We start from the raw sequence: 54,337 nt of genomic DNA on the forward strand, positions 1-54,337 counted from the left end.
GTTCATCGCGAGGCATACCCCGACCCGACCGATGAGGCCGGACGCTTCGTGTGCGTGGACATGCAGGCCGTAAAGCCGATGCCGACCCCCGTCACCTTGTCCCAGATCAAGGCCACGCCCGAATTGGCCGAGGTCTCGCTGATCCGGCAGTCCCGCCTGTCGGTCATGCCCATCAGCGACGAGCACTGGAAGATCCTGTGCCGGATGGGCGGCTACAAGTGAGCGACCGCATCCTGGGCCCGCTGGAGGAGATCCCGGATGGCGGGGCGCGCGGCTATCCGCCCGCCCCCGGCGCCTTCATGGGGCTGTTCGCCGTCAGGCGCGGCGAACAGGTCTGGGTCTATGTCAATTCCTGCCCGCATGTGGGGCTGCCGCTGGAACTGCAGCCGCACCGCTTCCTGGACCATAAGGGGGAGCGCATCATCTGCGCCGCCCATGGCGCCAAGTTCCTGGTCGAGGACGGTCTGTGCGTCGGCGGCCCCTGCATGGGGGATTCGCTGGAGGCGGTGGCCGCGCGCGTCGAGGGCGGAAACATCGTGGTGGATGCCGAAGCCGGGGTGTGACGCGCAACCCTGCGGACCGCAGGACGTTGCCCCTGCATGGAAACGGACCCACACCACAACGCCGGCCCGGCGCCCCCGGGCACCCACCACGCCACCGCCACCGACGCCCGGCAGGGCGAACGAAAGGGCTGGGTCTGGCGGGTGCTGCTCGTCTCGACCGTGATGGCGGCGATCGCGCTGCTGCTCGTCTGGCAGCTCTCGCCGGAACCGTAGCGAAGCAGGCCGGGGCCCCCACTCGCCGGGCGGATCGGGATGTGGCAGCGTGCCGCCATGCTCTCCTTCCCCGCCAGCCGCCCCAACGCCTACACAGGCAGCCCGCTCGATCGCGCCGCAGAGAAGCGCGAGGATGCGGATTGGATCGCCCACGCGCTGCGTGACCCCGAAACGCTGTTCGCGCCCGTATGGCGCGCCCGGTCCCTGATGCGGGGCCTGGAGAACGGCGCGCCCGAGGCCGTGCTGCTGGCCGGCGCCGCCGCCCACCCCCTGCTGGAGGCCGGCGGAGAGGGCGCCACCCCCTGGGCCTTCCTGGGCCTGTGGGAGCAGAAGCCCGTCTTCGCCGTCGATGTCAGCCATGCCGACGAGCCCCCGATTCCCGAGGATGCCGGCAGCTTCAACGACCTGCGCCAGGTGGCCGGCCTGCTGCCCCCGGGCGAGGCCAGCGTGCTGGCCCATGCGCGCGGGCTGATGCACTGGCGGGTGAAGCACCGTTTCTGCGGCATCTGCGGCGCGGGCTGCGAGCCGCGCAGCGCGGGCCATGTCATGGTGTGCAGCAACTGCAACACCAGCCACTTCCCCCGGACCGACCCCGCCGTGATCATGCTGGTGGTGCGCGGCGACAACTGCCTGCTGGGCCACAACCTGCGCTTCCCCACGCCGATGTATTCCACCCTGGCCGGCTTCGTGGAGCCGGGCGAGAGCCTGGAGGAAGCCGTCCGGCGCGAGGTGATGGAGGAAGCGGGCATCGCGGTCGGCGCGGTCTCCTACCACTCCAGCCAGCCCTGGCCGTTCCCGTCCTCCATCATGCTGGGCTTCCATGCGGAGGGGCTGACAGAGACCATCCGGGTGGACGATACGGAGCTGAAGGACGCCCGGTGGTTTTCCCGAAGCGAGATCCTGCGGCACAAGGAGCTGGGCTTCGGCCTGCCGCGGGTGGACTCGATCGCCCGCCGGCTTATCGAGGATTGGCTGCACGCATGATGATCACCCGTTTCACGCCCCTGGCCCTGGTTCTGCTGGCAGCCTGCTCCAACCCATTCGCCGGCACCCGCGCCACGCCCGACCTGCCCGAGCAGGCCGAATGCCGCCAGGTCGCGCGCCGCAGCGAGGAAGTGCGCAGCGTCGAACAGCGCTGGGCGCCGGGCCAGAACGACCTGATGATCCAGAGCGAGCGCCGCGCCGCCGAGGACCGGGCCTTCCGCAACTGCCTGCGGGAGCGGCGGCTGCCGGGTGCGAACGGGGTGGAACTGCCCCGCCGCTGACCCCGGCCGGGTCCGGATCGGCCAGTTTTGCCCCTGCCGCGCGTTGACGCACGGCAGCGCGATCTTCATAAAGCGGGGGTCGAAGGGCGCCGGGCCACCCGGCGCCGTCCTACCCAGACGCAAGTCGAGGAACACACATGTCGGAAGCGCTTGACCCGCGGGAGGCCACCTATGTGGGCCGCCGGACGGATGGGACCATCATCAAGCGCCCCATGTCCCCCCACCTGCAAGCGTACGACATGCTGCAGATGTCCAGCGCCACCTCCATCACGCACCGCATCACCGGCGGCGCCTGGGCGGTCGGCACGCTGGTGTTCGTGTGGTGGCTGGCGGCGCTGGCGGCGGGGCCCGAATCCTTTGCCAACGTGCAGTGGTTCCTCTCCTCCTTCCTCGGCATCCTTTTCCTGTTCGGGCTGACGGCGGTGGCCTGGTACCACACGCTGAACGGCATCCGGCACCTGAACTGGGACGCCGGCCGCGGCTTCGACCTTCCGACCATGTACCGCAGCGGCCGTGCGGTGGTGATCGGCACCGGCGTGATGACGGTGCTGACCTGGTTCATCGGCATCATCGCGTGGTGAATGGCATGTCCAAGCCTGAAGTGAACTCCCTCCGCTCCCCTCTCGGCCGCGTCCGCGGCCTGGGTTCCGCCAAATCCGGCACGCACCACTGGTGGATGATGCGCGTGACCTCGGTCGCGCTGCTGCCGCTGTTCCTGTGGTTCGTCTATGCCTGCTTCGTGCTGGCCGGCGCCTCCTACGCCGAGACGAAGGCCTTCGTCGGCGCCCCGGTCAACGCGGTGCTGTTCCTGCTGCTGATCGGCTTCCTGTTCCATCACATCGCCAACGGCCTGCAGGAAGTCGTGGAGGACTATGTCCGCCCCGAGTTGAAGCGGATGCTGTGGCTGTTCGCCATCAAGGGCCTGTCGGGCCTGCTGGCGATGATCGCCGCGTTTTCCGTGCTGCGCGTGGCCTTCACCTGAAGCCCACCGCCCCTATGTCAGCCCAGGGGCCTGCCGGCCTCCGGATCGATTGAGAGCCTGAGAGCCATGAACGCCATCAGCATGCCTTCCCACTCCGCCTACCGCATCGTCGATCATACCTATGACGTCGTGGTGGTGGGCGCCGGCGGTGCCGGCCTTCGCGCCACCTTCGGCATGGGCGCGGCCGGGCTCAAGACCGCCTGCATCACCAAGGTCTTCCCCACCCGCAGCCACACCGTCGCCGCCCAGGGCGGCGTCGGCGCGTCGCTCGGCAACATGGGCGAGGACAACTGGCGCTGGCACATGTACGACACCGTGAAGGGGTCGGACTGGCTGGGTGACCAGGACGCCATCGAATACATGTGCCGCGAGGCGGTGCCGGCCATCATCGAGCTGGAGCACTTCGGCGTGCCCTTCAGCCGCACCGAGGACGGCCGCATCTACCAGCGCCCCTTCGGCGGCCACATGCAGGATTACGGCAAGACCCCCGCCCAGCGCGCCTGCGCCGCGGCCGACCGCACGGGCCATGCCATCCTGCACACGCTGTATCAGCAGTCGCTGAAGCATAACTGCGAGTTCTTCGTCGAATACATCGCCCTCGACCTGATCATGGACGATGAGGGCGTGTGCCGCGGCGTGATGGCCTGGTGCCTCGAAGACGGCTCCATGCACCGCTTCCGCGCCCAGTCCGTGGTGCTGGCCACCGGCGGCTACGGCCGTGCCTACTTCTCCTGCACCTCCGCCCATACCTGCACCGGCGACGGCGGCGGCATGGTGCTGCGCGCCGGCCTGCCCCTGCAGGACAACGAGTTCGTGCAGTTCCACCCGACCGGCATCTATGGCTCGGGCTGCCTCGTGACCGAGGGCGCGCGCGGTGAGGGCGGCTACCTCACCAACTCCGAGGGCGAGCGCTTCATGGAGCGCTACGCCCCCACCGCCAAGGACCTGGCCAGCCGCGACGTCGTGTCGCGCGCCATGTCCATGGAAATCCGCGAAGGCCGCGGCGTGGGTCCGATGAAGGACCACATCTACCTGCATCTGGAGCACCTGGGCGCCGACATCCTGCATGAGCGCCTGCCCGGCATTTCCGAGACGGCGAAGATCTTCGCCGGCGTGGACGTGACGAAGGAGCCCATCCCGATGCTGCCGACCGTGCACTACAACATGGGCGGCATCCCCACGAACCTGTTCACCGAGGTGCTGCGCCCCACCGCGCAGGACCAGGATGCCGTGGTCCCCGGCCTGATGGCCGTGGGCGAGGCCGCCTGCGTGTCCGTGCATGGCGCGAACCGCCTGGGCACGAACTCCCTGCTCGACCTGGTGGTGTTCGGCCGCGCGGCTGCGCTGCGCGCCAAGGACACCATCAAGCCCGGCGCGACCCAGCCGCCCCTGCCGCCCAAGGCCGGCGAGAACGCGCTGGACCGCCTGGACCGCGTGCGCAACGCCAAGGGCGGCACCTCCGTCGCGGAGCTGCGCCTGAACATGCAGCGCACCATGCAGACGCATGCCGCCGTGTTCCGCACCAGCGAGCTGCTGAAGGAAGGCTGCGAGAAGATGGAGAAGGTGGCCGCCGGCTACAGCGACATCCGCATCGCCGACCGCAGCCTGATCTGGAACAGCGACCTGGTCGAGGCGCTGGAGCTCGACAACCTGCTGGGCAACGCGCTGACGACCATCGTCGGCGGCGAGGCCCGCAAGGAATCGCGCGGCGCCCACGCTCAGGAAGACTACCCCGATCGTGACGACGTGAACTGGATGAAGCACACGCTGGCCAAGGTGGACGACAAGTATCGCGTCACGCTGGACTACCGCGACGTGAAGATGCGCACCCTGACCAACGAAGTGCAGGTGTTCCCTCCCAAGCCGCGGGTGTACTGAACGATGGCGACCTTTACGCTTCCGAAGAACTCCACGATCGGTGCCGGCAAGACCTTCAAGGCCGAGCCGGGCGCCAAGAACGTCAAGTCGTTCAAGATCTACCGCTGGGATCCGGACACGGGTGAGAACCCGCACACCGACACCTACGAGATCGACCTCGACAAGTGCGGCCCGATGGTCCTGGACGCGCTGATCAAGATCAAGAACGAGGTGGACACGACCCTGACCTTCCGGCGTTCCTGCCGCGAGGGCATCTGCGGGTCCTGCGCCATGAACATCGATGGCCTGAACACGCTCGCGTGCCTCAAGCCCATCGAGGACGTGAAGGGCGACGTGAAGATCAACCCGCTGCCGCATATGCCGGTGGTGAAGGATCTCGTGCCCGACCTGAACCAGGTCTACGCGCAGTACCGCTCGATCGAGCCCTGGCTGAAGGCCGACACCCCCGCGCCCCCGGATGAGGAGCGCCGCCAGTCCAAGGAGGAGCGCGCCAAGCTCGACGGCATGTGGGAGTGCATCCTGTGCTTCTGCTGCTCGACCAGCTGCCCGTCCTACTGGTGGAACGGCGACCGCTATCTGGGCCCGGCCGTGCTGCTGGCCGCCTATCGCTGGATCGCCGACAGCCGCGACGAATACACCGGTCAGCGCCTGGACGATCTGGAAGATCCGTTCCGCCTGTATCGCTGCCACACCATCATGAACTGCACCCGGACCTGCCCGAAGGGGCTGAACCCGGCTGAGGCGATCGGCAAGATCAAGCAGCTGATGGTGGAGCGCCAGGGCTGAGGTAAGGCCAGGGGCTCTGCCCCTGCACCCCGCCAGGAGGTAGTATCTCCTGGACCTGATATGAGTTTGGCGCCCACCTTCGCAGGTTGGGCGCCATTTTCATAAGGGAATGCAACCAAGTGCTCGGGGTCCAGGGCCGTTACGGCCCCAGCCTCATACCCTGGCCGACAGCGCCAGCGCCGGCGCCTGCTTCGGCGCCCTGAACTGCCCGCGCGCGCCATAGCCCGGCACATTGGCCTTCGGCAGGGCCGCGCCGGCGATCGTCTCGATCACGCGGGACTGCAGGGCGATGGCGCCTTCCAGCAGTTTCCGGTTTTCCGCGCCCAGGCTTTCCAGCCTGGTGTGCAACTCCATCGTCACCCCCCGCAGCGCGGGTTCCGCCCGGGCGCCGGCCCGGCTGGCGGCCGTGAAGGCCTGGGCGAAGGCGTCGCTCGCCTGGATCTTCACGCTGGCCAGCGTGGCGGCCCTGTTCAGGTCCAGTGAGGCCAGGGCCTGGTTCTCGGCTTCCAGTGCTTCGGCCAGCCGGGTACCGGCGGCGATCACGGCGTCCATCATGGACGGTTCTCCTCATTCGCGTTGGACTGAATCTGGATCATGTGCCGCAGCACCATGTCCCGGATGCCGATACCGCCGGACCGCGCCATGGAATTGGCGAAGGCCTCGGTCAGCATGGGTTGCCACTGTTCCTCGGCGGAACCGCCGCTGAAGGTGCCGCGCCGCACCGACTCGAACATCGGCTTGAACATCTGGGCCAGGAACTGGCCCTCCAGGCGCTGGGCTGCCTCACGCATGCGCGGGGTGGCCTGGGAGAGGTTGGCGATTGCGGTCATCAGCGGATCTCCAGCTCGGCCTGCAGCGCGCCGGCGGCCTTGATGGATTGCAGGATGGTGATGAGGTCGCGCGGCCCCACCCCCAGGCTGTTCAGCCCGCGCACCAGCTCCTGCAGGGAGATCCCGCCGCGCAGCACGCCCATGCGGCGCTCGGCCTGGTCGTCCACCTCGATCTGGGTGCGCGGCACGACGGTCGTCTCGCCGTTGGACAGCGGGTTGGGCTGGGAGACCTGGGGCGTCTCGGTGATGCGGATCGTCAGGTTGCCCTGGGCGATGGCGACGGTGGAGACCCGCACATTCGCCCCCATGACGATGGTGCCGGAGGCTTCCTCCACGATCACCCGCGCGGGCTGGTCCGGCTCCACGCGCAGCTGCTCGATGTCGGTCAGGAAGGCGATGGCGTCGCGGCCGCGCAGGGACAGCAGCACGGTGCGCGGGTCCGTGGCGCGGGCGGAACCGGCGCCCGCCGCACGCTCGATGGCGGAGGCGATACGGCGCGCGGTGGTCAGGTCCGGGTTGCGCAGGGAAATCCGCAGCTGGTCGCGCCCCGCCAGGGAGAACGGCACCCCGCGCTCCACGATGGCGCCGGAGGAGATGCGCGCCGAGGTCGGCACGCCGCGGTTCACGCTGGCCGCGGCACCGCGCGCGGCGATGGCACCCGTGGTGACGGCGCCCTGCGCCACGGCATAGACCTCGCCATCCGCGCCCAGCAGGGGGGTGACCAGCAGCGTGCCGCCGGTCAGGTTGGTGGCGTCGCCCAGGGCCGAGACCGAAATGTCGATCCGGCTGCCCGGCTGGGCAAAGGCCGGCAGGTTGGCCGTGACCATCACGGCGGCCACGTTGCGGGTATCGAGGCGCGTCTCGTTGTCGCGCGTGTTCACGCCCAGCCGCTCCAGCATGCCCACCAGGGATTGCCGGGTGAAGATGGCGGTGCGCAGCCGGTCACCGGTGCCGTTCAGCCCCACGACCAGCCCGTAGCCGACCAGCTGGTTGTCGCGCACGCCCTCGAAATCCGCGATGTCCTTGATGCGCACGGGCTGGGCGATGGCGGCCGCGCCCACCAGCAGCGACAGCGCCGCCAGCAGGACCATTTTCGCCATCCGGAAAGTATTTTCCCGCATCATCGCCCAGTTCCGTCCGTTCGGCGGCGCGAGGCCCCGGCGTTTTCGCCGGTTCGGGGATCTTCCCCTGGCCTCGCTCCATCCGGAATGACGGTGGCAAGCGCCGTGCCAGTGGTTTGGCCCGGTTTGGCCCGGCAGGCTTTGCCGGGGGGCGGCAGAGTCGGCGGTAAGGGGGTCAGGATGACCATGCGCGTGCAGAGAAGCCAGGGTGCCAAGGGCGCCGCTGCGGCCTATGGCGCGCAGGCCTCCCAGGCGGGGTTCCGCCTGCCCGGGGCAGCGCCGCAGCCGGTGCAGGTGGCCTCGCTCGGTTCCTCGCTGCCGCTGGCGGCGCTGGCGGGCGGGCATGCCCCCAGCCCGCGCGATGCGGTGGCCCAGCGCAGGGCGCGGGGGCTCCTCGGCGGGCTGTCGGCGCTGCAGCGGGAGCTGCTCGGCGGCCCGCGCGACGACGCGGCCCTGCAACGCCTGGTTGATCTGCTGGAAGGCGAGGACGGCGACGACCCCGCGCTGAGGGAGGCCGTGCAGGACCTGGCCCTGCGCGCCCGCATCGAATTGCTGCGCCGTGGACTCGACCGCGCGCGGGACCAGACGGCCTGAAGGCGGGCTTTCGGCGGGCGCCGACGCCGATCGACCGTTCGGAAGGTGGACGATGAGACGCTTCCGGGCCTTCGCAACTGCAGCGCGAACCCAAATGTCAGTCGATCCTGCACAAAAATTGCCCAGCCAAAGTGCATGATCGTATGAAAACTGCGTTTAGCGCCTTTGGTCAGCGGTTCACCCCCTTTCCTTGCGAATGGCTCGCGCATATGTTCCGGCCCGCTGCCACGAGCCAAACGTCGTGTTTGGCGTGGCGTAGTGGGGACGTTCGCATGTTGGCCGCTACTCTACCGCCTGACTATCGTCCCTCGGACGACGAAGAGTTCATGAATCCCCTTCAGCTCGAGTACTTCCGGCAGAAGCTGCTGCGCTGGCGGCTGGATCTGCTGCGCGAAGCCGGGGAGACGCTGAACAGCCTGTCCGAAGGCGGCATCGCCGAGGCCGACCTGACCGACCGCGCGAGCGTCGAGACCGATCGGGCCCTGGAACTGCGCACCCGTGACCGCGCCCGCAAGCTGATCGGCAAGATCGACCAGGCGCTGGAGCGGATCGAGAACGGCACCTACGGCTATTGCGAGGAGACGGGCGAGCCCATCGGCCTGCGCCGGCTGGAAGCCCGCCCCATCGCCACCATGTCGATCGAGGCGCAGGAGCGCCACGAGCGCATGGAGCGCATCCACCGCGACGACTGAGGGCAACCCCCCCGGTCCCCGATCAGGCGCCCCGGCCCTTGGCCCGGGCGCCTTTTTCATGAAAAAACCGGCCCCCCTGACGAGGGGCCGGTTCCGTTGGGGGCGAACCCCACCGGGTCCATGGCACCTGGCGGGGGCTGGCCCCCCGCTAGTTACCCGCGGAGACCAGCGGCGGGCACCCAGATGGTCCGGTCACGGCCGCCCTGGTTCTGCACCACGGGCACCTGGCCCGCGATGCCCTGCTGGGCTTCAGTCGCACCGATATAGCTGATCACCGGCCGGCCCTCGTCCACGCCGGAGATGACGGCCACGCCGCCACCCACGATGTTGCCGCGCTGCGCATCGCTGTAGGCGACATGCTGGCTGGCGAAGTCACCGGTCAGGCGGGGGGCTTCCTCCGCGAAGGCAGCGGCGCTGGTCAGAAGGGCCGCGACGGCGGCGATGGCGATCTTGTTCATGGCTCTGGTCTCTCTTGTCTCTGTCTGGAAGGCGGCGCCTTGCCGCCCTCTCGGTGACGCAGAGATGCGCCGTTCCACGCCGCTTTCCCAATCAAGCCTCGGCATCGGCATCATACGCGGGGATTATGGAACCCGCCCTCCCTTTCCCTGTCGGGGCAAAGGGGCCAAGCTTCGTTCCGGAACAGCGCCGAGGCCTCCCGTGACCGCACTTTACGCCCTTCCCGCCACCGAGATCGCCGCCAAGGTGCGGTCCCGGCAACTCTCGGCGATGGAGGTGACGGAGGCGGCGCTGGCGCGGATGGATGCGGTGAACCCCGCCATCAATGCCGTGATCAAGCCCCTGCATGAGGAAGCCCGCGCCGCCGCGCGCGAGGTGGACGCCAAGATCGCGCGTGGCGAGGACCCGGGGATGCTCGCGGGCGTCACCGTCACCATCAAGGCGAATGTCGACCAGAAGGGCCACGCGACCACCAACGGCCTGGTGCTGCAGAAGGACCTGATCGCCGAGGTCGACAACCCGATGGTGGCCAATTTCCGCAAGGCGGGGGCCGTGATCATCGGGCGCACCAACACGCCTGCCTTCAGCCTGCGCTGGTTCACCAGCAACAACGTGCATGGGCACACCAAGAACCCCTGGAACCCTGCCATCACGCCTGGCGGCTCCTCCGGTGGCGCGGGCTCGGCCACGGCGGCGGGCATCGGCGCCATCGGCCAGGGCAGCGACATCGGCGGCTCCATCCGCTACCCGGCCTATGCCTGCGGCATCCATGGGCTGCGGCCCACGCTGGGGCGGATCCCGGCCTTCAATGCCTCGGGCGCCGAGCGCGACATCGGCGGGCAGGTCATGGCGGTGCAGGGGCCGCTGTGCCGCACCATCGGCGATATCGAGCTGGCCTTCGAGGCGATGACCCGCCCCGACCCGCGCGACCCCTGGTATGTGCCCGCCCCCCTGAAGGGCCCCGAGGCCCCCAAGCGCGCGGCCCTGTGCGTCCGCCCGGAAGGGCTGGCCACCGTGCCGGAGGTGGAGGCCGCCCTGCGCGATGCCGCCCGCCGCCTGCAGGATGCGGGCTGGACCATCGTGGAGCTCGACAGCCTGCCGCCGTTGCGGGAGCCCGCGCGCTATCAGTCCCAGATGTGGCTGGCCGGGCTGCAGCGCGGCGGCATGGCGATGGCCGAGAAGGAAGGCGAGCAGGCCTCGCTGGGCGTCTATCGCCACATGCTGGCCATCACCCCGCCCGCCGACCTGAACACCTACCAGGATGCGCTGACCAAGCGCGCGGGCTTCCTGCGCCAGTGGATGCTGTTCTTCGAGAAGTATCCGGTGGTGATCTGCCCCGTCTCGGCGGAGCTGCCCTTCCCGGACCAGCAGGACACCAAGGGCTTCGAGGCGTTCCAGCGCGTGCTGGAATCACAGCTGACCCAGGTGGGCCTGCCCTTCATGGGGCTGCCGGGCCTGACCGTGACCACCGGCGTGGTGGGCGGCAACATCCCCGTCGGCGCGCAGCTTCTCGCCGGCCGCTATCGCGAGGACCTGCTGATCGAGGCCGGCCGCGTCATCGAGGCCGCCGGCGTGCCCGCCACCCCGGTAGACCCCGCCTGATGACCGCGCTGTTCGCGCTGCCCGCGCATGAGATCGCCCGCCGGGTGAAGGCGCGGGAGATCTCGGCGGCCGAGGCGACGGAGGCGGCGCTCGCGCGGCTGGATGCGGTGAACCCCCGGCTGAACGCCGTGACGGTGCCGCTGCATGAGGAAGCGCGCGCCGCCGCCCGCGCCGTGGATGCCGCCATCGCGCGCGGCGAGGACCCCGGCATGCTGGCCGGCGTGCCCGTCACCACCAAGGAAACCACGGACCAGAAGGGCCAGGCCACCACCATGGGCCTGGTCTCGCTGAAGGATAACGTCGCGGCGCAGGACGCGCCGGTGATCCAGAACCTGCGCAAGGCGGGTGCCGTGATCATCGGGCGCACCAACACGCCCGCCTTCGCCACGCGCTGGTTCACCAGCAACGACCTGTTCGGCGCGACGAAGAACCCCTGGGACCCGGCGCTGACGCCGGGCGGTTCCTCGGGCGGGGCCAGTTCGGCCGTCGCGGCGGGCATCGGCGCCATCGCTCATGGCACGGATGCGGGTGGTTCCATCCGTTACCCGGCCTATGCCTGCGGCGTGCATGGGCTGCGCCCCACGCTGGGCCGCGTGCCGGCCTGGAACGCCGCCATGCCCGAGCGCGACATCGGCGGCCAGCTGATGGCCGTTCAGGGGCCGCTGGCCCGCTGCATCGAGGATGTGAAGCTCGGCCTGCTGGCGATGATGGCGCGCGACATCCGCGACCCCTGGTACGCGCCCGTGCCCTTCGCCGGGCCGGATGCCCCGAAGCGCGTCGCGCTGTGCGTGGCGCCGGAGGGCATGCAGCCCCAGGCGCCCGTCACCTCCGCCCTGCTTGATGCCGCCGCCCGGCTGACGGATGCCGGGTACGAGGTGGTGGAGGTCGATGCCCTGCCGCCGCTGCGTGAGGCGCTGCGGATCAACCTCTCGCTCTGGACCGCCTTCCTGCCGCGCGGCGGCATGGCGGCGGTGGAGAAGGAGGGCGAGCAGGCCTCGCTGGCCGGCTATCGCCACATGCTGAAGATCGCGCCGCCCGTGGGGCTCGATGCCTATCAGGACCTGCTGACGCGGCGTGCGACCCTGCTGCGGCAATGGCTGGTGTTCTTCGACGAATACCCGCTGGTGCTGTGCCCCGTCTCGGGCGAGGTGCCCTTTCCGGATCAGCTGGACACCCAGGGCTGGGACGCCTTCGCGCGCATCGCGGAGGCGCAGACCATCATGCTGGGCACGCCGGCGCTCGGCCTGCCGGGGCTGGCGGTCGCGACCGGCGCGCAGGGCCGCCTGCCGCTGGGCGTGCAGCTGCTGGCGGGACGCTTCCGTGAGGATCTGCTATTGGCGGCAGGCGCCGAGATCGAACGGCGCGGCCTGCCCGAATTGCCTGTGGAGCCTGAATGATGCGCCTTCTGCCTTTTGCCCTGCTGCCCCTGCTGGCGGCCTGCGCCACCCAGCCGCGCCAGGATGCCTGCACCGGCGAATTCACCGTGACCAACCAGATGCCGCGGCCGATCGAGCAGCTTTATGCCGGCGGCGACCGTGACCTGCTGGACCCGAACGTGCTGGCACCCGGCCAGACGGTGCGGCTGGTGGCGCCCACCCCGCGCATGGCCAGCCTGCGCTTCGTGTTCGATGACGGCCAGGCGGCGGCGCTGAACAGCGTGGATCTGTGCGTGCGGCCGCGCGTGGTGGTGGCGCAGAGCGGGATCGTGGCGAGCCCAGCGGGAAGGTGAGTCGGAAGAGCGTTCTTTTTTGGAAAAAAGAACCAAAAAACTTTTGATGGTTTTGGCGGAAATATTCGCCACGGATGATAAATAAATCCGATCATATCGTTGGATATGATCGGATATTGCTATAACTCACAAAAGCCTTTTTGCTTCTTTTTCTACAGAAAAAGAAGATCCTTCCTCACGCCTTGGCCATGATCTCCTGGCTCGTCATCAGGTCAGCGTATTTCTGCCCCATGTCGAACAGGTTGGCCTCATGCGGGGCCAGGGCGCGGTCGCCCACGCAATCCACCGCCACGATGGTGCGGAAGTCGTTCTGCATCGAATCCAGCACCGTCGCGCGCACGCAGCCCGAGGTGGTGCACCCCGTGATCACCAGCGTGTCCGCGCCGTGGAAGCGCAGGAAGCCCTGCAGCGGCGTGTCGAAGAAGGCGCTGGCGCCGCGCTTGCGCACCACCAGCTCACCGGGCGCGGGCGTCAGCTCGGGCACGATCTGCGAGAGTTCGGAGGTCTCGGTCAGTTTCAGCAGGCCGGGGGATTTCAGGGTGAAGACGCCGGCATCGGACCCGTCATCGGCGTAGACCACGCGGGTATGGGCGATGGGCCAGCCCTTGGCGCGGGCATGGGCCAGCAGGGGCACGGTGGCCTCGATGGCGTCGCCGATATTGCCGCCGCCGAAATGCGCGGGGTCGGTGAAGCCCACGACGAAATCCACGATCACCAGCGCCACCTTCGCGCCGAAGCCCGAGGAAGCGCCCATGCCCTGGGCCTTGTAGATGGCGACTTCGGGGTGCTCGCTCATGCCACTTCCTCCAGGTCGCGCAGGGATTGGATCAGGCTGCCGCGCAGCAGGAAGGCGCGGTGCTTCTCGGTGCTCGCCACCGTGTCGCGCAGGGTGTCGAAATGCGCCTCGCGGGCCGCGGGGTCGCGCATGTTCATGGTCTGGCGGTTGCGCAGCGCCTGCTGCTGCACGACCTCCAGCGCCACCTTGCGGCGCTGGCGCTCATAGCGGTCGAGCAGCGCGGGGTCGGCGCCCTTCAGGATGGCCACCAGCTTGTCGCCCAGGTTGAAGGCGTCATGCGCGCCGCCGTTCATGCCCATCCCGCCCAGCGGGTTGTTCACATGGGCGGCGTCGCCCACCAGCGCCACGCGGCCCTTGATGTAGTTGTCGGCCACGCGCTCATGCACGCGGTAGGCGGTGCGGTGCTTGATCTCATAGGGAACGCCCGTGGGCAGCACGCCCTGCATGCGCTCCTGGATGCGCTTCTCGGACATCATGACGTCCTCGGGCTCACCGGCATCGGTCGGCAGCAGCAGGCGCCACAGGGTCAGGTTGCGCAGCAGCACGAACCATTCCTGCGGGTCGCTGATGTAGGAGATGTTGGCGAGGTCCGGGATCGCCTCATGGAACTTGTAGGTGGTGGAGAGCGTCAGGAACACTTCGGGGATGGTGATGCCGTCGAAGGCGATGCCCATGGCGCGGCGCACCGCGCTGCGCGCGCCGTCGCTGCCCACCAGATAGTCGCCCGTGAAGGTCTCCCCGGTGGAGATGGTGGCGGTCACGCTGTCCGCGTCCTGGGTCACGCCCTCCACCTTCGCGTCATAGCGGAAGGCGACGTCGGGGTTGGTGGCCAGGCGGTCGCGCAGCAGGCGGGTCAGGCGCCACTGCTCGCATTGCAGGCGGTAGGGGTGGTTGGTGTCGTTCTTCAGCACGCCCAGGTCGAAGGTGGCGATCACGCCCTTCTCACGGTCGCGCACCTGCCATTGCGGGCAGACGAGGCCCATGCCGATCAGCTTGTCCGTCACGCCGAAGCGTTCGAGCATGTCCAGCGTGGGCGGATGAAACGTGCTGGCGCGCAGGTCGTCCGGCAGGTCCGGCGACTGCTCCAGGATCGTGACCTTGATGCCGGCATCGGCCAGGCAGCAGGCGGTGATCATTCCGGCGGGTCCCGCACCCACCACCAGCACATGAGCCATCTCGTACTCCCAACTTCCGGCGACGGTGTATGGCACCCGGCATGGCATGAATAAGCCCCCCGGCCTGCCCGATTCGGTCAAACGCTTGCGCGCCCTGGCGCGAAACCTTGCATCCGTGCCGTCACCTTGGGCAAGCTAGGTTCAGGGAGGAATACGCATGACGATCACGCGCCGCGTGGCCTTGGCCGCGCCTGCCGTGTTTTGCACGGCATTTGCTGCAACTGCGCAAAGCAACTGGCCGGACAAACCCTGGCGCGTGCTCGTGGGCGGCGCCCCGGGCGGGGCCAGCGACATCCTGATGCGCTGCATGGAGCCTAACCTGAAGGAAGGGCTGGCCCACAGCTTCTGGCTGGACAACCGGCCGGGTGCCGGCGGCATGCTGGCCGCCGAAATCTGCGCCGCCGCCCCCGCCGACGGCTACAACTTCCTGGTCAATCACATCGCCAGCAACGGCATCGGCCCGCATCTGCACCGGCGGGCGGGGTTCGAGCCGAACCGGGACCTGCAGGGGGTGGCGCGCATCGCCACCATGGCGAACTGGCTGATCGTGCAGCCGCAACGCGGTTTCAACACCGTGCAGGACCTGGTGGCCTACATCCGTGCCCACCCGCGTGAGGCGACCTTCAGCTCGGCGGGCGTGGGCACCTCCTCGCATCTGGGCGGGGTGCTGTTCGGGCAGCGCATGCGCATGGAGGTGACGCATGTGCCCTATCGCGGCACCGCGCCCAGCATGCAGGCGGTGCTGACCGGAGAGGTGCTGTTCAGCATCGACAACGCGCCTGCCAGCGCCCAGCAGGTGCGCGCCGGCATGCTGAAGGCGCTGGCCGTCAGCCCCGCCCGCCGCTGGAGCCAGATGCCCGATGTACCCACCATGCAGGAAGCGGGCGTGCCGGATTTCGACGTGTCCTCCTGGTACGGGCTGGCCGCGCCCGCCGCCACGCCGCGCCCCGTGATCGACCGGTTGAGCGAGGCGGTGGGCCGGGCGCTGAATGACCCGGCGGTGGCGCAGCGCATCCGCGAATTCGGCGCCGACCCCTGGCCCGCCGGGCCCGACGCCTACCAGGCCTTCATGCGGACCGAGGAAGCGAAGTGGGGGCCGATCGTGCGGGCGGCGGGTGTGGAACGCAGCTAGCCCGGCTTGCCGCGCCACGCGCAATCGCGCTTGATGCGTCCCGCAGCGGGAGCAGCGACATGCGCGTCAGCGTGATCCAGATGAACCAGGGCAGCGAGAAGCAGGCCAACCTCGACCAGGCGCGCCGCCTGATCGAGGCAGCGGTGGCCTCCGACCGCCCTGACATCGTCTCCCTGCCCGAGACCTGGACCAACCTCGGCGGCGGGCGCGAATCGCGTGAGGCCGCGGCGGAGGTGCTGCCCGAGCCCGGCGGCACCGGCGGCGCGGCCTATGAGATGATGCGCGAGATCGCGATCGGCGCCGGCATCGCGGTGCATGGCGGCAGCATCATCGAGAAGGGGCCGGAGAAGCTGTTCAACACCACGGTGGTGTTCGACGCGACCGGCACCGAGATCGCGCGCTATCGCAAGATCCACCTGTTCGACATCACGGGCCCCGACGGCACCGGATACCGCGAGAGCGCGCTGTATGGCGCGGGCGACCAGATCGTGACCTGCCAGGTCGGCGGCGTCACGCTGGGGCTGACCATCTGCTACGACATGCGCTTCGGTGAGCTGTACGCCACGCTGCGCGAGCGCGGCGCCGAGGTGATCTTCGTGCCCAGCAACTTCACTTTGCAGACCGGCAAGGACCACTGGGAGGCCCTGCTGCGCGCCCGCGCGATCGAGACCCAGTGCTGGATCGCGGCCGCTGCCTCCTGGGGCAGCTACGAGGAGCGCGGGGCCACGCGCTCGGTCTATGGCCATTCCCTGGTGGCGGACCCCTGGGGCCATGTCGTGGCCAAGGCCAGCGACGGAAAGGGCTGGGCCACGGCGCGGATGGACCGCGCCATCACCACCCGCGTCCGGCGTGACATGCCCATTCTGGAGCACCGCGCGGCGAGGCGCGTCACCCTGTGACCGAACCGCGCATCGCCATCCTGGCCGCCGGCACGGATGTGGCGCAGGCCGCCCGCGCGCGGCTGGTGCAGCTGTATGGCGACACCCCGCCCGAGCAGGCCACCCATCTGGTGGCCCTGGGCGGTGACGGCTTCATGCTGGAAACCCAGCACCGCTTCCTCAGCCGCAATCTGCCGGTGTTCGGCATGAACCTGGGCAGCGTGGGCTTCCTGATGAACTCCTACCGCGAGGAGGATCTGGTGGACCGGCTGCGGGTGGCGCAGGCGGTCAACCTGTTCCCCCTGCGCATGCGCGCCCACACCTCCACCGCCACCCATGCGGCGCTCGCGATCAACGAGGTGTCGCTGCTGCGCGAAACCCGCCAGACCGCCAAGCTGCGCATCCTGGTGGACGGCAAGGAACGCCTGGCGGAGTTGGCCTGCGACGGCGTGCTGGTGGCCACGCCGGCCGGCAGCACGGCCTATAACCTCTCGGCCCATGGGCCCATCGTGCCGCTTTCGGCCAACCTGCTGCCGCTGACGCCGATCTCGGCGTTTCGCCCCCGGCGCTGGCGCGGCGCCCTGCTGCCGGCCGAGGCGCGGGTGGTGATCGAGGTGCTGGACCCCATCAAGCGCCCCGTTTCCGCCACCGCCGACTATACCGAGGTGCGCGACGTGCGCCGGGTGGAGGTGCGCCAGGACACGGGCGTGAACATCACCCTGCTGTTCGACCCCGACACCAACCTGTCGGAACGCATCATCGCGGAGCAGTTTGTTGGGTGACCTGCGGCTGATCCTGGTCATCGCCGCCACCCAGTTCACCGGCTGGGGCACCATGTTCATCCCCTTCCAGCTGATGGTGGCGCCGATGGAGGCCGATCTCGGCTGGTCGCGTGCCTCGATGAACATGGCCTTCACGCTGGGGTTGCTGGTCTCGGGGCTGGCGGCGGTGCCGGTGGGGCGGCTGATCGACCGCGCGGGCGGGCGGCTCTCGCTCGCCTGGGGCGGGCTGGCGGGCGCCGTGCTGCTGGCGGTCTGGAGCCAGATTACCTGGCTGCCCGCCTTCTTCGCCCTGTGGCTGGTGATGGGCCTGGCCCATGCCTTCGCCCTGTGGGGGGCGGCCATGGCCGTGATGGTGACCCAGGCGAGGGAACCGGTGCGTGCCATCACCACCCTGACCTTCATCACCGGCTTCACCGGCACCGTGTTCCTGCCGATGATCGCGGGTCTGGAGGCATGGCTCGGCTGGCGCGGCACGCTGCTGGCGCTGGCGGCGCTGCAGGCCATGCCGGTGCCGCTGGCGCTGCTGGCCCTGCGCGACACGCGCCCGGCCACCAAGGAGCGCCCCGCACCGATCCCCCTCGGCCCCGTCATCCGCAGGCCCGCCTTCATCGGGCTTGCGCTGTGCCTCTGCGCGCATGCCTTCATCGGCACCGGGCTCGGTTCCCACCTGGTGCTGATGCTGCGGGAGAAGGGGTTGGACAATGCCTCCGCCGTCACGCTGGTGGCGCTGCAGGGGCCCTTTCAGGTGGCGGCGCGCGCGGTGCTGTTCGTGCTGGGCACCCGCGTGCAGGTGTTGCGGGTGGGCATCTTCGCCTGCGCCTGCCTGCCGGTGGCGCTGGGCTGGCTGTGGCTGTCGCCGGCCGAGATGCTGCTGATGATGGGCTTCGTGCTGTTCTGGGCCATGGCGGACGGTCTGCTGACCATCGTGCGCGCCGCGGCCCCGGCCGAGCTGCTGGGGCGTGAGGGCTATGGCGCCATATCCGGCGCGCTGACGGCCAGCACCGTGCTGCCGCGCGCCCTGGCCCCCGCCGTGATCGCGGCCATCTGGCAGGCCTCGGGCGGGTATGAGCCGGTCATGCCCCTGTTGCTGGGCCTGGCGGTGGCGGCGCTGGCGGCATTCCTGTTCGCGCAGCGGGATCGTCGCGCCCCCTGAAACGCGCGATCAGCCAGCGCGCGGCGGGCCCGGGCGGCGTGTCGGTGCGGTGGATGATCTGGAAGCCATAGGGAATGGCCTGCCAGTCCGGCAGGTCCAGCCGCACGAGGCGGCCGGCCGCGATGTCCTCCCGCACCGCCGGTTCCGGCATGCCGCCCCAGCCCAGCCCCGCCTTCAGCAGCGCGTGCTTGGCGCCGAGATCGGCCAGGCGCCAGCTGCGCGGGGCCAGCACCGCGAAGTCATGGCCCTCGGTCAGCGGGGAGCGGTCGGTCAGTACCAGCTGGGTGTGGCTGGCGGCGGCGCCAGGTGCATTCGGACCCAGGGCCAGCGGGTGGCAGGGGGCCGCCACCGGGATCATCTGCACCGTGCCCGCCGCGATGCTGGTCAGCCCTGGCGGCTGCATGTGGATGGGCCCGGCCAGGCCCAGCGTGGCGGTGCGGTTCAGCACCAGCTGCGGCACGGCGCCCAGCGCCTCCATGTGCAGGCGCAGCGGCACGGTGGGGAACGCCGCCTGGAAGCCCTGCAGCACGCCCACCAGCTGCTCCATGGGCAGCACCACGGTCACGACCAATGAGACCTCGGCCTCCAGCCCCTCCGTCAGGCCTTTCACCCGGGCGCGCAGCATGTCCACGTCGCGGGCGATGGCGCGCGCCTCGGCCAGCACGGCCTGGCCTGGCTGGGTCAGGGCAGGGCGGCGGGTCGTCACGCGGTCGAACAGCGGCAGGCCCAGCTGGGCTTCCAGATTGTCGATGGCATAGGTGATGGCCGATGTGGCGCGCCCGAGCCGGCGGGCGGCGGCCGCGAAGCCGCCTTCCTCCACCACCGCGAGGAAGATGCTCAACTGGTCGAGCGTCGGGGTGCCCGGTTCCGACATTTCAGAAATCCTGAACTTGGGTTTCTATATTATCCTGATTTTCGGAAAAGGCACCCAGGCATAGGGTCCGTCCCAACAGCCCGACCCGGGCATAGAGAGACCAAGGACCAGACCCATGAACCTGCTGCACCTCGACTCCAGCATCCTCGCCGGTGGCTCCGTCAGCCGCGAGCTGACCGCCGCCATCGTGGCCGCCGAAAAGGCCCGCCACCCCAACCTGAACGTCACCTACCGCGACCTGGCCGCCGCCCCGGCGGGCCATCTGTCCGGCGCGCATCTGGCCGTGTTCCAGGGCAACCCGTCCGAAGACGCGGCGCTGCTGGCCGATGTGGGCCTGGGCGGCGCGATGCTGGAGGAGTTCCTGGCCGCAGACATCGTGGTGGTGGGCGCGCCCATGTATAACTTCTCGGTGCCGAGCCAGCTGAAGACCTGGATCGACCGCGTTGCGGTGGCCGGCAAGACCTTCCGCTACACCGCCAACGGTCCCGAGGGCCTGGCCGGCGGCAAGAAGGTGATCGTGGCTTCCTCGCGCGGCGGCTTCTACGGCGCGGATACCCCTGCGGCCTCGATGGAGCACGCCGAGAGCTATCTGAAGGCCGTGTTCGCCTTCTTCGGCATCACGGATGTGCAGTTCGTCCGCGCCGAGGGCGTGGCGGTGGGCCCCGAGCAGCGCGCCCGCGCGCTGGAAGCCGCCCATGCCGAGGCGCTGAAGCTGGCCGCCTGAAGGGCCACCTGGGCCTGCTTGCCGCACGGGCAAAACCGGCCTACCCCTGGTGCCGGTTTTGCAGGTGAGGCAACAGGATGGACCAGGCCCGGCTGGTGGCACGGCAGATCGGCGCGCGGCTTCGTGCCGCGCGGGCTGCCGCGGGCCTGACCCTGCAACAGCTCGGCGATCAGGCCGGGCTGTCCGCCGCCTTCCTCTCCCGCGTCGAGCGCGGGGAGGCGACGCCCTCCATAGCCAACCTGATCGCGGTGGCGCAGCGGCTGGCGATGCCCCTGCGCGACCTGTTCGAGGATGAGGTTCCCCAGGCACCCCAGGGCTATGCCGTATCGCGGCTGAACGCGCGCGCGGCGGCCGAGCAGATCCAGGCCGCGGGCTACCGTTTCCATTGGCTTTCCGGCGATCTGCCGCAGCCCAGGCTCTCTGCCTTCCTGCTGGAATTTCCCGTCACCACCGACCCCTCCGCCACGCTGCTGGAGCATGAGGGGGAGGAGATCCTGTACCTGCTGGAAGGCAGCCTGGAATTCCGCATCGGTGAGGATGTGCTGGTGCTGGCCCCCGGCGACTGCGTGCATCTGCTGGGCGACCGGCCGCATATGGGCCGCAACATCGGCACGGTGCCGGCGCGGCTTCTGATGGTCGTGACCCCCCCGGGCGCTGTGCACCAGCCGTAAATCGATATTGCATGTGATGCAAATCTGATTAACCTTCGGTGCAACCACACCGGGGGCATTGCCGCATGAGCGAGACCGTCACCCTTTCCGTCGATGAGGTGCATGCGCTCGCCAAGGCCGCGCTGCTGCAGCAGGGCTTCGCCGACAACCACGCGACCGCCATCGCCAACACCGTGACCATGGCCGAGCGCGACGAGTGCCGCCATCACGGCCTGTTCCGCATGCCCTTCTACATGAACGGCCTGTGGTCCGGTCAGGCGAGCCCCAGCATCGAGCCGGTGCTGACGCGGCTGGCGCCCTCCGTCATCCGGGTGGATGCGGGCTATTCCTTCTCCCCCCTCGCGCTGGAGGCGGGCGATGCGCCCCTGGCCGAGCTGGCACAGGAACACGGCATCGCGGCGCTGTCGGTGGTCAACGCGCTGAATGTCGCGGCGCTGTGGCCGGAGGTGGAGCGCCTGGCCCAGCGCGGGCTGGTGGGCTTCGCCTTCGTCGCCGCCGCGCCTTATGTGGCGCCGGCCGGCGGCACCAGGCCGCTCTACGGCACCAACCCGATGGCGTTTTCCTGGCCGCGAGACGGGTTGCCGCCGGTGGTGTTCGACCAGGCTTCCTCGGCATCGGCACGGGGCGAGATCCAGATCCGCCTGCGCGACGGCAAGACGCTGCCGGATGGCTGGGCCATCGGCCCCGACGGCCAGCCGACCAACGACCCGAAGGAAGCCCTGGCCGGCGCGCAGCTGCCCTTCGGCGGCTTCAAGGGCAGCAACATCGCCATGATGGTGGAGCTGCTGGCCGGCCCGCTGCTGGGCGACGTGCTGAGCTTCGAGGCCGGCGCGCGCGACACCGCCAATACCGGCGCGCCCTGCGGCGGTGAGCTGGTGATCGCCATGGACCCGGCGAAATTCCTGCCCGGCGGCGACCGGAAAGCGCAGCTGGCCCATGCGGAAATGCTGTTCGAACGCATCACCGGCCAGACCGGCGCCCGCCTGCCGGCCGACCGCCGCTACGAGGCGCGCGCCCGCAGCGCCGAGTTCGGCGTGAAGGTGCCCAAGGTGCTGCATGAGACCATCCTGTCCTACGCCGCCGGCCAGGCGATCAAGGAACGCCAGGCCTATGAGGGCGACCACCTGACGCACCAGAACCAGGCGCGCTGATGCCCACGGAACGCACCAGGGTCCGCCGCCGCCCCGAGCGCGGCCACTACGACCGCGCCACCATCGACGCCATCCTGGACGAGGCGCTGCTGTGCCATGTGGGCGTGGTGGTGGATGGCGAGCCCTTCGTCATCCCGACCACGATCGTGCGGGAGGGCGACTGGGTCTATCTGCACGGCAGCCCGAAGAACCGGCTGCTGACCACCATCGCCGCAGGTGCTGCCGCCTGCATCACGGTCACGCTGGTGGACAGCATCGTGGCCGGCCGCTCCGGCTTCGGGATGAGCATGGATTACCGCAGCGTGGTGATCTTCGCCCATGGCGAGGTGATCGACGACCCGGCCGAGAAGAACCGCCTGGTCTACCGCTTCGTGGAGGCCATCATCCCCGGCCACCAGGTGCGCCCGGCCAAGCCGCAGGAGCTGAACGCGACGCTGTTCCTTCGTTTCCCGATCGAGGAGGCCTCGGCCAAGATCCGCGACGTGGGGGTGGTGGACCCGGAGGAGGACCAGGCGCTGGACCTCTGGGCCGGGGTGGTGCCGCTGAAGCTGGTGGCGGGCGAGCCACGGCCGTGCCCCGCGCTGAAACCGGGAACCGCGACGCCCGATTATGCGAAGGGCTGGAAACGCCCTTAGCGGTTCAGCTCCGGCAGCACGTATTTGGCCACCGCATCGGCGCCCGCGGCCTCGATCCGCTCGGCGCCGATCAGGGCCGCGGGGTCGGCCGCGTTGCGCCAGTCCTTGTATTCGTCGCCATGCGGCAGGCCGGCGCTTTCGCCCAGGATATGGGCCCAGTTGCGCACCTTGAAGCCATGGGTCTTTTCCAGCGCCACCAGCTCCCGGTGGCAGGAGTGGAAGATGCTGACGATGGTGTCGGCCTCGACCTCTCGCGCGGCGGCGACCAGCCGTTCCAGATGGGCGGGCAGGGCTCCCGGCACGCCGGCCAGGCCGAAGCACATGTAGCTGGCGCCGCGATAGGGATGCTCCAGCACCTCAAGCCCCGGCACCAGGCGCAGCAGGCCGTGCACGGCCTCATTCACCGGGGCGCGGTCGTTGAAGCCGACATGGGTATCGACCAGAACCCGGCCTGTGACGGGGCGCGTCAGCACCGGGGCCAGGGCGGCGCGGCGGTCCCACAGGGCCTCCGTTACATGGGCGTGGCCGAAGCGGGGTTCCTGGGTGGCGCCCATGAAATCGTCGAGGTTCATGTGGCAGGTCGGGCACCAGGTGATGACCTGCTTGGCCCCGCTGTCGTTGAAGCTCGACATGGTGCGGCGGGCCATGCCCTCTGCCACGCGGGGCTGGCTTTCCTTGGGGCTGCCGCAGCAGGCGCCGGGGCCGCCGACAGGGGCTGCCGGCACGCCCGCGCATTCCAGCAGATGCGCCGAGATGCGGATGATCTCCGCATGGCGCGTCATGTTGCAGCCGTACCAGAAGAGCGCGTCGGTCACAGCCATTTCTCCTGTTCCTCAGCGGTGAAGCCCAGCCGCGCGAAGGCCTTCACGGTGGGCATGGCACGGCTGGCGTCGCGCGGCGGCATGGTGCCGTTTTCCTGCGCGCGGAACTTCGCCAGGCGCAGCATCAGGGTGGGGTTCACCCCCTCCGGGCAGGCCGGGATGCAGCTGCCGGTGCGGGTGCAGGCGGAGACCCAGCCCTGGGACGCCGCATCGCCCGCCCCGCCCTGCAACAGGTCCAGCACGCCGGCCACAATGGCGGATGGCGCCACGCCCTGGGCGGCGGGGATATGCGGGGTCATCGGGCAGGCGTCGTAGCAGGCGCCGCAGCGGGTGCAGGCGGCGAGCATGCCCGCCGTCTCCTTCTCCCGCAGTTCTGACCAGTTGGCGTACATCCCTTGCTGCCTTTCGGTGGCTGGGGGCGGGGGGCTGGGGGCTGGCGTTGCCGGGCGGGTGCTTCACCGCTTCGGCGTGAACGCCTTCGCGGATCAGGCGCCAATCACCAGTGGTTGACCCGGTCCCAGACTGCAATCACTTCCTGGCTGCCGTCCACCACATGATAATGCGTGTGGGCGGCGACCGTCATGCAGGTGTGGTTCGGCGCGACGCGCACCTTGTCACCGATATGGAAGACCGGGTTGCCGGGAACCGCCACCTCGCCATGTTCCTGATAGGCACGGCGCATGATGGCATCGCCGAAGCTCGGCTTGCCATCGATATCGAGCAGCCGGCCGAAGCCGAAATCCTTCGGCGCGGCTTCGGTGCTGCGGTCCTTGCTCATGGCCATCGCGCCCGCATCCAGCAGCACGGTGCCGCGATCGGGGCGCTTGCCCACCACGCTCGCCAGCACCGTCACGGCGATATCGTCCAGCGGGTGGGTGCCGATCTGGCCCTGGAACAGGTCGCCGAACATATAGACGCCGGCGCGGACCTCGGTGATGCCCTCCAGGCTTTTCGCGTAGAGCGCGGTGGGCGAGGAGCCCATGGACACGATCTTGGCCTTCAGCCCGGCATCGCGCATGGCCTGGGCGGTGTCGGCGACCGACTTGCGTTCCGCCTCGGCCACTTCCTCCATCTGCGCCTGGCTGCGGCCGAGGTAGGAATGCCCGCCATGGGTGAAGGTGCCGAGCATCTTCTTGCCCAGCGCGCGGGCCACGGTCATCGCGCCCTCGGGCACGGTGCCGCCGCGATGCTCACCGCTGTCCACCTCGACCAGCGCGGCGAGCTGGCCGGGGTGGGCCGCGATCTTCTCGGCCATTTCCACGTCGTCGGTGATGACCTTGATGCGCGCGCCGGCCTCGTTCATCGCGGCCACGCGTTCCAGCTTCTGCGGGGTGATGCCCACGGCGTAGATCTGGTCGATCCAGCCGGCATCGGCGAAGTACTTGGCCTCCGCCAGGGTCGAGACGGTGATGGGGCCGAAATTCGGGGCCGCCAGCATCGCCACGTCCCGGCTTTTGGCCGTCTTCATGTGGGGGCGCAGCACCACGCCGGGGTGGCGCGCCAGGGCGTCCGTCATCAGCTTCAGGTTGCGCTTCAGGACGGACAGATCCAGCACCAAGCAGGGGGTCTCAAGGTCATTCAGGGTGGTCACGGCCAGGAGGCCTCCGTATCGATGGGCAGGGACGGGCGGGGCACGTGCTTCCAATTGAAGCGCGTCAGGATGGGCGAGGTCAGGCCCGGTCCATCCACCTCCACGATCTGCTCGTGCTGGAAGAATTCGTCGAAGCCGCCGCGGAAATGGCCACGGCTTTTCACCACGACGGCGCGCAGCGTGCTGATATCAATGCCCAGGTGTTCCAGGAAGGCCGGGTCCGCGCATTGCGTGCGCTCGGAGATCACCACGACCTCGATCCCGCGAACATCGTGTGGCCGATTCACCGCCTGCGGCGGATCGGACACAAGCCGCAGCCGCGCGGTCTTGCCCAGCTGCATCACCGTGCCGCCATAGATGCCGCGCCGGCCGGTCACCTGGCCGTCCGACAGCGCCACCACCTCGGCATCGGCGGCGAATTCATGGCTGAATTCGTCCAGGCCGCCCTGGTTGAACACGGCGCGGAAGCGGGCGCCCTTGCCCAGCGCATGCGCCTCGGCAGCCAGGCGCGCGTCGTTGATCACGCCGAACACCGCACCCTGCACGCCCGCCGCGTGGAAGGCGCGCAGGATTTCCATGGTGTTGCCGCGCCCGCCGCCGCCGGGGTTGTCCGCCACATCGGCGAAGGCGAGCGGGACGGGGCTGGTCAGCGCGCGCTGGGTGGCTTCCTCGATCGAGGTCAGGCGGGCCACGAAACGGTCGCGCCGCGCCCAGGCGGCCTCGGCCAGTTCCTGCGCCAGGGCCTCGGCCGCGCCCTGGTCGGTCGCCGTCACCACCGCCGTCATGCCGTTGAACGGCGTGTCGCCATAGGCGAAGCCGCCCATGACCGAGACGTTCACGATGCGGCTGTCCGCCGCCGCGCGCTCCTGGCCCAGGTTGATCACCTCCGCATACGGCCCCTGGGCCGTCAGCATCGACACGGTGGGCGCGATGATGGGCAGGCGGCGATGCGCGCGCACGAATTTCTCGCCCGCCAGCAGGCGGCGCATCAGCTGGGCTGATTCAGCGCCACGTTCCCGCATGTCCAGATGCGGGTTGGTGCGGTAGCCGACGAAGGCGTCGTTCAGCGCGACATTCTCCGCGCTGATGTTGCCGTGCAGGTCATAGCTGCAGATGAAGGGCACATCGCCCAAAATCTCCCGCACCAGGGCCTGCAGCGCGCCTTCGGGGTCGTGCAGGTGCTCGGCCAGGCCCGCGCCGTGGAGAACGGCATAGACGCCCTCCACCTGGCCCCGCAGGGGTTCGAGCCCCGCGCGCCATTCGGCCATGAAGCCCTCGAACACGTCGCGCGCCACCGGGCCCCAGGGCTCGGACATCGCCAGCATGATCGGGCGGGGTTCCCAGGGGCCGGTCGCGTCCATGGTGGTGACGAAGCCCGGCATTTCCCCCAGCGCGCGGGAGGAGGCGGCGCGGCCGTCCGTCACGATCTCCTCGCCGCGCAGCAGGCAGCGGTTGGTGAAATCGTGCATCCGGGCGACGGGCGCCCAGCGGTTGCACTCGATGGAGAAGCCTAGCAGGGCGATGCGCGGCGTGGTCATGCGATGTCGAGCCCCACGAATTCGGCGTAGCGCTGGGTGGCCTTCAGGCCGGTGCCGGTCAGCACCACCACGGTCTTCTCGTTGCCCGCGATCTTGCCGGCGGCCAGCAGGCGGCCGAAGGCGGAGGCCGCCTGGGCGCAGGTGGGTTCCACATAGACGCCGCGGCTTGCCAGCATCAGGGCGGCGTCCTTGATCTCATCCTCGGTCAGCAGCACCGCGCCGCCGCCGGATTCACGCATCGCCTGGATGCACTCGCGCTGGCGCAGGGGCTTGGCGATGGCCGTGCCCTCCGCGATGGTCGGCACCGCCTCGGCCTCCGGCAGGCCGAGTTCCGCGCGCCCGATCGGGCCGCAGTTTTCCGGCTGGGCGGCAAAGATGCGCGGCAGCTTGCTGATCTGGCCGGCCCGCAGCAGCTCCGAAAAGCCGATGTAGCAGCCCAGCACGTTGGAGCCCGCGCCGCAGGGCACGATGACGTTGTCGGGCGCGACGAAACCCAGATCCTCCCACAGCTCATAGGCCAGCGTCTTGGTGCCGTGCAGGAAGAAGGGCTGCCAGTTGTGGCTGGCGTAGAAGATGTTCGCGGCCTCGGCCTCCGCGGCCTCCGCACAGTCCTGGCGGGTGCCGGGGACCAGCTCGATCTCCGCCCCCACCGCGCGGGCCTGCACCGTCTTGGCGGGGGAAGTATAGGCCGGGACCATGATCTTGGAGCGCATGCCGCCGGCGGCGGCATAGGCGCTGACGGCGGCGCCGCCATTGCCCGAACTGTCCTCCAGCACATGGTCGATGCCCTGGGCGCGCAGCAGGGACAGCATGATGGAGGCACCACGGTCCTTGAAGGAACCGGTGGGCATGAACCATTCGCACTTCAGCAGCGCGGTGCCGCCGGCCAGCGGCATTTCCAGCAGCGGCGTGCAGCCCTCACCCAACGAGATCGGCGCGTCGGGGATGAAGGGCAGGGCGGCGGCATAGCGCCAGATGCTGCGCTTGGAACGGTCGATGTCGTCGCGGGACATGCCGGGCAGGTCCGTCAGCAGCAAAGGCTGGCGGTCGTCACCACACCAGCGCGGGGTGGCGAGCGGCCAGGTCTGGCCGGTGAAGGGGTCGAGATAGGCGGTCTGGCTCATGGGGGGAGACAGTCGCTTGGGGGCGGGGGGGAGGCAAGCCCTCGACGGGGAATGTACGGCGGCGCGAAGGCAGGGGCGTTGCCCCCGTGCCCCTACCAAGGGCGCTGCCCTTGGAACCCGCCAAAGGCCGGGAGGCCTTTGGAAACCGTGCTCTAGCGGTGGTCGATAGGGAAAGCCGCGCTATGATCTCCGCAAGCGATCCAGCTAGAGCGGAATTTCGAGGAGGCTTTGCTTGCCTACAGCTGCGATGATGACCGGTATGCAGGGCGTTTTTCTGGTTGCAGCCGAGCTTTCTAGGCGCGGGTTCATTGTGTCCCCAACATCGCGGAGCGCTGCAGGCGCCGACCTGTTGGTCACGGATCAAATGTGTAAAAAAGCTTGGTCGGTCCAGGTCAAAACGAATTCAAAAATCGCGAAATATTGGTTGGTTGGTAAACACGCCATTTCAGTAAAATCGACCTCACATGTCTATGTTCTTGTTAATTTGAAGGGAATGGAAAGACCTGAATTCGTCGTGGCTGACAGCATCCATGTCGCCTCGAAGACAAGGACGAAGAACCGAAAAACCGGTTCTACCTTCTGGTCGTTCTACCGCGAGGACAGGCAGTATGATGAAGATCAGGACTGGGGCGCGGTTTTCGGCAACCCCCATGCAGTCGAAGCTGCCGAGCTCCCGCCCGAGCCGCCGGAATCCTAAGCAACGTTAGGCAAAGAATGAGGTCCAGGACCGCTACGGTCCTGGCGGGGTCGTCAGGGGCGGCGCCCCTGACTGGGGTCCAGGGGCAAGGCCCCTGGGGAAATCCGCCCATACCCCATTCCCAAACCCCCACATCCGCCCCAGCCTACCGCCCATGCCGGTAACCACCCTCCCCGACCTCGCCCAGGCCCTCGTCCGCATCGACAGCCGCAGCCGCCTCTCCAACCTCCCCGTCGCGGACCGGCTGGAGGCCGAGCTCCCCGGCTTCCACATCGAGCGCCTGGACTACACAGACCCTGCCGGCATCCAGAAGCGTTGCCTCATCGCCCATCGCGGGCCGCCCGGTGGCCTGGCGCTGTCCGGCCACATGGACACGGTGCCCGAGACCGGCTGGACCGCCGACCCCTGGTCTGGCGCCATCGACGCCAACGGCATCCTGCATGGCCTGGGCAGCGTGGACATGAAGGGCCCGATCGCCGCCTGCGTCATCGCAGCCCGCGAATGCCCGCCCGAGACCCCCGTCACCCTGCTGATCACCACCGACGAGGAATCCACCAAGGCTGGTGCCCGCGCCGTCGCGGCCAATGCCTATGCCCGCTCGCTCGGCCTCAAGGGCATCATCGTCGCGGAGCCGACGGAGCTTGTTCCCGTGCGCGGCCATCGCGCCCATGTCGCCTTCACCGCGGTGGCCGAGGGCGTGCAGGCCCATTCCTCCACCGGCAAGGGCACCAACGCCAACTGGGCGATGATCCCCTTCCTGGCCGAGATGAAGGACATCTTCACCCGCCTGCGCACGGACACCTCCTTGCAGGACACCGCCTATGACCCGCCCTTCAGCGACTTCAACCTGGTGCTGGACAATCACGGCACGGCGGTGAACGTCACGGTCGCGAAGGCGACCGCGCTGATCAAGTTCCGCTACTCCCACCGCATCGACCCGCAGCCGATCATCGACCTGGTGCAGGCCGCCGCCGACCGTGCCGGCATGGCGCTGTCCTGGGCGCTGGAGGGCAAGCCGCCCGAGCTGCCGGCCGACCATCCGCTGATCCGCCAATGCGTGGAGGCCACCGGCCAGCAGGCCATCACCGTGCCCTTCGGCACCGATGCGAGTGAGCTTCAGGCGTTGGCCCCGTGTGTGATCCTGGGCCCCGGCTCCATCGCCACCGCCCACACCCCGCACGAGCATGTTTCGCTGAGTGATCTTGCGCGCGCGGTGGATTTATACAAACGTTTGCTCACCGCTGCCTGAAACCCCGAACGGGGCGGGGGCGGTGAAGATGGGAAACGTCATGAACACCAATGCCTTCGCCTCGCTGGATCCCCTGGTCCGTCCGCGCTCCATCGCCATCGTCGGCGCCTCGGACGACGCGACGCGTATCGGTGGGCGGCCCATCGCCTACATGAAGTCGCAGAATTTCCAGGGCACCATCCTGCCGGTGAACCCCAAGCGCGACACCATCCAGGGCCTGAAGGCCTACACGGATGTGGACGCCCTGCCGGAAACCCCGGATGTGGGCCTGATCGCGGTGGCGGGCGATGCGGTGCTGTCCTCGGTCGAGGCGCTGGGCCGCAAGGGCACCAAGGGCGTCATCATGTTCACCGCCGGTTACGCCGAGATGGACGAGGACGGTGCCCGCCGGCAGGAGGAGCTGGTCGCCGTCACCCGCAAATACGGCATGCGCCTGCTGGGGCCGAACTGCCTGGGCCTGTTCAACGCGGATATCGGCTTCTACCCCATCTTCTCCTCGGCCTTCGACGGCGGCTGGCCGCTGAAGGGCCGCATCGGCATCGCCAGCCAGTCGGGCGCCTATGGCACCCATGTGTTCTCGGTCGCGCGCAACCGCGGCCTCGGCACGCCGGTCTGTGTCACCACCGGCAATGAGGCCGATGTGGCGCTCGGCGACGTGCTGGGCTGGATGGCCCAGGCGCCCGAGGTGGACGTGATCCTGGCCTACGCGGAAGGGATCCGGGAGCGCGAGAAGTTCCTGGCCGCGCTGGAGCTGGCGCGCGCCAACCGCAAGCCGATCGTGATGATGAAGGTCGGCCGCAGCGAATTGGGTGGCGAGGCCGCGAAATCCCACACCGCCTCCATCGCCGGCGACGATGCCGTGACGGACGCGGTGCTGCGCGAATTCGGCGTGCTGCGCGCCACCAGCACCGAACACGCGCTCGATGTCGCCTATGCCGCCACGCGGCGGGTCTATCCGGTGCAGAACACGCTGGGCGTGCTGACCGTCTCGGGCGGGGCGGGCGTTCTGATCTCGGATGCCGCCGAGGCGCTGGGCTTCGCCATGCCGCCGATGCCTGAGGAAGCGCAGAAGGTGCTGAAGGGCCACATTTCCTTCTGCGCGCCGCGCAACCCGGTGGACTGCACGGCCCAGGTGGTGAACCAGCCCGCGCTGATCGGCACCTTTGCCGAAAGCCTGGTGGTGAATGGCGGCTACAGCTCCATCCTGGGCTTCTTCACCCAGACCGGCGGCAGCAGGATGATGGCGCCGCACATCCGCGCCGAGATGAACAAGGTGAAGGCCCAGCACCCTGACCGGCTGTGGTGCCTGTCGGTCATCGCCCCGCCCGAGATGGTGCGCGAATACCAGGATGACGGCTTCCTGGTGTTCGAGGACCCGACGCGCGCGGTGGTGGCGCTGCACGCCATGGAATATTTCGGCAAGGCCTTCGCCGCCAGGCCCTGCTCGGCGGTTGCGCTGCCCAAGGTCGAACTGCCCGACAGCACCCCCAGCGAGGCCGAGGCCAAGCGGATCCTGGCCCAGGCCGGCGTGCCGGCCGTGCCCGAATACGCCTGCGCCGAGGTGCATGTCGCCGTCGATGCGGCGGAGGCCATGGGCTATCCGGTGGTGCTGAAGATCCTCTCGCCCGATATCCTGCATAAGTCCGAGATCGGCGGCGTGCTGCTGAATGTGGAGGACGCGCATGGCGTGCGCGAGGGCTTCGAGCTGCTGCTGAAGCGCGCCAAGGAACATGCGCCGAACGCCCGCATCGAGGGCGTGCTGGTCGCCAAGCAGATCAAGGGCGGCACCGAGATGGCCTTCGGCATCGTCAACGACCCGGTCTTCGGGCCGGTGGCGATGGTGGGCCTCGGCGGCATCTTCATCGAGGTGCTGAAGGACGTGGCCTTCCGCCGCTGCCCCTTCAGCCCGGCCGAGGCGGAGGAGATGATCCGCTCCCTGAAAGGCTTCGCGCTGCTCGACGGCGCGCGCGGCCGGCCCAAGGCGGACCTCAAGGCACTCAGCACGGCGTTGTCCAACCTCTCGGCCTTCGCGGCGGCCGCCGGGCCGAAGCTGGCCAGCGTGGACATCAACCCGGTGTTCGCCCTGCCTGACGCCGCCTATGCCGCCGACGCCGTGCTGGAGATCACGCCGTGATCGACCCGCAGAGCCTGCTGGCCTACCCCATCCCGGAAATCCGCCAGACGCTGCGCTGGCAGGATATCGCGCTGTACAACTTCTCCATCGGGCTGGGCCAGGACCCGATGGACAAGGCCCAGCTGCCCTTCCTGGACGAACGCAACCTGGTGGCCATGCCCAGCATGGCGGTGGTGCTGGGCTATCCCGGCTTCTGGGTGCAGAACCCCGCCACGGGCGTCGATTGGGTGAAGGTGGTGCATGGCGAACAGTCGCTGACCCTGCACAAGCCGCTGCCCACCAATGGCGAGGTGATCGGCACCAGCCGCGTCACCCGCATCATCGACCGCGGCGCCGGCAAGGGCGCCATCATCTATTCCGAGCGCGTGGTGAAGGATGCCGCGACCGGCGAGAAGCTGGCCACGCTCTCCATGTCCACCTTCGCGCGCGGTGACGGCGGCTTCAACGGCGACCCGGGCCCGGCCCCCAAGCCGCACCCGGAGCCCGACCGCGCGCCCGACCTCTCGGTGGAACTGCCCACCCGCCCGGAACAGGCGCTGGTCTATCGCCTGAACGGAGATTTCAACCCGCTGCACATGGACCCCGACGTGGCCGCCAAGGCGGGCTTCAAGCAGCCCATCCTGCACGGGCTCGCCAGCTTCGGCGTGGTCTGCCACGCGCTGATGCGCGGCCTGTGCGACTATGACGTCACGCGCTTCGGCAGCATGGATTGCCGCTTCTCCTCCCCGGTCTATCCGGGTGAGACGCTGCGGACGGAAATCTGGAACGAGGAGGGCGGGGCCGCCTTCCGCACGCGGGTGGTGGAGCGCGACATCGTCGTCGTCTCCAACGGGAAGTTCCGCTTTGCCTGAAGCGGGTTATGCTGGGCGGGAAATGAAGGGAATAGCGTCTTAATGATCAATAAGATCGTGCAGAGCATGGCCGAGGCGATGGAGGGCATCAAGGATGGCTCCACCGTGCTGATCGGCGGTTTCGGCTCAGTCGGCCAGCCCGATGCGCTGATCGAGGGGCTGATCGAGCAGGGCGCCAAGGACCTGACCTGCGTGGCCAACAATGCAGGCACCGGCCATGTGGGCCTGGCGCGGCTGATGGAACTCGGCCGGGTGCGGAAGATCATCTGCTCCTTCCCGCGCAGCGCCGGGTCCGTCGTGTTCGAGGAGCTGTACAAGGCCGGCAAGATCGAGCTGGAGATCGTGCCCCAGGGCACGATGGCCGAGCGCATGCGCGCCGCCGGCGCCGGCATCCCCGCCTTCTTCACCGCGACGGGCGCCGGCACGCTGCTGGCCCGCGGCAAGGAAGCGCGTGAGTTCGACGGCCGCGAATACATCATGGAACGCTCCCTGCCGGCCGATGTGGCGCTGATCGAGGCCTGGGAGGCCGATCGCTGGGGCAACCTGATCTACAAGGACAGCGGCCGGAACTTCAATCCGGTGATGGCCATGGCCGCGACGCTGACCATCGCGCAGGTGCAGCACATCGGTGAACTGGGCACGCTGGACCCCGAGAAGATCGTGACGCCGGGCGTCTATGTGAACCGCGTGCTGCAGGTGGACCGCGGCGCGCCCTGGGTTTGATGATGTGGACCGGGGCGCCCCGCGCCCCTAACCTCTATCGACGGAGGAAATAACCAATGCAGCCTTTTTCCCGCCCCCAGATGGCGGCCCGCGCCGCCCAGGACATTCCGGAAGGCTGGGTCGTGAACCTCGGCATCGGTATGCCGACCGCGATCGCCGACCACGTCCCCCTCGACCGCGAGGTGATCTTCCAGTCCGAGAACGGCGTGATCGGTATGGGCCCCGCCCCCAATGCCAATGAGGCCAACCCCTGGCTGATCAACGCCGGCAAGGCGATGGTCACGCTGCGGCCCGGTGGCTCCTACGTGCATCACTCCGACAGCTTCGCGATGATCCGCGGCGGGCACATCGACCTGTGCGTGCTGGGCGGCTTCGAGGTCGCGGCGAATGGCGACCTGGCGAACTGGGCCACCAGCGAGAACGACACGGCCCCGGCCGTGGGCGGCGCCATGGACCTGGGCGCGGGCGCCAAGCGCCTGTGGGTCATCATGGACCACACCACCAAGGACGGTCGCCCCAAGCTGGTCGACCAGTGCGGCTATCCGCTGACCGCGCTCGGCACCGTCAACCGCGTCTACACCAACCTCGGTGTGTTCGACGTGGTGAAGGGCACGGGCTTCATCGTGGTCGACCTGGCCCCCGGCGTCACGCTGGAATACGCCCAGTCCCAGTCCGCGTCGAAGCTGCACACCCTATGAGCAGCGCGGCGGGGATCGCCCCCTACAACGAAGACCAGGCCGAATCCGCGCGGATGATCCGCGAGAGCGCGGCCGGGCATGCCTCCGACATCGCGCGCATCCGCGCGCTGCGCTTCACCACCCACGGCTTCGCCGCCGATGCGTACCGAGAGATGGCGGAGCTGGGCTGGATCGGCCTGGCCGTGCCCGAAGCCGCCGGCGGCTCGGGCCTGGGCATGATCGAGCTGGTGACGCTGGCCGAGGAGCTGGGCCGTGGCCTGGTGCCCGAACCCATCATCCCCGCCACCCTGTCTGCCCTGCTGCTGGCCGAGGCCGGCGAGACGGAGCTGCTGGGCCAGCTGCTGGCCGGTGAGGCCGTGGTGCTGACCGCCTGGCAGGACCGTGCCGGCACGCTGACCCCCAGCCTGGATGCCGGCGCCACGCGGCGCTTCATCCCGATGGCGGCGGGCGCGACCCACTTCCTGGTGCCGACCACGGCGGGTCTGGGCGTGCTGCCGGCGGCCGAGGCCGATCTGGTGACTGAGCCCACCAATGACGGCGGCAACCTGGGTACGCTTCGCCCGGGCGCCTACCGTTCGGTCGGTCAGGCAAACCCCGGCCCCGCGCTGGACAAGGCGGCGCTGGCGACGGCGGCCTATCTGCTGGGCGGCATGGAGGCAGCCTTCGCCATGACGCTGGCCTACCTCAACACCCGCCAGCAGTTCGGCAAGATCATCGGCACCTTCCAGGCGCTGCAGCACAAGGCGGTGGATGTGAAGGTGCAGATCGCCCTCACCCGCGCCTCGGTCGAGGCTGCGGCGGCGGGCATCGACAATGGCGCGACCGGCGATGCGGCCTCGGCCCTCGTCTCCCGCGCCAAGGCCCGCGCCAGCGAGGCCTCGATGACGGTCGGCCAGATGTGCGTCCAGCTCTCGGGCGGCATCGGCTACACCGACGACTACGATGTGGGTCTCTATCTGCGGAAGGCGATGACCCTCGCCCCGCTGTTCGGCGGTGCCGCGCTGCATCGCGCCCGCTTCATGAAACTCAGCCCCGAGACGGAGGACGCGTGATGGATGCTCCCGTGATGCGCGTGGTCGCCGAGAAGAACGGCGCTGTGCTGACCCTGACCCTGGATTACCCCGCGCGCCGCAACGCGCTGGCCATGCCGCTGCGCAAGGAGATCGAGGAGGCGCTGGAAGCCGCCAGCGTGGACGGCACCCGCGCCGTGGTCATCACCGGCGCCGGCGGGCATTTCTGCTCGGGCGGCGATATCTCCGGCATGGATGCGCGCGGCATGATGGCCGGGCGCGACCGCATGCGCCGCACCCACCGCTTCATCCAGACGCTCGCCTTCGGGAACTTCCCGGTGGTGGCGGCGGTCGAGGGCTATTGCGTGGGCGCCGGTCTGTCGCTGGCCTGCATCAGCGACACCGTGATCGCCAGCGAGACCGCGAAGCTGGGTGCCGGCTTCGGCAAGATCGGTCTGATGGCGGATCTCGGCCTGCCCTTCACCCTGCCGCAGCGCATCGGCGTGGCGAAGGCCCGCCAGGTGCTGCTGTACCACAAGCAGTTCACCGCGGCCGAAGCACTGGCCATCGACCTGGTGGATGAGGTGGTGCCGGCCGGCCAGGCCCTGGCCGTGGCGCAGGAACGCGCGGCCTTCCTGGCTGAGCAGGCGCCCACGCCCATGGCGCTGACCCGCCAGATGCTGGCCCAGGGCCTGCATGATGCGCTGGAGACCGAGCGCCACTTCCAGGCCGCGTTGTTCGCCACCGAGGATTTCAACGAGGGCCGCGAGGCCTTCCTCGGCAAGCGCGCACCCGCGTTCAAGGGGGTTTGAGCATGAGCGTGATCGCCGGCGTCGAGCCCGAGGACCTGAACGCGCTGGATGATGAGAGCTTCCGCCTCGTCGTCCGCCGCTGGATCGAGGCGAACTACCCGCCCGAGCTGCGCAACCCGCCCAAGCGCCTGCATTGGGAGGAAAACAACCCCTGGTACTTCAAGCTGGCCGAGAAGGGCTGGCTGTGCCCGGGCTGGCCGCGCGAGTATGGCGGCCTCGGCCTCGGCCCCATCAAGCAGATCATCTTCACCGAGGAGCTGGAGCGTTGGGGCTGCGCCCGCAGCAACGACCACGGCATCATCATGCTGGGGCCCTTGCTGATCCGCTATGGCTCCGAGGAGCAGAAGAAGCACTACCTGCCCAAGATCCTGTCCGGTGAGCATGTGTGGTGCCAGGGCTATTCGGAACCCAACTCCGGTTCCGACCTGGCGTCCCTGCGCACCTCCGCCGTGCTGGACGGCGACGAGTATGTGGTGAACGGCCAGAAGATCTGGACCACGCTGGCGTCGGACGCCAACTGGATCTTCCTGCTGGTCCGCACCGACCCGACGGCCAAGAAGCAGGAAGGCATCTCCTTCCTGCTGGTGGACATGAACACGCCGGGCATCACGGTGCGGCCCATCATCAACCTCGAGATGCATGACGAGTTCTGCGAGGTGTTCTTCGACAATGTTCGGGTGCCCAAGGCCAACCTTGTCGGCCAGCTCAATAAGGGCTGGGACATGGCGAAGGCCCTGCTCAGCTTCGAGCGCATCTACCTCGGCAGCCCCCGCCAGTCGGCCTATGCGCTGACGCGGCTGAAGCAGCTGGCGGAAAAGATGGGCGTGTTCGACGACCCGTCCTTCGCCGGCACCTACGCCAAGCTGCGCACCGATTTCGAGGACCTGAAGTCGTTGTACGGCCGCTATGTGGAGGTGCTGAAGCGCGGGCAGTCGCTCGGCGCCGACGTGTCGCAGCTGAAGATCGTGCAGTCCGAGCTGTTCCAGCGCATCACCGAGACGATGATGGCGATCTCCGCCGAAAACGCCGGGCTGATGGAGCCGATGGAAGGCAACCGGAACCTGAACCCGGCCGGCCTGTACATCCAGGCGCGGCCGACCACGATTTACGGCGGCACCAGCGAGATCCAGCGCAACATCATCGCCAAGAATGTGCTGGGCCTGCCTGGATAATCACACACCCCTGATTGCATGACTTTCGAAGAACCCATTAGCCTCTCCTGTAATTCCTGGAGCAGGCTGATGGGTTTTTCTGTGAAGCGTGGCGCGATGCTGGCGGTTGTGTTGGCAACAGCGGGCTGCGGCGGGCAACAGGCGACGCCGACCACTACCTTCGTAAGTCAGCCGCAGACAGACCCGCTGGCGGGCATGCAGCGGACCAGCACGCCCATTCCGGGCACAGCCTGGGTCGTGGCCTGCGTGTCCTTTCCCAACATGCCGCCCGAGCGGCGCCAGAGCTGCCGCGCGGACCTGAACCTGTCCCAGCCGGGGCAACAGGTTCAGGCGAACCTGTATACGCTGCATGGCGGCCGGCACTGGATGCTGCGGACCAACCTGCCCGCCACGGGGCTCAGCATCCAGGTTGAAGGCCGCCCGAGCAGCCATGTAGGCCGCTGCTCCGGCGCGGGCCTGTGCGTGCTGGAGGACGCCATGGCGCTGACCCAGGAGATGCAGGCCGGCAGCCGCGTCGCCGTCACGCTGATGACGGCCCGAGGCGGCATGCGCAGCCAGGTGGCGACGGCAGGCATCAATGAGGCGCTGCGGCTGGCGGCTGCGGGCACCTCGCCTGCCGCGCTGGGTGACCGTCCCACCTTGAGTGTGCGGTGATGAGGGCACCCCGCCGCATCCTCCTGGCCTTCGCGGCACTTGCGCTGGCGGCCTGCGGCGGCAAGCCGCCCATCACGGGCGCGATGCCGGAGGCAGGCGGCAACACGATCTCCGGCGGGCCGGTGGCCCTGCTCAACAACAACTGGATGACGGTGTGCTTCCCCCTGCCGCAGGGGCCCCATGCCGGCCAGCGCCTCTGCGCGGCGGCCCTGCGCTTCGGCGGGGCGGCCCTGCCGTATAACGGCGTGATCTACACGCTGACCGGCCGCAGCTGGACCATCGGCATGAACGTGCCCATGACGGCGGCCAGCGTGCAGGTGGAAGGCAGCCCCAACACCCATGTCGCCCGCTGCGACCCGCGCCTGCCCCTGTGCAGCTTCGACGCCCAGGCCAGTGCCCAATTGACGCAGGAGCTGCAGTCCGGGCGCACCTTCACCCTGACGGTGCAGGGTGCCCGCGGGCAGGCGGGCCAGCGGGCCGCCACCAGCGGCTTCGCCGATGCCCTGCGGGCGGCCGCGGCCGGCACAGCGCCAGGCGTGCCGGTGGATGTCCTGCCGCCACCTTCCTCGGTCGGCGTGCCGGTCGGGCGGCCGCTGACCTTCTGACAACAAAAAACCCCGGCAGGCAGCGCCCGCCGGGGTTCTTCATGTGGAGGGGGCCCGAAGGCCCCCGCCGGATCACTCGCCCTTGGAGGCCATCTCGCGCTGGCGACGGATCGCAGCACCCAGGATGTCGCCCAGGGAGGCGCCGCTGTCGGAGGTGCCGTAGTCGCGCATCGCTTCGCGCTCCTCCTGCACTTCCTTGTCCTTGACGGAGAGCGACAGGCGGCGGGCCGCACGGTCGATCTGCATCACGCGCGCATCGATCTTCTCGCCGACGGCGAACTTCTCGGGGCGCTGGTCCTGACGGTCGCGGGCCAGCTCGGCGCGGCGGATGAAGCCGGTGAGGATTTCCTCGACGCGGACCTCGACGCCATTGGCCTCGATCTTGGACACGATACCGGTGACGATGTCGCCCTTGCGCACGCGGTCCAGCACCTCGGCGGCCGGGTCGGCCTCAAGCTGCTTGATGCCGAGGGAGATGCGCTCCTTCTCGACGTCCACGTCCAGCACCTTGGCCTTGACCGTCTCGCCCTTCTGGTAGGCAGCCAGCGCCACTTCGGCAGGCTGATCCCAGGACAGGTCGGACAGGTGAACCATGCCGTCGATGTCCGGGCCAACCGCCACGAACAGGCCGAACTCGGTGATGTTGCGGATCTCGCCCTCGATGACGGAGCCCGGCGGGTTCTTCTCGTAGAAGACATCCCACGGGTTGCCCTGGGCCTGCTTCAGGCCCAGCGAGATGCGGCGCTTCGGCTCGTCCACGTCCAGGATGAGGACTTCGACTTCCTGGCTGGTGGCCACGATCTTGCCCGGGTGGACGTTCTTCTTCGTCCAGGACATCTCGCTGACATGCACCAGGCCTTCGACGCCCGGCTCCAGCTCCACGAAGGCGCCGTAGTCGGTGATGTTCGTCACGCGGCCGGAGAACTTGCCCTGCACCGGGTACTTCACCGCCACGCCGTCCCACGGATCGGACATCAGCTGCTTCATGCCCAGGGAGATGCGCTGCGTCTCCTGGTTGAAGCGGATGACCTGCACCTTCACCTTCTGGCCGATTTCCAGGGCCTCGGAAGGATGGTTGATGCGGCGCCACGCGATGTCGGTCACGTGCAGCAGGCCGTCCACGCCGCCGAGGTCCACGAACGCACCGTAATCGGTGATGTTCTTGACCACGCCGTCCAGGATCATGCCTTCCTTCAGGCCCTGCACCAGCTCGGCGCGCTGCTCGGCGCGGGTCTCTTCGAGGACCGCACGGCGCGACACCACGATGTTACCGCGGGCGCGGTCCATCTTGAGGATCTGGAAGGGCTGGGACTGACCCATGAGGGGGCCGACGTCGCGCACCGGGCGGATGTCCACCTGCGAGCCGGGCAGGAACGCCACGGCGCCGCCCAGGTCGACGGTGAAGCCACCCTTGACGCGGCCGAAGATGATGCCGTTCACGCGCTGGCCGGCGTTGGCAGCCTTCTCGAGGTTCGTCCAGGCTTCCTCGCGGCGGGCCTTCTCGCGCGACAGGACGATCGCGCCGTCCTTGTCCTCATAGCGCTCAACGAACAGCTCGATGGTGTCGCCGGGCTTCAGCTCGGCCTTCTGACCCGGGGGAGCGAACTCCTTCAGGGGCACGCGGCCTTCGCTCTTGAGGCCGACATCGACAACGGCGTAGTCGTCGTCGATCCGCACGATGCGGCCGGTGACGACGGAGCCGGCAAAACCGGTATCCGGGCCCAGCGTCTCATCGAGCAGGGCGGCAAAATCTTCCATGGTATCAGCCAAGTGGCTTTGTCCTATGGCCGGGCCGCGAATGGCGCGGGTCGGCCGGGCTTGCGCACCTTTCAGGGCACGGCTTGCGGGTAAACCCCCGCCAGAGCTCCGGGCGCGTGACGGTCCGCCCGGTTTCCGAGGGCGCGAACGCCCGAAAGGGCCCGAAAAGGCCCTTTGAGGGGGCATATCTGCCTCTGGCGGCCCTGGGTCAAGTATTGAATCGCGAATACGGCGCTATTTGCGGCGCAAAATCCTTGGATTTCCGCCGAAAATCGAGCGGGAACCGGCTATTGGCCCGATTCCCTCAGAAACTACAGCAGCGCCAGATCATCGCGGTGAATGATCTCGTCACGACCGCGCCAGCCCAGCAGCGCCTCGATCTCGTCGCTGCGGTGGCCCGCGATGCGCGCCGCATCGTCGGAATCATAGGCCGACAGGCCGCGCGCCAGCTCATGGCCTGCCGCGTCCTGCACGCTGACGGCATCGCCGCGCTGGAACTGGCCCATCACGTTGCGCACGCCCGCCGGCAGCAGGGAGCGCCCGCCGCGCAGGGCGCGGGCCGCGCCGTCATCCACCACCAGGATGCCGCTGGGGGAAATGCTGCCCGCGATCCAGCTTTTCCGGGCGGTGCGGCCCTCGGGGGCCGGCAGGAACCAGGTGCTGCGCCCGCCATTGGCCAGGGCGGCCACCGGGTGCGGCTGGTCCCCACGGGAAATCGCCATGGCGCAGCCGGCACCCGTCGCGATCTTGGCCGCGATCAGCTTGGTGCGCATGCCGCCCGAGGAATAGCCGGGCGGGGGCTCGCCGCCCATGGCCATGATCTCGTCGGTCAGGCGCTCGACCACCGGCAGGTGCGCGGCCTCGGGGTCCTTGCGCGGGTCGGCGGTGTAGAGGCCGTCGATGTCGGACAGCAGCACCAGCGCGTCGGCGCCGATCATCTCCGCCACGCGGGCGGCCAGCCGGTCATTGTCGCCGAAGCGGATCTCGGAGGTAGCGACCGTGTCGTTCTCGTTGATGACCGGCACGCAGCCCAGTTCCAGCAGCGTGTGCAGCGTGGCGCGCGCGTTGAGGTAGCGGCGCCGGTCCTCGGATTCGGCGAGTGTCAGCAGCACCTGGGCCGCGTTCATGCCATGGGCCGACAGCGCCTGCTGCCAGGCGCCGGCCAGGCGGATCTGCCCCACGGCGGCGGCGGCCTGCTTTTCCTCCAGCTTCAGCACGCGCTTGGTCAGGCCCAGCGCACGGCGGGCCAGCGCCACGGCGCCGGAGGAGACGAGGACCACTTCCTTGCCGGAAGCGCGCAGCGCCGCGACATCGGCCGCCACCTGGTCCATCCAGCCCTCACGCGGGGTGGCGGTGGCGGGGTCCACCACCAGGGCGGAACCGATCTTGATGACGACGCGGCGGGCTTCGTTGAGGGTCACTTCGCGCGGGCCTCGGCGATCACGTCCATCACCTCGCGCAGCACCTCGGGCACGTTCTCGCCCGTGGCGCCGCTGGCCAGCAGCACGGGGCGGCCGGTGGCGCGTTCCAGCGCCTTCACGCGGCTGGCCTTGGCCTGCGGCGTCATGGCATCGACCTTGTTCAGCACCAGGATCTCGGGCCGGTCCACCAGGTCGGCGCCGTATTCCTCCAGCTCATGCCGGATGGTGGTCCAGGCGCCCACCGGGTCGGCCTGGCTGCCGTCGATCAGGTGCAGCAGCACCGCGCAGCGTTCCACATGCCCCAGGAAGCGCGTGCCGAGGCCCGCGCCCTCAGCCGCGCCCTCGATCAGGCCGGGGATGTCGGCCATCACGAATTCCTCGCTGTGGTTCAGGCGAACCACGCCCAGCTGCGGCACGAGGGTCGTGAAGGGATAGTCGGCGATCTTGGGCTTGGCGGCCGTGACGGCGGACAGGAAGGTGGACTTGCCGGCATTGGGCAGGCCCAGCAGCCCGCAATCCGCGATCAGCTTCAGCCGCAGCCAGATCCAGCGTTCCTCGCCGGGCCAGCCCTTGTCGGCGCGGCGCGGGGCGCGGTTGGTGCTGGTCTTGTAATGCGCGTTGCCGCGCCCGCCGTCGCCGCCGGTGCAGATGCGGATTTCCTTGCCCGCCTCGTCCAGGTCCGCGATCAGGGTTTCCTTGTCCTCGTCGATGATCTGGGTGCCGATCGGCACCTGCATGATCACGTCGTCGGCATGCGCGCCGGTGCGGTCGCTGCCCGCGCCGTTGCCGCCCTTGCGGGCCTTGAAGTGCTGGGCATAGCGATAGTCGATGAGGGTGTTCAGCCCCTCAACCGCGCGGATGTAGACATGGCCGCCGCGGCCGCCATTGCCGCCGTCCGGGCCGCCGAACTCGATGTATTTCTCGCGCCGGAACGCGATGACGCCGTCGCCGCCGTCGCCGCTTTTTACGTAGACCTTGGCTTCATCGAGGAACTTCATGGGATTACCGCCGCTACCGCGCGGTACCCACCACGCCTGGCCCGCCGCGCGGCGGCTGGGGGGCGGGGGCGCCCGTTATCCGGCGCCACAAACGAAAACGGGGGCCAGAGGCCCCCGCGTCACACACCCGGCAGGGTGCGCGGGATCACTCGGCGGCCAGGGCCACCGGCACCACGGAGACGTACACGCGGCCACCGGCCTTGTGCTCGAACTTCACGTGGCCTTCCACGACCGAGAAGATCGTGTGGTCACGGCCGAGGCCCACATTGGTGCCCGGGCGCATCTTGGTGCCGCGCTGGCGGACCAGGATGTTGCCGGCCAGCACATGCTCGCCGCCGAACTTCTTCACGCCCAGGCGCTGACCGGGCGAGTCACGCCCGTTGCGAGAGCTACCACCAGCCTTTTTATGTGCCATCTCGTGCTACTCCTCAGGCCGCGATCGCGGTGATGCGCAGCACGGTCTCGTGCTGGCGATGACCGTTCTTGCGACGGCTATTCTGCCGGCGGCGCTTCTTGAAGATGATCACCTTGTCACCGCGGCCCTGCTTCACGACCTCGGCGGTCACGGTGGCGCCGGCAACCACGGGGGCGCCCAGAACCAGACCCGCTTCCGTCGAAACGGCCAGGACATCGTGGAAGGTGATGGTCGAACCGGGCTCAGCCTCGAGCTTCTCGACCGTCAGAACACCATTCGGCACTACGCGGTACTGCTTGCCGCCGGTGCGGATCACTGCGAACGTCATTGGAAACCCCAAGAAACGGTCAAAAAACTGCGGGCCAGCGAGCCCATGCCCACCAACCGGAGCCGGGCTTCTACCCTCATGCCCGGCAGAGAGTCAACGGCGTGACAGCCATGCGCGCCGCAAAAACCCTCAGGCGCCGAGCTGGGAGAACCAGAAGCTGCCGCCACCCGGCGCGAAACGCCCCGCCATGAAGGCGCGCAGCCCCGCCTCATTGTGCTTCATGTGCCAGGCGCTGCCGTACAGCACGGAACAGCGCGGGTTGCCGCGCAGATAGGCCGCCAGCAGGTATTGCTCGGTCCAGAAGACCTGGTGCTCGCGCATCTCGCCCAGGGGCCGGGTCTCGGGCAGGGCGATGTCGTGCAGGTGGATGAAGGCCTGGTGGCGCAGCGCGGGCACCACGCGCAGCAACGCGTGCACGGCGTCCGAGTCGTGCTTCACGGTGTGGCTGGTGTCGAGGAACAGGACGTCCCCCTGGCCCAGGTTGCGCGTGAAGAAGGCGGTCTCCACCGATTGCAGCGGCGCCTCGATCAACTCCAGCCCCGGCAGGCCGCGCAGATGCTCGGGCGGGTTCTCCGTCACGCTGATCAGGCGGCCCGCGCCATTGGCCCGCAGCGCCGCCAGCGCCACCAGCGCGCTGTCGCCGCTGCCCACCTCGATCACGGTGCGGGGGCGGAACTTGCGCAGCATGGCGTAGTAGGCGAGCGGGTCGCTGTAGGCGAAATTGTCGTTGTGCCAGCCATAGCCCTCGGCCGAGGGGGCGGCGGCCGGCGGGTGGAACTCGCGCGCCTGGATCTCCAGCTCCAGCAGGAAGGTCCGCATCACCGCAGGCGCGGGAAACACCTCCTCCAGCCGCAGTAGGGAGGGATGGGCGAAGCTGGCTTCCAGCGCCTCGATCGACGGCAGCGCGCCGTAGCGGTCGGCGCGCGTCAGCGCGACGCCCGCCGCCTCCAGGCGCTTGCGGATGACGGAGGGCGCATAGAGCAGCCGGTCCAGCACCCGCGCCAACTCGTTGATTTCTGCGGGGTCAAAACAGTCCGCGTCATCTGGCAGCCAGGTTCCGGGGGGCACGGATGCCAGTTTCGCGAATGTCTTTTCCAGCAAGCAGCAACTCCTCGGTCAGCGCGCGGTGGCGGCCAGGCGCAGGGCATCGCCCAACTGGCGGGCCACCTTGTCGGCGCCGAACCTTTCGCCGATGAACGCCAGCCCCGCCAGCGACAATTCCGTGTTGAGGGCCTCGTCCTCATTCAACCGGCGCAGCTTTTCGGCCAGCGCCGCGGCGTCGGCGGAGATCAGCCATTGCAGGGATGGGGGAAGGTCCAGCCCCTCGGCCGCGATGGGGGTCATCACGCAGGGCAGGCCATGGGCCAGGCAGTCCAGCACCTTGCCCTTGATGCCCGCGCCATAACGCAGCGGCGCCACCGCGACGCGGTGCCGGTGCAGCGCCTGCGACAGCACGGGCGCGAAGCCTTCCAGGATGATGTTGCCGTGGTCCTGTGGCACCAGCGGCGTCATGTCGCCGCTGCCGTAGACATGCACGCGCACATCGCCCAGCAGCGGCCGGACCTCGGTGCCCAGCCATTCCACGGCATCCTGGTTCGGCGGGTGGCCGAAGCTGCCGATGAAGACGCAGCCGTGGCGCTGCGCGAAGGGCAGCGGCGGCGGTGAAGGCGCGATGGACCAGGGCACCACCGCCACCCGGGCGGCGGGCTCCAGGATCGCCGCCTCGGCGGTGGAATGGACGATGCAGCAGTCGGCGGCGGCGGTCAGCGCCAGTTCCTCCTGCCGCGTCCTGGCGGCGGCGGCGGCCATCTTCGCATCGCCGGCCAGCTCGGCGGCGCGCTCCATCCGCAGGAAATGCAGGTCCGCCACGCAGTAGAGCACGAGCGCCCGCGGGGCATAGCGCCGCACGAGGCCCAGATAGTTCCGCGCATTGGCCAGGCGGTGGATATAGACCACATCCGGCGGCACCGGGGCGTGGCGCAGCACTTCCTCCAGCGTGCGCTGCCAGGGGTGATAGAAGCACTCGATGCCGTGCTTCTGTAGCGTCCTGGTATAGGGATCGATGCGGGCCATGTTGTCGGCCGGCACGAAGCCCACCTTGAAGCCGAGGGATTGCAGCGCCAGCATGTGCTGCCAGGCGGCGTTGCTGCCGGCGTCCTTGTCCGGGGTCGGCACGCTCTCATCGATGAACAGCAGGCGCCGGCGCACCTGGCGCTCGACCTCCAGCAGCGGCTGGTCGGCGTTCAGGCGATGCGTCGCCAGCACGTCCTTCCAGCGCTGGAAGAACTTGTGCCGGTTGAGTTTCTGATAGCGCTTCAGCCCCGGCCCGTTCTCATCCGTGCCGTTGGACTGGCCCTCCAGGTGGATGATCTCCGACGCGGGCTGCACCACCACCCGGCGGCCGGCGGCGCGGACGCGGAAGCACAGGTCGGTGTCCTCGTAATAGGCGGGCGCGTAGAGGGTATCGAAGCCGTTCAGCTGTTCGAACAGCGCGCGCTCGATCATCAGCGCCGCGCCCGAGACATAGTCCGAGTCGCGCATGAAGCTGAAGCGCGGGTCGCTGCCGTCGCCGTTGCGACCCCAGTTCCAGCCGTCGCCGGCGCGCCAGATGATGCCGCCGGCCTCCTGCAGGGAACCGTCCTCGAAGAACAGGCGGGAGCCGACGATGCCGATGGCCGGGTCCAGCGCGAAGGTGGCCACCAGCTCATCCAGCCAGCCCGGGCGCATCAGCGTGTCGTTGTTGAGGAAGAACAGGTACTTGCCCCGTGCCGCCGCCGCGCCCGCATTGCAGGTGCCGACGAAGCCGAGATTTTCCGCATTGCGGACGACCCGGACGCCGCCCTTCAGCACCAGCCGGCCCAGCACCGTCGCGTCATAGGAGGCATCGTCGACGACGATCACCTCGAAGCTGGTGGCGGGCATGCGCTCCAGCATCGAGGCGATGCAGGCGTGGGTCAGCTCGAACTTGTTGTGGACGGGGATGATGATGGAGACCTCGGGGGCGTCCACCGGCTCCAGCGTCAGGATATCGTAGCCGCGCAGCATGTCGGGCAGCGGCGGCGGGCCGGAAGGGGCGTGCCGCGCCCGCGCCCGCAGCAGCCGGTCCATCGCGTGGCCGACGGTGCCGAGCAGCGTGTCCAGCTCATCGACGGGGGCTGCCGCGTCGATCAGGTTGTCGGCCATGCGCTCCAGCATGGCGGCGGCGCTGGCGTCGAGCGGCGTCTGGTCGTCGATCAGCAGCGCGGCGCCGCCCTGCAGCGTCAGCCCGCTCTCGACCGCGCGCAGCTCCAGCCGGCAGACTGCCCCGGGCAGCAGCGCCGACATCGCGTTGAGGCCGAAGCCGGCCCTGCCGTCGCCGATGCCGGCATCCCGCAGGTCCGGCCGGAACTGGTCCGCCCGGAAGCGGAAGCGGGGTTCCCCGTCCACCAGCAGCTCGATCTCGACGTGATGATCGGGGCGGGAGGGATCCCAGGCCCAGCCCGCGATGGTGTCGCGGGTGATGACATCGACGCTGGACTGCAGCGACCCGCGCGGCGCGTCGGGCGATGTTTCGACTTCGTGTTCAGCCGGCGGCAAAGGCTACCTCTCGCAACAGCAGTCCAAGGCGCCTTTCATCCGCGCTGACACCCAGGGCTTTGGGCTGCGCGGCGGTCGGGATCACCAGCCGCAGCTGGACATCCCGCGCCGTGACGATCGGCTTCGGCACAGTAAAGCTGATTTCAGCGGGGGCCGTCACGATGTTGTACGATGCCAGCAGCCCGTTGAGGAAGATCCAGACCTCCTGCCGCAGAACCTTGTCCTTCAGCAGATAGGGACTGATGTTGAGGCGCCCGACCACGTCACGTTGAGAGGCCGGAAGTCGAAACTGGAAGCCGCAGAACTCCGCGGTGGTCCAGGACGCATCGCCTTCTGTAAAATCCAGCCCCGCCGGGGCGGCTGTCTTGGCTGAACCACGGCTGCCGAAAGTTATCGCTTGACCCCAGCGAACGTCGATCATTGCTGCCACCCCACGACGATTGGCGCCATGGCGCTGGCGCAATCCGAGTGGAAGATAGTGCGATGCAGTAATACAGCGAGTGACTTCTGCGTAACGTTTCTAGGCAGGTATTATCTTCACCCGGTTGCCACGAATCAGCGGCGGAGTTCCATCGTGATTGGTCCTTCGCGCTCACCGCGCGCGAACTGGTCCACCATGGCATTGCCGGTGTCACCCAGCTGGGCGGCCGGCCCCGTCCAGACCACCTGGCCGCGATAGAGCATGGCGGCCTGCTGGCCGATGCGCCGGGCGCTGGCCATGTCATGGGTGATGGAGATGGCGGTGGCACCCAGCCGGTGCACGCAATCGGCGATCAGCCCGTCGATCACGGCGCCCATGATGGGGTCGAGCCCCGTGGTGGGCTCGTCGAACAGGATGATCTCGGGCTCCGCGGCCACGGCACGGGCCAGGGCCACGCGCTTCTGCATGCCGCCCGACAGCTCCGCCGGAGAGAGGTCGCCCACGCTGGCGGCCAAGCCCACCTGGGCCAGCACCTCCGCCGCCTTGTCGCGGGCCGCGCGGCGGGTGATGCGCTTCTGCGCCAGCAGCTTGAAGCAGACGTTCTCCCACACCGGCAGGCTGTCGAACAGCGCGCCGTTCTGGAACAGCATGCCGATGCGGTTCATCAGCGCCGTGCGGTCCCGCGCGGACATCTTCAGCACGTCCTGCCCGCCGATCTCGATCACGCCCTCATCGGGCTGGATCAGGCCCAGGATGCATTTCAGCATCACGGACTTGCCGCTGCCCGAACCGCCCAGCACGACCATGGAGGAGTTGGGCGGGATGTCGAGGTTCACGCCGTCCAGCACCTGCTTCGGGCCGAAGGCCTTGCGCAGCCCGATGAGCTTCACGCCGAGCGTGGTGGGTCGCTGGCTGCTCATTGCGCGAAGAAGGCCTCGGTCACGACATAGTCCAGCGCCAGGATGAGGATGGAGGCCAGCACCACCGCGGAGGTGGTGGCCAGCCCCACGCCCTGGGCGCCGCCCTTGCTGCGATAGCCGCTGTAGCAGCCCATCAGCGCGATGACGAAGCCGAACACGGCGGCCTTGGCCAGGCCGCTCGTCACGTCCTGCAATTGCAGCACGTCCCAGCTGGCCTTGAGATAGGTGGCCGGCACGAAGCCCAGCTTGACCGTGCCGATGACGAAGCCGCCCATCGCGCCCAGCACATCCGCCACCAGCACCAGCAGCGGCAGGGCCACGGTGGCGGCCAGGATGCGCGGGGCCACCAGATACTTCATCGGATCGGTCGACAGGGTGGTCAGCGCGTCGATCTGGTCCGTCACGCGCATGGTGCCGAGCTCGGCCGCCATGGCCGCGCCGATGCGCCCGGCCACCATCAGCCCGGCCAATACCGGCCCCAGCTCACGCGTCACGCTCAGGATCACGACGCTGGCGATCGCGCTCTGCGCGTTGAAGCGGGCGAAGCCGGTGTAGCTCTGCAACGCCAGCACCATGCCGGTGAACAGCGCCGTCAGCGCCACCACGGGCAGGGAGAAATACGCCACCTCGATGAAATGCCGCAGGAACTGCCGCCCGTAGAATGGTGGGCGGAAGACGTGGCTGATCGCCTCCAGCGCAAAAAGCCCGAGATCGCCGGCGGAGCGGCAGGCCGCCACGATCGGCCGGCCCAGAGCGGCCAGGAAGGCTGTAACCATCAGGCGGAGTAGGGGAGCTGTCGCATCGCAGCGCACACTACCAGCCTGGAGGCATGGGGGCCAGCCAGGGGTTGCAGCCGCGTCACGCGGCCGCCGTGCGGGCGTAACGCGCCGGCGGCACCCCGACATGCCGCGCGAAGGCCACGGCGAAGGCGCTGGCCGAGCCATAGCCCACCTTCTCCGCCACCTGCTCCACCGCCATGTCCCGTCCGCGCAGCAGGCGGCGGGCGAGGGCCATGCGCCAGGCCAGCAGGTATTCCATCGGCGCCAGCCCCATCATGCGGTTGAACCGCGCGAAGAAGGCGCTGCGCGACAGCGATGCCTCCCGCGCCAGCTCAGGCACCGTCCAGCCATGGGCGGGGCGGGCGTGCAGGGCGCGCAGCGCGGCCCCCAGCCGGTCATCCGCCAGGCCGCGCGCCAGCCCCGGCGTGCCCGCGCCGCTGCCGCCGCAGCGCAGGGCCTCGATCAGCAGCACCTCCAGCAGGCGTTCCAGCACCAGGTCCCGCGCGGGGCGGCGGGCGCGGGTCTCCTCGCCGACCAGGGCCACCAGCGTGGCCAGCCGGGCCTCGCCGCGCACCAGCACCATCTCCGGCAACAGGGAGACCAGCAGCGCCGCATCCGGGGATCCGAAGCTGCAGAAGCCGCCCTGCATGCGCACATCCGCCGGCCCGTCCTGCCGGCCGACGCGGAAATGCCCCTCCGCGATCGGGGTGGGCAGCATCGATACATGTGGCGGCGGCGGGTCGATGCTGGTGTTCACCAGCGGCTCCGAGCCGGGAACCAGCACGAAATCTCCCGCCCGCACCACTTCCGGCGGGCGCTTGCCGATCTGCAGCAGGCAGGCCCCTTCCAGGATCGCGCCGTAGAAGGGCTCGCCGGTGGCGGGGCGTTCCACGCGCCAGCGCCCCGCGCCCTCAACCAGCTTGGAATAGCGGGCGGCGGGCTGCAGCAGCGTCACGATCTCAGCGAGCGGGTCGACCATGCGGAACAGGACTTTCGCGAAAGAAGCCAGGATTTTCCGACGTGGGAAGCCGGTGGCCGCCTGTCCATCTCTGCATCGTCACAAACGCGGAAGTTTACCCATGCCGACCATCCTCATCACCGGCTGTTCCTCGGGCTTCGGCCTGGAGACGGCGCGCCTGTTCCTCGAACGCGGCTGGAACGTCATTGCCACCATGCGCAGGCCGGACCCCTCCGTCCTGCCGGCCTCGGACCGGTTGCGCATCCTGGCGCTGGACGTGACGGACCCGATCAGCATCGCCCATGCGGTGCGCGATGCGGGCGAGATCGACGTGCTGGTCAACAATGCCGGCTTCGGCGCCCCGGTGCCGATCGAGCTGACGCCGGCCGAGGTCACGCGCCAGCTGTTCGAGACCAACACCTTCGGCACGCTGGCCGTCACCCAGGCGGTGCTGCCGCAGTTTCGGAAGCGCCGGGCGGGCGTGGTCATCAACGTCACGTCTTCCGTCACGCTGAAGGTACTGCCGCTGGTGGGGATGTACCGCGCCGCCAAGATGGCGGTGAACGCCTTCACCGAATCACTGGCCGCCGAGGTCGAGCCGCTGGGCATCCGCGTGCGGCTGGTGCTGCCGGGTTCTTCCGGCGAGACACGGTTCCGCGACAACGCCACGCCCTATCTGGCCGGGCTCGACAACCCCGACTACGCGCCGATGATCGAGGCGATACTGGCCCGCTTCACCAGCGGTGAGGGCCCGCACACCCATGCCACGGATGTGGCGGGGGCGGTGTGGTACGCCGCGACCGATGCGACGGCGCCCATGAAGATCCCGGCAGGCGCCGACGCGGAACTGTGGATGGCGGAAGCCGTCGCCGCCTGAGCCATCACTCCGCGTAGGGGTCCGGCCCGTCATGCACGGTGTCCAGGTCCCCGAAGCGGGTGAACTCGGCCTCGAAGAACAGGTCGATCTTGCCGGTGGGGCCGTGGCGCTGCTTGGCGATGTACAGCTCTGCCTTGTTGTGCGCGCGTTCCATGTCCTGCACCCAGCGGTCATGGGCGATGGTGAACTTCTCCGGCTGGTCGAAGTTGCTTTCCTTCGGCTCGCGCGCCTTCAGGTAATAGTCGTCGCGATAGACGAACATGACCACGTCGGCGTCCTGCTCGATCGAGCCCGATTCACGCAGATCCGACAGCTGGGGCCGCTTGTCCTCGCGCTGTTCGACGGCGCGGGAGAGCTGGGACAGCGCCATCACCGGCACGTGCAGCTCCTTCGCCAGGGCCTTCAGGCCCTGGGTGATCATGGAGATTTCCAGCACGCGGCTGTCGGACTTGGTGCCGGGCGCCGGGCGCATCAGCTGCAGATAGTCCACCACGATCATGTCCAGGCCCCGCGTGCGCTTCAGCCGCCGGCAGCGTGTGCGCATCGCGGAAATGCTGATGGCCGGCGTGTCGTCGATGACGATGGGCAGGGTCGAGAGGGTGCGGCTCGCCTCATAGAAGCGGTCGAATTCCTGCTGCGTGATCTCACCACGGCGGATGCGGTCGCCCGAGATCCGGCTTTCCTCGGCCAGCAGACGGTTGGCCAGCTGCTCGGCCGCCATTTCGAGGGAGAACAGGATGACGGAGCCCTTGGGCACCTCGCCGGGCTGAAGGTCCTTCACCAGGGATTTCGCGGCGCCGAAGGCCAGCTTGGTGGCCAGCGCCGTCTTGCCCATGCCGGGGCGCCCCGCGAGGATCAGAAGGTCCGAGCCGTGCAGGCCGCCCAGGCGCGCATCCACGTCGCGCAGGCCGGTCGGCAGGCCCGACACGCCGCCGCCCGCCGCCTTGGCCTTGGCAGCGGTCTCCACCGCCTGGGCCAGGGCGCGGTCGAAGGTGATGCCGCCGCCCTCGGTGCCGCCGCCGCCGGTCGCCAGCTCGAACAATTCCTGCTCGGCGGCCTCAATCTGGCCCTTGCCGTCGATCTCGGGGTCCAGGCCGAAGGCGCGGTTCACCAGCGTCTCGCCCACATCCACCAGCTGGCGGCGCAGCCAGCAGTCATGGATCAGCCGGCCGTATTCGCCGGCGTTGATGATGCCGACGGTCGCCGAGAGCAGCTGCACGAGATAGGCGGTGCCGCCCACTTCCTCCAGCATGCCGTTGTGCTCGAACTCGCCCTTGAGGGTCACGACATCGGCCAGCGCGTTGTTTTCCACCCGGCGCTGGATGGCGCTGAAGATGCGGCCGTGGATGGGGTCCGCGAAATGCTCGGCGGCGAGGAACTCGCTGACCCGCTCATAGGCCTTGTTGTTGGACAGCAGCGCACCCAGGAGCGCCTGTTCCGCCTCCAGGTTCTGGGGCGGAATCCGTGCGGATTGCCCGAACATGGGCTGCGACTCCGGAGGGTGGATGCTGTTCATGCGCCTTGATACCGCGCCCGGCCCGCGGGCGCCCTGTGGATGATATGTGGATAGCGGGGGCGGCCGATCAACTCGCGCGTGCTTCGCTTCCGTCCCGCTTGTGGCTAAGCTCCGCGGCATGGCCGAAACACCGGAACATTCCCGCTACCACGCCTACATGCAGGCCGCAGAAGGCGTGCAGGGCTGGTATTCCGACATGTCGGCCGCGCTGTTCGATGCCTTTCTGGCGTTCCAGGGCGGGCCCGGCGGCCCGGGTGACATGCTGGAGATCGGGGTGGCCTATGGCCGGTCCGCCCTGATGATGGGCATGCACCTGCGCGACGACGCCACGCTGCGGCTTGTGGATATCGGCACCGCGCTGATGGAGCAGTCCGTCGCGCTGATCCGCCCGCACTGCCAGGGCAAGGTGGAGCCGATCCTGCAATATTCCGAGGCGCTGCCCCCCGATTCGCTGCCGGCGCTCGGCACCCGCTTCGTGCATATCGACGGCGACCACGGCACCTGGGGCGTCCAGGCGGACCTGGCCCTGGCCGACCGCGTGCTGCGGCAGGACGGCGTGGTGGTGCTGGACGATTTCTTCTCCGAGAGCTTCGTGGGCGTCACCTGGGGCGCGATGACCTGGCTGGCCCAGAACCCCGGACGGTTCGAGATGGTGCTGGTGGGCTTCAACAAGGCCTATCTGGTGCGCCCGCGCGGGGCGCGGCGCGCGCTGGAGTTCATCCGCGACGGGTTGCAGCCGCATCTGGCGGCCTGCGGCCAGCCCCCCAGCACGCTGCTGCGCACCGATGACCCGCGCGCCTGCGGCTGCTTCGGCATCACCGCGCGCCAGTTCGACCGCGACTATGTGACGCGGGAGATCGCGATGGGCCTGCCGGAGGAAACACCGCCCGGCAAATACCCGGTCTAGCAGCCGTTCTGCCGCACCGTGGCGCGCAGCCCCTCAGGCAGCGCGATCGCGCCATCCCCCGGCAGGCTGTCGCGTGAACCGAGGCCGATCTCGGGGTTTGCGAAGCTACCATGCACCCGGATGGGCAGGTCCAGCGCCAGGAAATCCGTGGTGTCGCGCTGGCTGCGCACGGCCAGGTCCAGCTGCCGCCGCATCAGGTCGAAGCTGGCGCTGCCCTGCACCGTGCCGGTCGCGGCGCGCAGCCGCAGGGGCATCACCCTGCCACGCCCTTCCCGCAGCACCACCACGGCCAGCGCGCAGCGCAGCGGCGTGCGGCCAGGCGCGGTGCGGAAGATGGCGCGCAGATCGGTGGACATCGCCTCGATCACCGCGCGCTCGATGCTGCCGTTGCGGATGCTGAGGACGGCGGTGCCCGAGGCCCGGCGCATCGCCTGGCGCAGCGTGCCGCCGCTGGCCTGCACATGCGCCTCGGCCGTCACCGCGCCTTCCAGCGGCAGCGGGCGCAGGCCGAGCAGTTGGCGCAGCGCGTCCAGCCGGCCCTCACGCATGGTCACGCTGGCTTCCACGGCCGTGCCGCCCTCAACCGCCTGCGCCTCGGCCGCCGCCTGCAGCCGCGCGCCCGCGATCACCCCGCTGGCCTGCGGAATCTCGATGCGGCCGGGCGTCACGTTCACCCGCAGGGCGGCATTCGTGGCGCGCCATTCGCCATAGAGCAGCTCGCGCGCCGTCAGGCGGGCGGTGATGGTGGGGTCGGGGTTGCGGTCCACCACCAGGCGCGTGTCGGCATCGCCGTCCGGCGCCGGGCCCGCATTGCGGCCCAGCAGGCGGTTCAGGTCCAGCCGCGTCGCGTCCAGCTGCACGTCCAGGTCGTCGGCCACGCCGGGTAGACCTTCGGTCAGGCGCAGCAGGGGCGCGGTGAGCGCCTGGCCGTCCAGGCTGCCGGCCGCGTCGCGCAGGGCCCAGACATCGCCCTCGCGGCTAGCATCGCCCGCCAGTTCCAGGGCGATGTCGGGGGCGCCCTGCACACCCAGGTCACGCAGGAAGGTGGCGAGCTCGGGCGTGCGCAGCTCCAGCCGGCCCTGCCAGCGGTCGAAGTTCATGG

60 protein-coding genes (2 of these 60 only partly in view) are annotated in these 54,337 nt (G+C 69.1%); 35 read left to right on the forward strand and 25 right to left on the reverse strand.

Annotated elements, in window-relative coordinates:
• From EOD42_RS10245 to EOD42_RS10280, 9 genes are all read left to right on the forward strand, one after another.
• Positions 1 to 222, forward strand: the 3' portion of a protein-coding gene (locus EOD42_RS10245) for an EVE domain-containing protein (RefSeq protein ID WP_127787782.1). 189 nt of this gene lie to the left of the window's left edge; the window shows 222 of its 411 coding nt (coding positions 190-411); its start codon lies beyond the left edge, outside the window; its stop codon occupies positions 220 to 222.
• Complete coding sequence (locus EOD42_RS10250; protein ID WP_240655107.1) at positions 219 to 563, forward strand: Rieske (2Fe-2S) protein; 345 nt, start codon at positions 219 to 221, stop codon at positions 561 to 563. The genes EOD42_RS10245 and EOD42_RS10250 overlap by 4 nt, the downstream gene beginning before the upstream one ends.
• Before the next feature lie 36 nt (positions 564 to 599).
• Entirely contained in the window at positions 600 to 776 is a 177-nt protein-coding gene (locus EOD42_RS25895; RefSeq protein WP_164867868.1) for a hypothetical protein, read from the forward strand.
• Positions 777 to 815: 39 nt separating this feature from the next.
• A complete protein-coding gene (gene nudC, locus EOD42_RS10255) occupies positions 816 to 1,760 on the forward strand; it encodes an NAD(+) diphosphatase (protein ID WP_240655108.1) in 945 nt (314 codons plus the stop codon).
• Positions 1,757 to 2,041 carry a hypothetical protein gene (locus EOD42_RS10260; protein WP_127787430.1) on the forward strand — a complete coding sequence of 95 codons (285 nt, stop codon included), beginning with the start codon at positions 1,757 to 1,759 and terminating at the stop codon, positions 2,039 to 2,041. Before nudC ends, EOD42_RS10260 begins: the two co-directional genes overlap by 4 nt.
• Before the next feature lie 137 nt (positions 2,042 to 2,178).
• Positions 2,179 to 2,622 (forward strand): succinate dehydrogenase, cytochrome b556 subunit, encoded by a 444-nt coding sequence (sdhC, locus tag EOD42_RS10265; protein WP_127787431.1) that lies wholly within the window; start codon positions 2,179 to 2,181, stop codon positions 2,620 to 2,622.
• A 5-nt stretch (positions 2,623 to 2,627) separates the two neighbouring features.
• Positions 2,628 to 3,023, forward strand: coding sequence for a succinate dehydrogenase, hydrophobic membrane anchor protein (gene sdhD / locus EOD42_RS10270; RefSeq protein WP_127787432.1), 396 nt, complete (start codon positions 2,628 to 2,630; stop codon positions 3,021 to 3,023).
• A gap of 66 nt (positions 3,024 to 3,089) precedes the next feature.
• Positions 3,090 to 4,901 carry a succinate dehydrogenase flavoprotein subunit gene (sdhA, locus tag EOD42_RS10275; RefSeq protein WP_127787433.1) on the forward strand — a complete coding sequence of 604 codons (1,812 nt, stop codon included), beginning with the start codon at positions 3,090 to 3,092 and terminating at the stop codon, positions 4,899 to 4,901.
• 3 nt (positions 4,902 to 4,904) lie between these two features.
• The gene (locus EOD42_RS10280) at positions 4,905 to 5,687 is read left to right on the forward strand and encodes a succinate dehydrogenase iron-sulfur subunit (protein ID WP_127787434.1); all 783 of its coding nucleotides are present in this window, start codon (positions 4,905 to 4,907) and stop codon (positions 5,685 to 5,687) included.
• A 153-nt stretch (positions 5,688 to 5,840) separates the two neighbouring features.
• Here the strand turns inward: EOD42_RS10280 and EOD42_RS10285 are convergent, their stop codons facing one another.
• The 3 genes from EOD42_RS10285 to EOD42_RS10295 are packed head-to-tail and all read right to left on the reverse strand — an operon-like array spanning position 5,841 to position 7,617.
• On the reverse strand, positions 5,841 to 6,242 hold the full coding sequence (locus EOD42_RS10285) for a hypothetical protein (RefSeq protein ID WP_127787435.1): 402 nt from the start codon (positions 6,240 to 6,242) through the stop codon (positions 5,841 to 5,843).
• Complete coding sequence (locus tag EOD42_RS10290; RefSeq protein ID WP_127787436.1) at positions 6,239 to 6,517, reverse strand: rod-binding protein; 279 nt, start codon at positions 6,515 to 6,517, stop codon at positions 6,239 to 6,241. Before EOD42_RS10290 ends, EOD42_RS10285 begins: the two co-directional genes overlap by 4 nt.
• Positions 6,517 to 7,617 carry a flagellar basal body P-ring protein FlgI gene (locus EOD42_RS10295; RefSeq protein WP_127787437.1) on the reverse strand — a complete coding sequence of 367 codons (1,101 nt, stop codon included), beginning with the start codon at positions 7,615 to 7,617 and terminating at the stop codon, positions 6,517 to 6,519. Before EOD42_RS10295 ends, EOD42_RS10290 begins: the two co-directional genes overlap by 1 nt.
• Before the next feature lie 201 nt (positions 7,618 to 7,818).
• On the opposite strand from EOD42_RS10295, the gene EOD42_RS10300 reads away from it, so the two are divergent.
• Both EOD42_RS10300 and dksA read left to right on the forward strand, forming a co-directional pair.
• Positions 7,819 to 8,232: a flagellar assembly protein FliX gene (locus EOD42_RS10300; RefSeq protein WP_164867869.1), complete on the forward strand. Its 414-nt coding sequence runs from the start codon at positions 7,819 to 7,821 to the stop codon at positions 8,230 to 8,232.
• Positions 8,233 to 8,504: 272 nt separating this feature from the next.
• Positions 8,505 to 8,924 carry an RNA polymerase-binding protein DksA gene (dksA, locus tag EOD42_RS10305; RefSeq protein ID WP_127787439.1) on the forward strand — a complete coding sequence of 140 codons (420 nt, stop codon included), beginning with the start codon at positions 8,505 to 8,507 and terminating at the stop codon, positions 8,922 to 8,924.
• 152 nt (positions 8,925 to 9,076) lie between these two features.
• Here dksA and EOD42_RS10310 read toward each other — a convergent pair whose 3' ends face one another.
• The gene (locus EOD42_RS10310) at positions 9,077 to 9,382 is read right to left on the reverse strand and encodes a hypothetical protein (RefSeq protein WP_127787440.1); all 306 of its coding nucleotides are present in this window, start codon (positions 9,380 to 9,382) and stop codon (positions 9,077 to 9,079) included.
• 199 nt (positions 9,383 to 9,581) lie between these two features.
• Between EOD42_RS10310 and EOD42_RS10315 the strand changes: the two genes are divergently transcribed.
• The 3 genes from EOD42_RS10315 to EOD42_RS10325 are packed head-to-tail and all read left to right on the forward strand — an operon-like array spanning position 9,582 to position 12,711.
• Positions 9,582 to 10,982, forward strand: a complete 1,401-nt coding sequence (locus tag EOD42_RS10315) for an amidase family protein (RefSeq protein ID WP_127787441.1) — start codon at positions 9,582 to 9,584, stop codon at positions 10,980 to 10,982.
• Positions 10,982 to 12,379 carry an amidase family protein gene (locus EOD42_RS10320; protein WP_127787442.1) on the forward strand — a complete coding sequence of 466 codons (1,398 nt, stop codon included), beginning with the start codon at positions 10,982 to 10,984 and terminating at the stop codon, positions 12,377 to 12,379. Before EOD42_RS10315 ends, EOD42_RS10320 begins: the two co-directional genes overlap by 1 nt.
• Positions 12,376 to 12,711, forward strand: coding sequence for a hypothetical protein (locus tag EOD42_RS10325; protein ID WP_127787443.1), 336 nt, complete (start codon positions 12,376 to 12,378; stop codon positions 12,709 to 12,711). Before EOD42_RS10320 ends, EOD42_RS10325 begins: the two co-directional genes overlap by 4 nt.
• 175 nt (positions 12,712 to 12,886) lie before the next feature.
• Here the strand turns inward: EOD42_RS10325 and EOD42_RS10330 are convergent, their stop codons facing one another.
• Together EOD42_RS10330 and EOD42_RS10335 are read right to left on the reverse strand one after the other, a co-directional pair.
• Positions 12,887 to 13,507 (reverse strand): isochorismatase family protein, encoded by a 621-nt coding sequence (locus EOD42_RS10330; RefSeq protein ID WP_127787444.1) that lies wholly within the window; start codon positions 13,505 to 13,507, stop codon positions 12,887 to 12,889.
• Positions 13,504 to 14,682 (reverse strand): FAD-dependent oxidoreductase, encoded by a 1,179-nt coding sequence (locus EOD42_RS10335; protein WP_127787785.1) that lies wholly within the window; start codon positions 14,680 to 14,682, stop codon positions 13,504 to 13,506. The genes EOD42_RS10330 and EOD42_RS10335 overlap by 4 nt, the downstream gene beginning before the upstream one ends.
• A 157-nt stretch (positions 14,683 to 14,839) precedes the next feature.
• Here EOD42_RS10335 and EOD42_RS10340 point away from each other — a divergent pair, with 157 nt between their 5' ends.
• Genes EOD42_RS10340 through EOD42_RS10355 form a run of 4 tightly spaced genes read left to right on the forward strand, consistent with a single transcriptional unit; the run spans position 14,840 to position 18,627 of the window.
• Positions 14,840 to 15,814, forward strand: coding sequence for a Bug family tripartite tricarboxylate transporter substrate binding protein (locus EOD42_RS10340; protein ID WP_127787445.1), 975 nt, complete (start codon positions 14,840 to 14,842; stop codon positions 15,812 to 15,814).
• Positions 15,815 to 15,873: 59 nt separating this feature from the next.
• Complete coding sequence (locus tag EOD42_RS10345) at positions 15,874 to 16,713, forward strand: carbon-nitrogen hydrolase family protein (RefSeq protein WP_127787446.1); 840 nt, start codon at positions 15,874 to 15,876, stop codon at positions 16,711 to 16,713.
• The gene (locus EOD42_RS10350; protein WP_127787447.1) at positions 16,710 to 17,474 is read left to right on the forward strand and encodes an NAD kinase; all 765 of its coding nucleotides are present in this window, start codon (positions 16,710 to 16,712) and stop codon (positions 17,472 to 17,474) included. Before EOD42_RS10345 ends, EOD42_RS10350 begins: the two co-directional genes overlap by 4 nt.
• Positions 17,467 to 18,627 (forward strand): MFS transporter, encoded by a 1,161-nt coding sequence (locus tag EOD42_RS10355; RefSeq protein ID WP_127787448.1) that lies wholly within the window; start codon positions 17,467 to 17,469, stop codon positions 18,625 to 18,627. The genes EOD42_RS10350 and EOD42_RS10355 overlap by 8 nt, the downstream gene beginning before the upstream one ends.
• On the opposite strand, the gene EOD42_RS10360 is transcribed toward EOD42_RS10355, so the two are convergent.
• The gene (locus EOD42_RS10360) at positions 18,548 to 19,501 is read right to left on the reverse strand and encodes a LysR family transcriptional regulator (RefSeq protein WP_127787449.1); all 954 of its coding nucleotides are present in this window, start codon (positions 19,499 to 19,501) and stop codon (positions 18,548 to 18,550) included. The genes EOD42_RS10355 and EOD42_RS10360 overlap by 80 nt on opposite strands.
• A gap of 115 nt (positions 19,502 to 19,616) precedes the next feature.
• Between EOD42_RS10360 and EOD42_RS10365 the strand changes: the two genes are divergently transcribed.
• From EOD42_RS10365 to EOD42_RS10380, 4 genes are all read left to right on the forward strand, one after another.
• Positions 19,617 to 20,225, forward strand: a complete 609-nt coding sequence (locus EOD42_RS10365; RefSeq protein ID WP_127787450.1) for an FMN-dependent NADH-azoreductase — start codon at positions 19,617 to 19,619, stop codon at positions 20,223 to 20,225.
• Between the two features lie 77 nt (positions 20,226 to 20,302).
• A complete protein-coding gene (locus tag EOD42_RS10370; protein WP_127787451.1) occupies positions 20,303 to 20,896 on the forward strand; it encodes a helix-turn-helix domain-containing protein in 594 nt (197 codons plus the stop codon).
• Between the two features lie 65 nt (positions 20,897 to 20,961).
• Entirely contained in the window at positions 20,962 to 22,047 is a 1,086-nt protein-coding gene (locus EOD42_RS10375) for an Ldh family oxidoreductase (RefSeq protein ID WP_127787452.1), read from the forward strand.
• Entirely contained in the window at positions 22,047 to 22,682 is a 636-nt protein-coding gene (locus tag EOD42_RS10380; protein ID WP_127787453.1) for a pyridoxamine 5'-phosphate oxidase family protein, read from the forward strand. Before EOD42_RS10375 ends, EOD42_RS10380 begins: the two co-directional genes overlap by 1 nt.
• Here the strand turns inward: EOD42_RS10380 and EOD42_RS10385 are convergent.
• From EOD42_RS10385 to EOD42_RS10405, 5 genes are all read right to left on the reverse strand, one after another.
• Positions 22,679 to 23,497, reverse strand: a complete 819-nt coding sequence (locus tag EOD42_RS10385) for a heterodisulfide reductase-related iron-sulfur binding cluster (protein WP_164867870.1) — start codon at positions 23,495 to 23,497, stop codon at positions 22,679 to 22,681. The genes EOD42_RS10380 and EOD42_RS10385 overlap by 4 nt on opposite strands.
• Entirely contained in the window at positions 23,494 to 23,895 is a 402-nt protein-coding gene (locus tag EOD42_RS10390) for a 4Fe-4S dicluster domain-containing protein (protein ID WP_127787455.1), read from the reverse strand. Before EOD42_RS10390 ends, EOD42_RS10385 begins: the two co-directional genes overlap by 4 nt.
• Before the next feature lie 104 nt (positions 23,896 to 23,999).
• On the reverse strand, positions 24,000 to 25,094 hold the full coding sequence (locus tag EOD42_RS10395) for an alanine racemase (RefSeq protein WP_127787456.1): 1,095 nt from the start codon (positions 25,092 to 25,094) through the stop codon (positions 24,000 to 24,002).
• Entirely contained in the window at positions 25,091 to 26,632 is a 1,542-nt protein-coding gene (locus EOD42_RS10400) for a M81 family metallopeptidase (RefSeq protein WP_127787457.1), read from the reverse strand. Before EOD42_RS10400 ends, EOD42_RS10395 begins: the two co-directional genes overlap by 4 nt.
• Positions 26,629 to 27,756 (reverse strand): threonine synthase, encoded by a 1,128-nt coding sequence (locus EOD42_RS10405; RefSeq protein ID WP_127787458.1) that lies wholly within the window; start codon positions 27,754 to 27,756, stop codon positions 26,629 to 26,631. Before EOD42_RS10405 ends, EOD42_RS10400 begins: the two co-directional genes overlap by 4 nt.
• A 232-nt stretch (positions 27,757 to 27,988) precedes the next feature.
• On the opposite strand from EOD42_RS10405, the gene EOD42_RS10410 reads away from it, so the two are divergent.
• From EOD42_RS10410 to EOD42_RS10460, 11 genes are all read left to right on the forward strand, one after another.
• Entirely contained in the window at positions 27,989 to 28,453 is a 465-nt protein-coding gene (locus EOD42_RS10410; protein ID WP_127787459.1) for a hypothetical protein, read from the forward strand.
• Between the two features lie 154 nt (positions 28,454 to 28,607).
• Entirely contained in the window at positions 28,608 to 29,702 is a 1,095-nt protein-coding gene (locus EOD42_RS10415; protein WP_127787460.1) for a M20/M25/M40 family metallo-hydrolase, read from the forward strand.
• A gap of 40 nt (positions 29,703 to 29,742) precedes the next feature.
• On the forward strand, positions 29,743 to 31,836 hold the full coding sequence (locus EOD42_RS10420; protein WP_206020315.1) for an acetate--CoA ligase family protein: 2,094 nt from the start codon (positions 29,743 to 29,745) through the stop codon (positions 31,834 to 31,836).
• Positions 31,833 to 32,687 (forward strand): MaoC family dehydratase, encoded by an 855-nt coding sequence (locus EOD42_RS10425; protein WP_127787462.1) that lies wholly within the window; start codon positions 31,833 to 31,835, stop codon positions 32,685 to 32,687. The genes EOD42_RS10420 and EOD42_RS10425 overlap by 4 nt, the downstream gene beginning before the upstream one ends.
• 42 nt (positions 32,688 to 32,729) lie before the next feature.
• Positions 32,730 to 33,410 carry a 3-oxoacid CoA-transferase subunit A gene (locus EOD42_RS10430; RefSeq protein ID WP_127787463.1) on the forward strand — a complete coding sequence of 227 codons (681 nt, stop codon included), beginning with the start codon at positions 32,730 to 32,732 and terminating at the stop codon, positions 33,408 to 33,410.
• Between the two features lie 56 nt (positions 33,411 to 33,466).
• Positions 33,467 to 34,108 (forward strand): 3-oxoacid CoA-transferase subunit B, encoded by a 642-nt coding sequence (locus EOD42_RS10435; RefSeq protein ID WP_127787464.1) that lies wholly within the window; start codon positions 33,467 to 33,469, stop codon positions 34,106 to 34,108.
• Positions 34,105 to 35,160: an acyl-CoA dehydrogenase family protein gene (locus EOD42_RS10440; protein WP_127787465.1), complete on the forward strand. Its 1,056-nt coding sequence runs from the start codon at positions 34,105 to 34,107 to the stop codon at positions 35,158 to 35,160. Before EOD42_RS10435 ends, EOD42_RS10440 begins: the two co-directional genes overlap by 4 nt.
• A complete protein-coding gene (locus EOD42_RS10445; protein WP_127787466.1) occupies positions 35,160 to 35,930 on the forward strand; it encodes an enoyl-CoA hydratase/isomerase family protein in 771 nt (256 codons plus the stop codon). Before EOD42_RS10440 ends, EOD42_RS10445 begins: the two co-directional genes overlap by 1 nt.
• A gap of 2 nt (positions 35,931 to 35,932) precedes the next feature.
• The gene (locus EOD42_RS10450) at positions 35,933 to 37,102 is read left to right on the forward strand and encodes an acyl-CoA dehydrogenase family protein (protein ID WP_127787467.1); all 1,170 of its coding nucleotides are present in this window, start codon (positions 35,933 to 35,935) and stop codon (positions 37,100 to 37,102) included.
• 195 nt (positions 37,103 to 37,297) lie between these two features.
• Complete coding sequence (locus EOD42_RS10455) at positions 37,298 to 37,756, forward strand: hypothetical protein (RefSeq protein WP_127787468.1); 459 nt, start codon at positions 37,298 to 37,300, stop codon at positions 37,754 to 37,756.
• Entirely contained in the window at positions 37,756 to 38,361 is a 606-nt protein-coding gene (locus tag EOD42_RS10460) for a hypothetical protein (RefSeq protein WP_127787469.1), read from the forward strand. Before EOD42_RS10455 ends, EOD42_RS10460 begins: the two co-directional genes overlap by 1 nt.
• A gap of 72 nt (positions 38,362 to 38,433) precedes the next feature.
• Here the strand turns inward: EOD42_RS10460 and rpsA are convergent, their stop codons facing one another.
• The 11 genes from rpsA to EOD42_RS10515 form a co-directional block, all read right to left on the reverse strand.
• Positions 38,434 to 40,119, reverse strand: coding sequence for a 30S ribosomal protein S1 (rpsA, locus tag EOD42_RS10465; RefSeq protein ID WP_127787786.1), 1,686 nt, complete (start codon positions 40,117 to 40,119; stop codon positions 38,434 to 38,436).
• Between the two features lie 311 nt (positions 40,120 to 40,430).
• On the reverse strand, positions 40,431 to 41,540 hold the full coding sequence (proB, locus tag EOD42_RS10470; RefSeq protein ID WP_127787470.1) for a glutamate 5-kinase: 1,110 nt from the start codon (positions 41,538 to 41,540) through the stop codon (positions 40,431 to 40,433).
• Positions 41,537 to 42,538, reverse strand: coding sequence for a GTPase ObgE (obgE, locus tag EOD42_RS10475; RefSeq protein WP_127787471.1), 1,002 nt, complete (start codon positions 42,536 to 42,538; stop codon positions 41,537 to 41,539). Before obgE ends, proB begins: the two co-directional genes overlap by 4 nt.
• A gap of 145 nt (positions 42,539 to 42,683) precedes the next feature.
• The gene (gene rpmA / locus EOD42_RS10480) at positions 42,684 to 42,953 is read right to left on the reverse strand and encodes a 50S ribosomal protein L27 (RefSeq protein WP_127787472.1); all 270 of its coding nucleotides are present in this window, start codon (positions 42,951 to 42,953) and stop codon (positions 42,684 to 42,686) included.
• A gap of 13 nt (positions 42,954 to 42,966) precedes the next feature.
• Complete coding sequence (rplU, locus tag EOD42_RS10485; protein ID WP_127787473.1) at positions 42,967 to 43,281, reverse strand: 50S ribosomal protein L21; 315 nt, start codon at positions 43,279 to 43,281, stop codon at positions 42,967 to 42,969.
• A gap of 129 nt (positions 43,282 to 43,410) precedes the next feature.
• Positions 43,411 to 44,349 carry a class I SAM-dependent methyltransferase gene (locus EOD42_RS10490; RefSeq protein WP_127787474.1) on the reverse strand — a complete coding sequence of 313 codons (939 nt, stop codon included), beginning with the start codon at positions 44,347 to 44,349 and terminating at the stop codon, positions 43,411 to 43,413.
• Positions 44,350 to 44,397: 48 nt separating this feature from the next.
• Positions 44,398 to 46,857, reverse strand: a complete 2,460-nt coding sequence (locus EOD42_RS10495) for a glycosyltransferase (RefSeq protein WP_127787475.1) — start codon at positions 46,855 to 46,857, stop codon at positions 44,398 to 44,400.
• Positions 46,844 to 47,278, reverse strand: coding sequence for a hypothetical protein (locus tag EOD42_RS10500; RefSeq protein WP_127787476.1), 435 nt, complete (start codon positions 47,276 to 47,278; stop codon positions 46,844 to 46,846). Before EOD42_RS10500 ends, EOD42_RS10495 begins: the two co-directional genes overlap by 14 nt.
• Positions 47,279 to 47,412: 134 nt before the next feature.
• Positions 47,413 to 48,198, reverse strand: a complete 786-nt coding sequence (locus EOD42_RS10505) for an ABC transporter ATP-binding protein (RefSeq protein ID WP_127787477.1) — start codon at positions 48,196 to 48,198, stop codon at positions 47,413 to 47,415.
• Positions 48,195 to 48,974, reverse strand: coding sequence for an MlaE family ABC transporter permease (locus EOD42_RS10510; protein ID WP_127787478.1), 780 nt, complete (start codon positions 48,972 to 48,974; stop codon positions 48,195 to 48,197). The genes EOD42_RS10505 and EOD42_RS10510 overlap by 4 nt, the downstream gene beginning before the upstream one ends.
• Before the next feature lie 82 nt (positions 48,975 to 49,056).
• Entirely contained in the window at positions 49,057 to 49,956 is a 900-nt protein-coding gene (locus tag EOD42_RS10515; RefSeq protein ID WP_127787479.1) for an AraC family transcriptional regulator, read from the reverse strand.
• Between the two features lie 100 nt (positions 49,957 to 50,056).
• Here EOD42_RS10515 and EOD42_RS10520 point away from each other — a divergent pair, with 100 nt between their 5' ends.
• Positions 50,057 to 50,812: an SDR family oxidoreductase gene (locus EOD42_RS10520; RefSeq protein WP_127787480.1), complete on the forward strand. Its 756-nt coding sequence runs from the start codon at positions 50,057 to 50,059 to the stop codon at positions 50,810 to 50,812.
• A 4-nt stretch (positions 50,813 to 50,816) separates the two neighbouring features.
• Here the strand turns inward: EOD42_RS10520 and EOD42_RS10525 are convergent, their stop codons facing one another.
• Positions 50,817 to 52,328, reverse strand: coding sequence for a replicative DNA helicase (locus tag EOD42_RS10525; protein WP_127787481.1), 1,512 nt, complete (start codon positions 52,326 to 52,328; stop codon positions 50,817 to 50,819).
• A gap of 118 nt (positions 52,329 to 52,446) precedes the next feature.
• On the opposite strand from EOD42_RS10525, the gene EOD42_RS10530 reads away from it, so the two are divergent.
• A complete protein-coding gene (locus tag EOD42_RS10530; RefSeq protein ID WP_127787482.1) occupies positions 52,447 to 53,235 on the forward strand; it encodes a class I SAM-dependent methyltransferase in 789 nt (262 codons plus the stop codon).
• On the opposite strand, the gene EOD42_RS10535 is transcribed toward EOD42_RS10530, so the two are convergent.
• Positions 53,232 to 54,337, reverse strand: the 3' portion of a protein-coding gene (locus tag EOD42_RS10535; RefSeq protein ID WP_338069638.1) for an AsmA family protein. It continues 724 nt past the right edge of the window; 1,106 of the gene's 1,830 nt are visible here — the last part of the coding sequence; its start codon lies beyond the right edge, outside the window; its stop codon occupies positions 53,232 to 53,234. The genes EOD42_RS10530 and EOD42_RS10535 overlap by 4 nt on opposite strands.

The sequence above is a fragment of the Rhodovarius crocodyli genome (assembly GCF_004005855.1).
GTDB classification, from domain to species: domain Bacteria; phylum Pseudomonadota; class Alphaproteobacteria; order Acetobacterales; family Acetobacteraceae; genus Rhodovarius; species Rhodovarius crocodyli.

Excerpts from the sequence above, each read along its gene's own strand:
- EOD42_RS25895 (WP_164867868.1), top strand. The coding sequence starts at position 600 with ATGGAAACGGACCCACACCACAACGCCGGCCCGGCGCCCCCGGGCACC.
- nudC (WP_240655108.1), top strand. The coding sequence starts at position 816 with ATGTGGCAGCGTGCCGCCATGCTCTCCTTCCCCGCCAGCCGCCCCAAC.
- EOD42_RS10260 (WP_127787430.1), top strand. The coding sequence starts at position 1,757 with ATGATGATCACCCGTTTCACGCCCCTGGCCCTGGTTCTGCTGGCAGCC.
- sdhC (WP_127787431.1), top strand. The coding sequence starts at position 2,179 with ATGTCGGAAGCGCTTGACCCGCGGGAGGCCACCTATGTGGGCCGCCGG.
- sdhD (WP_127787432.1), top strand. The coding sequence starts at position 2,628 with ATGTCCAAGCCTGAAGTGAACTCCCTCCGCTCCCCTCTCGGCCGCGTC.
- sdhA (WP_127787433.1), top strand. The coding sequence starts at position 3,090 with ATGAACGCCATCAGCATGCCTTCCCACTCCGCCTACCGCATCGTCGAT.
- EOD42_RS10280 (WP_127787434.1), top strand. The coding sequence starts at position 4,905 with ATGGCGACCTTTACGCTTCCGAAGAACTCCACGATCGGTGCCGGCAAG.
- EOD42_RS10285 (WP_127787435.1), bottom strand. The coding sequence starts at position 6,242 with ATGATGGACGCCGTGATCGCCGCCGGTACCCGGCTGGCCGAAGCACTG.
- EOD42_RS10290 (WP_127787436.1), bottom strand. The coding sequence starts at position 6,517 with ATGACCGCAATCGCCAACCTCTCCCAGGCCACCCCGCGCATGCGTGAG.
- EOD42_RS10295 (WP_127787437.1), bottom strand. The coding sequence starts at position 7,617 with ATGGCGAAAATGGTCCTGCTGGCGGCGCTGTCGCTGCTGGTGGGCGCG.
- EOD42_RS10300 (WP_164867869.1), top strand. The coding sequence starts at position 7,819 with ATGACCATGCGCGTGCAGAGAAGCCAGGGTGCCAAGGGCGCCGCTGCG.
- dksA (WP_127787439.1), top strand. The coding sequence starts at position 8,505 with ATGTTGGCCGCTACTCTACCGCCTGACTATCGTCCCTCGGACGACGAA.
- EOD42_RS10310 (WP_127787440.1), bottom strand. The coding sequence starts at position 9,382 with ATGAACAAGATCGCCATCGCCGCCGTCGCGGCCCTTCTGACCAGCGCC.
- EOD42_RS10320 (WP_127787442.1), top strand. The coding sequence starts at position 10,982 with ATGACCGCGCTGTTCGCGCTGCCCGCGCATGAGATCGCCCGCCGGGTG.
- EOD42_RS10325 (WP_127787443.1), top strand. The coding sequence starts at position 12,376 with ATGATGCGCCTTCTGCCTTTTGCCCTGCTGCCCCTGCTGGCGGCCTGC.
- EOD42_RS10330 (WP_127787444.1), bottom strand. The coding sequence starts at position 13,507 with ATGAGCGAGCACCCCGAAGTCGCCATCTACAAGGCCCAGGGCATGGGC.
- EOD42_RS10335 (WP_127787785.1), bottom strand. The coding sequence starts at position 14,682 with ATGGCTCATGTGCTGGTGGTGGGTGCGGGACCCGCCGGAATGATCACC.
- EOD42_RS10340 (WP_127787445.1), top strand. The coding sequence starts at position 14,840 with ATGACGATCACGCGCCGCGTGGCCTTGGCCGCGCCTGCCGTGTTTTGC.
- EOD42_RS10345 (WP_127787446.1), top strand. The coding sequence starts at position 15,874 with ATGCGCGTCAGCGTGATCCAGATGAACCAGGGCAGCGAGAAGCAGGCC.
- EOD42_RS10360 (WP_127787449.1), bottom strand. The coding sequence starts at position 19,501 with ATGTCGGAACCGGGCACCCCGACGCTCGACCAGTTGAGCATCTTCCTC.
- EOD42_RS10365 (WP_127787450.1), top strand. The coding sequence starts at position 19,617 with ATGAACCTGCTGCACCTCGACTCCAGCATCCTCGCCGGTGGCTCCGTC.
- EOD42_RS10370 (WP_127787451.1), top strand. The coding sequence starts at position 20,303 with ATGGACCAGGCCCGGCTGGTGGCACGGCAGATCGGCGCGCGGCTTCGT.
- EOD42_RS10375 (WP_127787452.1), top strand. The coding sequence starts at position 20,962 with ATGAGCGAGACCGTCACCCTTTCCGTCGATGAGGTGCATGCGCTCGCC.
- EOD42_RS10380 (WP_127787453.1), top strand. The coding sequence starts at position 22,047 with ATGCCCACGGAACGCACCAGGGTCCGCCGCCGCCCCGAGCGCGGCCAC.
- EOD42_RS10390 (WP_127787455.1), bottom strand. The coding sequence starts at position 23,895 with ATGTACGCCAACTGGTCAGAACTGCGGGAGAAGGAGACGGCGGGCATG.
- EOD42_RS10400 (WP_127787457.1), bottom strand. The coding sequence starts at position 26,632 with ATGACCACGCCGCGCATCGCCCTGCTAGGCTTCTCCATCGAGTGCAAC.
- EOD42_RS10405 (WP_127787458.1), bottom strand. The coding sequence starts at position 27,756 with ATGAGCCAGACCGCCTATCTCGACCCCTTCACCGGCCAGACCTGGCCG.
- EOD42_RS10415 (WP_127787460.1), top strand. The coding sequence starts at position 28,608 with ATGCCGGTAACCACCCTCCCCGACCTCGCCCAGGCCCTCGTCCGCATC.
- EOD42_RS10420 (WP_206020315.1), top strand. The coding sequence starts at position 29,743 with ATGAACACCAATGCCTTCGCCTCGCTGGATCCCCTGGTCCGTCCGCGC.
- EOD42_RS10430 (WP_127787463.1), top strand. The coding sequence starts at position 32,730 with ATGATCAATAAGATCGTGCAGAGCATGGCCGAGGCGATGGAGGGCATC.
- EOD42_RS10435 (WP_127787464.1), top strand. The coding sequence starts at position 33,467 with ATGCAGCCTTTTTCCCGCCCCCAGATGGCGGCCCGCGCCGCCCAGGAC.
- EOD42_RS10440 (WP_127787465.1), top strand. The coding sequence starts at position 34,105 with ATGAGCAGCGCGGCGGGGATCGCCCCCTACAACGAAGACCAGGCCGAA.
- EOD42_RS10445 (WP_127787466.1), top strand. The coding sequence starts at position 35,160 with ATGGATGCTCCCGTGATGCGCGTGGTCGCCGAGAAGAACGGCGCTGTG.
- EOD42_RS10450 (WP_127787467.1), top strand. The coding sequence starts at position 35,933 with ATGAGCGTGATCGCCGGCGTCGAGCCCGAGGACCTGAACGCGCTGGAT.
- EOD42_RS10455 (WP_127787468.1), top strand. The coding sequence starts at position 37,298 with ATGCAGCGGACCAGCACGCCCATTCCGGGCACAGCCTGGGTCGTGGCC.
- EOD42_RS10460 (WP_127787469.1), top strand. The coding sequence starts at position 37,756 with ATGAGGGCACCCCGCCGCATCCTCCTGGCCTTCGCGGCACTTGCGCTG.
- rpsA (WP_127787786.1), bottom strand. The coding sequence starts at position 40,119 with ATGGAAGATTTTGCCGCCCTGCTCGATGAGACGCTGGGCCCGGATACC.
- obgE (WP_127787471.1), bottom strand. The coding sequence starts at position 42,538 with ATGAAGTTCCTCGATGAAGCCAAGGTCTACGTAAAAAGCGGCGACGGC.
- rpmA (WP_127787472.1), bottom strand. The coding sequence starts at position 42,953 with ATGGCACATAAAAAGGCTGGTGGTAGCTCTCGCAACGGGCGTGACTCG.
- rplU (WP_127787473.1), bottom strand. The coding sequence starts at position 43,281 with ATGACGTTCGCAGTGATCCGCACCGGCGGCAAGCAGTACCGCGTAGTG.
- EOD42_RS10500 (WP_127787476.1), bottom strand. The coding sequence starts at position 47,278 with ATGATCGACGTTCGCTGGGGTCAAGCGATAACTTTCGGCAGCCGTGGT.
- EOD42_RS10505 (WP_127787477.1), bottom strand. The coding sequence starts at position 48,198 with ATGAGCAGCCAGCGACCCACCACGCTCGGCGTGAAGCTCATCGGGCTG.
- EOD42_RS10510 (WP_127787478.1), bottom strand. The coding sequence starts at position 48,974 with ATGGTTACAGCCTTCCTGGCCGCTCTGGGCCGGCCGATCGTGGCGGCC.
- EOD42_RS10515 (WP_127787479.1), bottom strand. The coding sequence starts at position 49,956 with ATGGTCGACCCGCTCGCTGAGATCGTGACGCTGCTGCAGCCCGCCGCC.
- EOD42_RS10520 (WP_127787480.1), top strand. The coding sequence starts at position 50,057 with ATGCCGACCATCCTCATCACCGGCTGTTCCTCGGGCTTCGGCCTGGAG.
- EOD42_RS10525 (WP_127787481.1), bottom strand. The coding sequence starts at position 52,328 with ATGAACAGCATCCACCCTCCGGAGTCGCAGCCCATGTTCGGGCAATCC.
- EOD42_RS10530 (WP_127787482.1), top strand. The coding sequence starts at position 52,447 with ATGGCCGAAACACCGGAACATTCCCGCTACCACGCCTACATGCAGGCC.